Source organism: Streptomyces sp. NPDC059852 (assembly GCF_042731455.1).
Classification (GTDB): Bacteria; Actinomycetota; Actinomycetes; order Streptomycetales; family Streptomycetaceae; genus Streptomyces.
Genome location: NZ_JBHWJK010000021.1, coordinates 1 through 56171 on the forward strand (window position 1 = coordinate 1; position 56171 = coordinate 56171).

52 protein-coding genes, 1 tRNA gene and 1 riboswitch (1 of these 54 running past the window's edge) are annotated in these 56171 nt (G+C 70.6%); of the genes, 25 read left to right on the forward strand and 28 right to left on the reverse strand.

The features are described 5' to 3' along the window. Window positions 1–258: 258 nt before the first annotated feature. The gene (locus ACFV46_RS24565) at window positions 259–1761 is read left to right on the forward strand and encodes a glycosyltransferase 87 family protein (protein ID WP_361929553.1); all 1503 of its coding nucleotides are present in this window, start codon (window positions 259–261) and stop codon (window positions 1759–1761) included. Window positions 1762–1853: 92 nt separating this feature from the next. Here ACFV46_RS24565 and ACFV46_RS24570 read toward each other — a convergent pair whose 3' ends face one another. The 3 genes from ACFV46_RS24570 to ACFV46_RS24580 form a co-directional block, all read right to left on the reverse strand. Next, window positions 1854–2885: an alanine racemase gene (locus ACFV46_RS24570; protein WP_151784919.1), complete on the reverse strand. Its 1032-nt coding sequence runs from the start codon at window positions 2883–2885 to the stop codon at window positions 1854–1856. Window positions 2886–2983: 98 nt separating this feature from the next. Beyond that, complete coding sequence (gene femX, locus ACFV46_RS24575) at window positions 2984–4102, reverse strand: peptidoglycan bridge formation glycyltransferase FemX (RefSeq protein ID WP_361929556.1); 1119 nt, start codon at window positions 4100–4102, stop codon at window positions 2984–2986. A 220-nt stretch (window positions 4103–4322) separates the two neighbouring features. Beyond that, window positions 4323–4631 carry a hypothetical protein gene (locus tag ACFV46_RS24580; protein WP_062665897.1) on the reverse strand — a complete coding sequence of 103 codons (309 nt, stop codon included), beginning with the start codon at window positions 4629–4631 and terminating at the stop codon, window positions 4323–4325. Window positions 4632–4891: 260 nt separating this feature from the next. Here ACFV46_RS24580 and rpsF point away from each other — a divergent pair, with 260 nt between their 5' ends. From rpsF to rplI, 4 genes are all read left to right on the forward strand, one after another. Then, complete coding sequence (rpsF, locus tag ACFV46_RS24585; RefSeq protein WP_005482942.1) at window positions 4892–5182, forward strand: 30S ribosomal protein S6; 291 nt, start codon at window positions 4892–4894, stop codon at window positions 5180–5182. 68 nt (window positions 5183–5250) lie between these two features. Continuing rightward, on the forward strand, window positions 5251–5838 hold the full coding sequence (locus ACFV46_RS24590; RefSeq protein WP_361929559.1) for a single-stranded DNA-binding protein: 588 nt from the start codon (window positions 5251–5253) through the stop codon (window positions 5836–5838). Window positions 5839–5896: 58 nt separating this feature from the next. Beyond that, on the forward strand, window positions 5897–6133 hold the full coding sequence (gene rpsR / locus ACFV46_RS24595) for a 30S ribosomal protein S18 (RefSeq protein ID WP_003949403.1): 237 nt from the start codon (window positions 5897–5899) through the stop codon (window positions 6131–6133). 18 nt (window positions 6134–6151) lie between these two features. Next, window positions 6152–6598 (forward strand): 50S ribosomal protein L9, encoded by a 447-nt coding sequence (rplI, locus tag ACFV46_RS24600; RefSeq protein ID WP_055621034.1) that lies wholly within the window; start codon window positions 6152–6154, stop codon window positions 6596–6598. A 145-nt stretch (window positions 6599–6743) separates the two neighbouring features. Here rplI and ACFV46_RS24605 read toward each other — a convergent pair whose 3' ends face one another. Then, window positions 6744–8081 (reverse strand): MATE family efflux transporter, encoded by a 1338-nt coding sequence (locus ACFV46_RS24605; RefSeq protein ID WP_376727551.1) that lies wholly within the window; start codon window positions 8079–8081, stop codon window positions 6744–6746. Window positions 8082–8539: 458 nt separating this feature from the next. Between ACFV46_RS24605 and dnaB the strand changes: the two genes are divergently transcribed. Then, window positions 8540–10018, forward strand: a complete 1479-nt coding sequence (gene dnaB / locus ACFV46_RS24610; protein ID WP_361929565.1) for a replicative DNA helicase — start codon at window positions 8540–8542, stop codon at window positions 10016–10018. A gap of 78 nt (window positions 10019–10096) precedes the next feature. Next, window positions 10097–11488 (forward strand): serine hydrolase domain-containing protein, encoded by a 1392-nt coding sequence (locus ACFV46_RS24615; protein WP_385499694.1) that lies wholly within the window; start codon window positions 10097–10099, stop codon window positions 11486–11488. A gap of 112 nt (window positions 11489–11600) precedes the next feature. Here the strand turns inward: ACFV46_RS24615 and ACFV46_RS24620 are convergent, their stop codons facing one another. Further along, a complete protein-coding gene (locus ACFV46_RS24620; protein ID WP_361929570.1) occupies window positions 11601–12053 on the reverse strand; it encodes a GNAT family N-acetyltransferase in 453 nt (150 codons plus the stop codon). Window positions 12054–12062: 9 nt separating this feature from the next. Continuing rightward, window positions 12063–12521: a MarR family winged helix-turn-helix transcriptional regulator gene (locus ACFV46_RS24625; protein ID WP_385499696.1), complete on the reverse strand. Its 459-nt coding sequence runs from the start codon at window positions 12519–12521 to the stop codon at window positions 12063–12065. Between the two features lie 141 nt (window positions 12522–12662). On the opposite strand from ACFV46_RS24625, the gene ACFV46_RS24630 reads away from it, so the two are divergent. Together ACFV46_RS24630 and ACFV46_RS24635 are read left to right on the forward strand one after the other, a co-directional pair. Next, window positions 12663–13886: an MFS transporter gene (locus ACFV46_RS24630; protein ID WP_376727548.1), complete on the forward strand. Its 1224-nt coding sequence runs from the start codon at window positions 12663–12665 to the stop codon at window positions 13884–13886. A gap of 101 nt (window positions 13887–13987) precedes the next feature. Next, complete coding sequence (locus ACFV46_RS24635; RefSeq protein WP_361928231.1) at window positions 13988–14410, forward strand: heme-binding protein; 423 nt, start codon at window positions 13988–13990, stop codon at window positions 14408–14410. A gap of 79 nt (window positions 14411–14489) precedes the next feature. Here the strand turns inward: ACFV46_RS24635 and ACFV46_RS24640 are convergent, their stop codons facing one another. From ACFV46_RS24640 to ACFV46_RS24665, 6 genes are all read right to left on the reverse strand, one after another. Continuing rightward, window positions 14490–15356: a GNAT family N-acetyltransferase gene (locus ACFV46_RS24640; RefSeq protein ID WP_385499698.1), complete on the reverse strand. Its 867-nt coding sequence runs from the start codon at window positions 15354–15356 to the stop codon at window positions 14490–14492. A gap of 88 nt (window positions 15357–15444) precedes the next feature. Then, window positions 15445–15927, reverse strand: a complete 483-nt coding sequence (locus ACFV46_RS24645) for an NUDIX domain-containing protein (protein ID WP_062665870.1) — start codon at window positions 15925–15927, stop codon at window positions 15445–15447. A gap of 88 nt (window positions 15928–16015) precedes the next feature. Next, window positions 16016–16921, reverse strand: a complete 906-nt coding sequence (locus tag ACFV46_RS24650; RefSeq protein WP_385499700.1) for a LysR family transcriptional regulator — start codon at window positions 16919–16921, stop codon at window positions 16016–16018. A gap of 219 nt (window positions 16922–17140) precedes the next feature. Then, window positions 17141–18295, reverse strand: coding sequence for a cystathionine gamma-lyase (locus ACFV46_RS24655; RefSeq protein ID WP_385499702.1), 1155 nt, complete (start codon window positions 18293–18295; stop codon window positions 17141–17143). Next, entirely contained in the window at window positions 18292–18783 is a 492-nt protein-coding gene (locus ACFV46_RS24660) for a low molecular weight protein-tyrosine-phosphatase (RefSeq protein ID WP_361928243.1), read from the reverse strand. Before ACFV46_RS24660 ends, ACFV46_RS24655 begins: the two co-directional genes overlap by 4 nt. 7 nt (window positions 18784–18790) lie before the next feature. Next, window positions 18791–19168 (reverse strand): phage holin family protein, encoded by a 378-nt coding sequence (locus ACFV46_RS24665; RefSeq protein ID WP_361928246.1) that lies wholly within the window; start codon window positions 19166–19168, stop codon window positions 18791–18793. A 60-nt stretch (window positions 19169–19228) separates the two neighbouring features. Here ACFV46_RS24665 and ACFV46_RS24670 point away from each other — a divergent pair, with 60 nt between their 5' ends. From ACFV46_RS24670 to ACFV46_RS24685, 4 genes are all read left to right on the forward strand, one after another. After that, a complete protein-coding gene (locus ACFV46_RS24670) occupies window positions 19229–19546 on the forward strand; it encodes a cupin domain-containing protein (protein WP_361928675.1) in 318 nt (105 codons plus the stop codon). A 159-nt stretch (window positions 19547–19705) separates the two neighbouring features. Then, a complete protein-coding gene (locus tag ACFV46_RS24675) occupies window positions 19706–19918 on the forward strand; it encodes a DUF5326 family protein (RefSeq protein ID WP_030857134.1) in 213 nt (70 codons plus the stop codon). A 348-nt stretch (window positions 19919–20266) separates the two neighbouring features. Further along, complete coding sequence (locus ACFV46_RS24680; protein WP_376727693.1) at window positions 20267–20992, forward strand: IclR family transcriptional regulator; 726 nt, start codon at window positions 20267–20269, stop codon at window positions 20990–20992. Between the two features lie 96 nt (window positions 20993–21088). Further along, window positions 21089–21526: an SsgA family sporulation/cell division regulator gene (locus tag ACFV46_RS24685; RefSeq protein WP_361928249.1), complete on the forward strand. Its 438-nt coding sequence runs from the start codon at window positions 21089–21091 to the stop codon at window positions 21524–21526. A gap of 73 nt (window positions 21527–21599) precedes the next feature. On the opposite strand, the gene ACFV46_RS24690 is transcribed toward ACFV46_RS24685, so the two are convergent. After that, window positions 21600–23102: a YibE/F family protein gene (locus ACFV46_RS24690; protein WP_385499705.1), complete on the reverse strand. Its 1503-nt coding sequence runs from the start codon at window positions 23100–23102 to the stop codon at window positions 21600–21602. Window positions 23103–23173: 71 nt separating this feature from the next. Next, window positions 23174–23330: riboswitch (TPP riboswitch) on the forward strand. Here ACFV46_RS24690 and thiC point away from each other — a divergent pair. Continuing rightward, complete coding sequence (gene thiC / locus ACFV46_RS24695) at window positions 23323–25125, forward strand: phosphomethylpyrimidine synthase ThiC (protein ID WP_376727542.1); 1803 nt, start codon at window positions 23323–23325, stop codon at window positions 25123–25125. (Overlaps the previous riboswitch by 8 nt.) Before the next feature lie 143 nt (window positions 25126–25268). Continuing rightward, window positions 25269–26372 (forward strand): hypothetical protein, encoded by a 1104-nt coding sequence (locus tag ACFV46_RS24700; RefSeq protein WP_361928258.1) that lies wholly within the window; start codon window positions 25269–25271, stop codon window positions 26370–26372. Window positions 26373–26380: 8 nt separating this feature from the next. Here the strand turns inward: ACFV46_RS24700 and ACFV46_RS24705 are convergent, their stop codons facing one another. The 3 genes from ACFV46_RS24705 to ACFV46_RS24715 form a co-directional block, all read right to left on the reverse strand. Next, complete coding sequence (locus ACFV46_RS24705; protein WP_376727541.1) at window positions 26381–27250, reverse strand: hypothetical protein; 870 nt, start codon at window positions 27248–27250, stop codon at window positions 26381–26383. Between the two features lie 192 nt (window positions 27251–27442). Further along, entirely contained in the window at window positions 27443–28534 is a 1092-nt protein-coding gene (locus tag ACFV46_RS24710; RefSeq protein ID WP_376727540.1) for a metallophosphoesterase, read from the reverse strand. A gap of 283 nt (window positions 28535–28817) precedes the next feature. Further along, window positions 28818–29930, reverse strand: coding sequence for a LacI family DNA-binding transcriptional regulator (locus ACFV46_RS24715; RefSeq protein WP_361928266.1), 1113 nt, complete (start codon window positions 29928–29930; stop codon window positions 28818–28820). Between the two features lie 436 nt (window positions 29931–30366). On the opposite strand from ACFV46_RS24715, the gene hisC reads away from it, so the two are divergent. The 5 genes from hisC to ACFV46_RS24740 all read left to right on the forward strand — a co-directional run bounded on the left by hisC (window position 30367) and on the right by ACFV46_RS24740 (window position 38820). Further along, window positions 30367–31446, forward strand: coding sequence for a histidinol-phosphate transaminase (gene hisC / locus ACFV46_RS24720; RefSeq protein WP_385499707.1), 1080 nt, complete (start codon window positions 30367–30369; stop codon window positions 31444–31446). Between the two features lie 150 nt (window positions 31447–31596). Then, the gene (locus ACFV46_RS24725) at window positions 31597–33105 is read left to right on the forward strand and encodes a cytochrome ubiquinol oxidase subunit I (protein WP_361928272.1); all 1509 of its coding nucleotides are present in this window, start codon (window positions 31597–31599) and stop codon (window positions 33103–33105) included. A gap of 20 nt (window positions 33106–33125) precedes the next feature. Then, window positions 33126–34130 carry a cytochrome d ubiquinol oxidase subunit II gene (gene cydB / locus ACFV46_RS24730; protein ID WP_361928275.1) on the forward strand — a complete coding sequence of 335 codons (1005 nt, stop codon included), beginning with the start codon at window positions 33126–33128 and terminating at the stop codon, window positions 34128–34130. Between the two features lie 12 nt (window positions 34131–34142). After that, the gene (cydD, locus tag ACFV46_RS24735) at window positions 34143–37643 is read left to right on the forward strand and encodes a thiol reductant ABC exporter subunit CydD (RefSeq protein WP_385499710.1); all 3501 of its coding nucleotides are present in this window, start codon (window positions 34143–34145) and stop codon (window positions 37641–37643) included. 103 nt (window positions 37644–37746) lie between these two features. Continuing rightward, window positions 37747–38820: a M23 family metallopeptidase gene (locus ACFV46_RS24740; protein ID WP_385499712.1), complete on the forward strand. Its 1074-nt coding sequence runs from the start codon at window positions 37747–37749 to the stop codon at window positions 38818–38820. A 6-nt stretch (window positions 38821–38826) separates the two neighbouring features. Here the strand turns inward: ACFV46_RS24740 and ACFV46_RS24745 are convergent, their stop codons facing one another. The 5 genes from ACFV46_RS24745 to ACFV46_RS24765 form a co-directional block, all read right to left on the reverse strand. Beyond that, the gene (locus ACFV46_RS24745) at window positions 38827–39753 is read right to left on the reverse strand and encodes an HAD hydrolase family protein (RefSeq protein WP_385499713.1); all 927 of its coding nucleotides are present in this window, start codon (window positions 39751–39753) and stop codon (window positions 38827–38829) included. Window positions 39754–39880: 127 nt separating this feature from the next. Further along, complete coding sequence (locus tag ACFV46_RS24750; protein ID WP_385499715.1) at window positions 39881–40783, reverse strand: LLM class flavin-dependent oxidoreductase; 903 nt, start codon at window positions 40781–40783, stop codon at window positions 39881–39883. Window positions 40784–40824: 41 nt separating this feature from the next. Further along, window positions 40825–41271: a hypothetical protein gene (locus ACFV46_RS24755; RefSeq protein WP_385499718.1), complete on the reverse strand. Its 447-nt coding sequence runs from the start codon at window positions 41269–41271 to the stop codon at window positions 40825–40827. Between the two features lie 46 nt (window positions 41272–41317). Next, window positions 41318–41866, reverse strand: coding sequence for an RNA 2'-phosphotransferase (locus ACFV46_RS24760; protein ID WP_385499720.1), 549 nt, complete (start codon window positions 41864–41866; stop codon window positions 41318–41320). A 158-nt stretch (window positions 41867–42024) separates the two neighbouring features. Next, entirely contained in the window at window positions 42025–43782 is a 1758-nt protein-coding gene (locus tag ACFV46_RS24765) for an SDR family oxidoreductase (protein ID WP_385499722.1), read from the reverse strand. A gap of 268 nt (window positions 43783–44050) precedes the next feature. On the opposite strand from ACFV46_RS24765, the gene ACFV46_RS24770 reads away from it, so the two are divergent. The 5 genes from ACFV46_RS24770 (at window position 44051) to ACFV46_RS24790 (ending at window position 47933) form a co-directional block, all read left to right on the forward strand. Continuing rightward, window positions 44051–45028, forward strand: a complete 978-nt coding sequence (locus tag ACFV46_RS24770; protein WP_376727692.1) for an ABC transporter ATP-binding protein — start codon at window positions 44051–44053, stop codon at window positions 45026–45028. Then, window positions 45018–45950, forward strand: coding sequence for an ABC transporter permease (locus tag ACFV46_RS24775; protein ID WP_361928296.1), 933 nt, complete (start codon window positions 45018–45020; stop codon window positions 45948–45950). The genes ACFV46_RS24770 and ACFV46_RS24775 overlap by 11 nt, the downstream gene beginning before the upstream one ends. After that, window positions 45947–46858 (forward strand): ABC transporter ATP-binding protein, encoded by a 912-nt coding sequence (locus ACFV46_RS24780; protein ID WP_361928298.1) that lies wholly within the window; start codon window positions 45947–45949, stop codon window positions 46856–46858. Before ACFV46_RS24775 ends, ACFV46_RS24780 begins: the two co-directional genes overlap by 4 nt. Before the next feature lie 9 nt (window positions 46859–46867). After that, the gene (locus tag ACFV46_RS24785) at window positions 46868–47587 is read left to right on the forward strand and encodes an ABC transporter permease subunit (RefSeq protein WP_055620998.1); all 720 of its coding nucleotides are present in this window, start codon (window positions 46868–46870) and stop codon (window positions 47585–47587) included. Between the two features lie 261 nt (window positions 47588–47848). Continuing rightward, a tRNA-Ser gene (locus ACFV46_RS24790) sits at window positions 47849–47933 on the forward strand. Between the two features lie 157 nt (window positions 47934–48090). On the opposite strand, the gene ACFV46_RS24795 is transcribed toward ACFV46_RS24790, so the two are convergent. The 7 genes from ACFV46_RS24795 to ACFV46_RS24825 form a co-directional block, all read right to left on the reverse strand. After that, window positions 48091–48882, reverse strand: coding sequence for an HAD family hydrolase (locus tag ACFV46_RS24795; protein ID WP_385499782.1), 792 nt, complete (start codon window positions 48880–48882; stop codon window positions 48091–48093). Between the two features lie 65 nt (window positions 48883–48947). Continuing rightward, entirely contained in the window at window positions 48948–50225 is a 1278-nt protein-coding gene (gene serS / locus ACFV46_RS24800; RefSeq protein WP_385499724.1) for a serine--tRNA ligase, read from the reverse strand. Window positions 50226–50788: 563 nt separating this feature from the next. Continuing rightward, window positions 50789–51721, reverse strand: coding sequence for a prephenate dehydratase (gene pheA / locus ACFV46_RS24805; RefSeq protein WP_385499726.1), 933 nt, complete (start codon window positions 51719–51721; stop codon window positions 50789–50791). A gap of 134 nt (window positions 51722–51855) precedes the next feature. After that, window positions 51856–53169: an iron uptake transporter deferrochelatase/peroxidase subunit gene (efeB, locus tag ACFV46_RS24810; RefSeq protein ID WP_385499728.1), complete on the reverse strand. Its 1314-nt coding sequence runs from the start codon at window positions 53167–53169 to the stop codon at window positions 51856–51858. An 8-nt stretch (window positions 53170–53177) separates the two neighbouring features. Then, window positions 53178–55148, reverse strand: coding sequence for a copper resistance CopC/CopD family protein (locus ACFV46_RS24815; RefSeq protein WP_385499729.1), 1971 nt, complete (start codon window positions 55146–55148; stop codon window positions 53178–53180). A 13-nt stretch (window positions 55149–55161) separates the two neighbouring features. Continuing rightward, window positions 55162–55611: a copper chaperone PCu(A)C gene (locus ACFV46_RS24820; protein ID WP_385499730.1), complete on the reverse strand. Its 450-nt coding sequence runs from the start codon at window positions 55609–55611 to the stop codon at window positions 55162–55164. Continuing rightward, window positions 55608–56171, reverse strand: the 3' portion of a protein-coding gene (locus ACFV46_RS24825; RefSeq protein ID WP_385499731.1) for an SCO family protein. Its footprint extends 93 nt past the window's final position; the window shows 564 of its 657 coding nt (coding positions 94–657); the start codon falls outside the window, past its right edge; the stop codon is at window positions 55608–55610. The genes ACFV46_RS24820 and ACFV46_RS24825 overlap by 4 nt, the downstream gene beginning before the upstream one ends.

Consider the following 56171-nt stretch of genomic DNA (forward strand, 5'->3'; position numbering starts at 1 on the left):
TCTTGGGCCCCCTGAGGGCGGGGGGCCGCCCCCGGGGGGGGGGGGGCCCGCCCCCCGGCCCATGGGCCCCTCATGCCCCTGCAGAGGCCGTACGGGCGGTGCTTGAATCAGGGTGTCTGCCTCTGCTGCGGCTTTGAAGGCGAGCAGCCCTCTGCTGATCCCTGTTTCACGTGAAACGTCGGTTTCACGTGAAACAGTCACCGCCCGCGGTACGGCTTCCCGACGCTGTTCTCCGGCCCGTGCGGCAGGATGTGCCCCATGCCCAGTGCAGAGACGACGCCCATGAGCGCGCATGAGCCGGATCAGGTGCGGCCGACCCGGGAGGACAAGGTCGCCGCGCATGGCAGTGAGCTGATCGGTGGCCCGATCGGGCGGCGTGCCCTGCTCGGGACGTCCTGGTGGACGCCGGTACGGGTCATCGCGTTGGTGGCCATCGGCATGTTCGCTCTCGGCCTGGTCCAGAAGGCGCCCTGCTACAACGGGGCCTGGTTCTTCGGTGCCAGCTCCCAGTACACCCACGCCTGCTACTCGGACATCCCGCACCTGTACCAGGGGCGGGGCTTCGCCGACGGGCTGGTGCCGTACTTCGACAAGCTGCCCGGTGACATGCAGTACCTCGAGTACCCGGTGCTGACCGGCGTCTTCATGGAGGTCGCGTCCTGGCTCACCTCGGACAGCGGCAGCATCCAGGACCAGGAGCAGTGGTACTGGATGGTCAACGCCGGGATGCTGATGGTCTGCGCCGCGGTCATCGCCGTCTGTGTGACCCGGACCCATCGGCGGCGTCCCTGGGACGGCCTGCTGGTCGCCCTGGCCCCCGCGTTCGCGTTGACCGCGACCATCAACTGGGATCTGCTGGCCGTGGCCCTGACGGCCGCGGCGATGCTGATGTGGTCGCGTGGCCGTTCGTTCGCCTTCGGGATCCTGCTCGGTCTGGCCACGGCCGCCAAGCTGTACCCCGTCTTCCTGCTCGGAGCACTGTTCGTGCTGTGCTGGCGCGCGGCCCGATGGCGGGACTTCGGGCGTGCGCTGGGCGGCACCGCGCTCGCCTGGCTGGTGGTCAATCTCCCGGTGATGCTGCTCGCGTGGGACGGGTGGTCGCAGTTCTACCGGTTCAGCCAGGAAAGAGCCGTCGACTTCGGTTCCTTCTGGCTCATCCTGGCGCAGAACTCCACGGACCCGCTGAGCACCGACACCGTCAACACCTTCGCCACGCTGCTGATGCTGCTGTGCTGTGCCGGCATCGCGGTGCTGACGCTCACGGCGCCGCGCCGGCCGCGTTTCGCCCAGCTGGCCTTCCTGATCGTGGCGGCGTTCATCCTCACCAACAAGGTCTACTCGCCGCAGTACGTCCTGTGGCTGGTCCCCCTGGCCGCGCTGGCCCGCCCGAAGTGGCGGGACATCCTCATCTGGCAGGCCTGCGAGGTGGCGTACTTCCTCGGTATCTGGATGTACCTCGCCTACACGACCAGCGGAGACGCCCACAAGGGCCTGCCGACCGACGGCTACCACTGGGCCATCGGCCTGCATCTGCTGGGCACGCTCTACCTGGTCGCCGTCGTCGTGCGGGACATCCTCATGCCGGAGCGCGACCCGGTGCGGCAGAGCGGCGAGGACGACCCCTCGGGCGGTGTCCTCGACCGGGCGGAAGATGTGCACGTCTTCGGAGCGGCCGCCCATCCGCCGCGCCACGCCGCCCATGACGAGGAAGGCCCGCAGGTGGCTTGGGGCGACCGGGAGGCCGTCGAAGGTTCGCTCTGAGCGAACAGGGGCGGAGAGCGGTACGCGGAAGGCCGTACACGGGGATTCCGTGTACGGCCTTTCGTCGCTTCCGTGATGCCGGACGGCTGGGCTCAGCGGTCCACGAGACGGTCGAACTGCGTGGTGGTGTGCCGCAGATGGGCGACCAGTTCGTCGCCGACCTTCGGCTCGGGCGCGTCCGACGGCACGAAGAGGATCGACACCTGCATGTGCGGGGGCTCCGCGAACCAGCGCTGCTTGCCGCCCCACACGAAGGGCGAGAGGTTCCGGTTCACCGTGGCGAGGCCGGCGCGGGCGACGCCCTTGGCGCGCGGCATGACGCCGTGCAGCGCCTTCGGCGCCTCCAGGCCCACACCGTGCGACGTACCGCCCGCCACGACCACCAGGAAGCCGTCGGAGGCGGTCTTCTGCTGGCGGTAGCCGAAACGGTCGCCCTTGGACACGCGCGTGACGTCCAGGACCGCGCCACGGTACTCGGTGGCGTCGTGGTCCCCCAGCCACAGCCGCGTGCCGATCCGGGCGCGGAAGCGGGTCTGCGGGAACTGCTGCTGCAGGCGCGCCAGTTCCTCGGCCTTCAGGTGGCTCACGAACATCGTGTGCAGCGGCAGCCGGGCGGCCCGCAGCCGGTCCATCCAGCCGATGACCTCCTCGACGGCGTCCGAGCCGTCCGTGCGGTCGAGCGGCAGATGGATGGCGAAGCCCTCCAGCCGGACGTTCTCTATGGCGGCGTGCAGCTGGGACAGCTCGTGCTCGCTCACTCCGTGCCGCTTCATCGAGGACATCACCTCGATGACGACGCGCGCGCCCACGAGGCCGTACACGCCGTCCACCGACGACACCGAGCGGATGACCCGGTCCGGCAGCGGCACCGGCTCCTCACCGCGGCGGTACGGGGTCAGCACCAGAAGGTCGCCGCCGAACCAGTCCTTGATGCGCGCGGCCTCGTACGTCGTGCCGACCGCGAGGATGTCGGAGCCCAGCCGGGTGGCCTCCTCCGCCAGCCGCTCGTGCCCGAACCCGTAGCCGTTGCCCTTGCAGACCGGTACGAGACCCGGGAACTGCTCCTGCACGTGCTTGTGGTGCGCCCGCCAGCGCGCGGTGTCGACGTAGAGCGTGAGCGCCATGGCCGGACCTGGAACCTTTCTCGTGGCTGCGGTGTATCAGAGGTGTGGAAGCTATCGACGGTGCAGCTATTGACGGTATCGAAGCTGGGCGCGCGGGGTCAGCGACGCGACATGTAGATGTCGAGCGCCTTGTGCAGCAGCTTGTTCAGCGGGAAGTCCCACTCGCCGAGGTACTCGGCGGCCTGACCGCCGGTGCCGACCTTGAACTGGATCAGACCGAAGAGGTGGTCGCTCTCGTCCAGCGAGTCGGAGATGCCGCGCAGGTCGTAGACGGTGGCGCCCAGCGCGTAGGCGTCGCGCAGCATCCGCCACTGCATCGCGTTCGAGGGCCGGACCTCGCGGCCGATGTTGTCGGAGGCGCCGTAGGAGTACCAGACGTGGCCGCCGACGATGAGCATCGTCGCCGCCGACAGGTTCACCCCGTTGTGCCGCGCGAAGTACAGCCGCATGCGGTTCGGGTCCTCGGTGTTGAGAGCCGTCCACATGCGCTGGAAGTACGACAGGGGCCGCGGCCGGAAGTGGTCGCGCACGGCCGTGATCTCGTACAGGCGCTGCCACTCCTCCAGGTCCTGGTAACCGCCCTGGACGACCTCGACGCCGGCCTTCTCGGCCTTCTTGATGTTGCGGCGCCACAGCTGGTTGAAGTTCTTGTGGACCTCCTCCAGCGACCGGTTGGCGAGCGGCACCTGGAAGACATAGCGGGGCTGTACGTCGCCGAAACCGGCCCCGCCGTCCTCGCCCTGCTGCCAGCCCATACGGCGCAGCTTGTCGGCGACCTCGAAGGCGCGCGGCTCGATGAAGTCGGCCTCGATGTCGCGCAGCCGCTTCACGTCCGGGTTCTGGATGCCCTGCTTGATGGAGCCCGCGTCCCAGCGTCGGATGATCACCGGCGGGCCCATCTTCACGGAGAAGGCGCCCTGCTGCTTCAGGTGCGCGAGCATCGGCTCCAGCCACTCGGTCAGGTTCGGGGAGAACCAGTTGATGACCGGGCCCTCGGGCAGATAGGCGAGGTAGCGCTTGATCTTGGGCAGCTGGCGGTAGAGGACGAGACCCGCGCCGACCAGCTCGCCGCTGCGGTCGAACCAGCCGAGGCTCTCCGAGCGCCACTCCGCCTTGACGTCAGCCCAGGCCGGGACCTGCATGTGGCTCGCCGACGGCAGGCTCTGGATGTACGCCAGATGCTGCTCGCGACTGATCGTCCTCAGGGTCAGGCTCATTCGGGGCGCTCCTCGGGCTGGTGTGTCCCCATGGGAACAGGGGCTCCGGCTCTAGCGCCGAAGCCTACTGCGCCCGGGGAGCGCCTCGACCGGGCGTACGAAAGCTCCGCACCGGCGCTGGGCGCCTCCGGGGCGTTCGTGGGTGATCTATGCGGTGTTGTGCCGTTGTCCGGTGGCCGGCCTCCCGGCCACCGGTTCGACGAGGGCGGTCGCGGGCGTGTCAGACGCCGCCGAAGAGCCCGCCGTGTGCCATGCCGAGGAAGAAGCCGACTCCCGAGAGGCCGAGGCCCACGATCAGGCCGAAGCGTTCGCGGGTCGTCACCGAGATCCATTGGCCGTAGGCACCGGCGGCGATGCCGATCAGACCGGTCCAGGAGCTGAGCAGGTGCAGGTTGTGGAACTGGGCCGTGACGAAGGACGTGATGCCGAGCACCAGGGTCACCACGAGGAGGGCGTCCTGGAGGGGATGGGCCTTGCCGTCCGTGGCGAAGAGGCCTCCGGCGGTGTTGGGTCGCAATGCCTGTGCCATAGGGCACCTCCTGCGAAAAGCGGCGCATCGTAGCGCCATACACACCCGATGTGTACAGATTGTGGGTGACGGCGGCCGGATTTCAACCGGAAGCCGGTGTGCAGGTACTGTGTACCGTCTGCACCGGTGTCTGCCCGGCCTCGGGAGAACCGCAAGGTCACCCCCGATTGTCAGTGGCGGCCGATACCGTTGCGTACGCATCACGACCCTCCTGCCACGGAACGACCGTGGCCGCTGAGTCCAAAGGAGGTGGGTTCCACATGCGTCACTACGAGGTGATGGTCATCCTCGACCCCGATCTGGAGGAGCGCGCTGTCGCCCCCCTGATCGAGAACTTCCTCTCCGTCGTCCGTGAGGGCAACGGCAAGGTCGAGAAGGTCGACACCTGGGGCCGTCGTCGTCTCTCGTACGAGATCAAGAAGAAGCCCGAGGGCATCTACTCGGTCATCGACCTGCAGGCCGAGCCTGCGGTCGTCAAGGAGCTCGACCGCCAGATGAACCTGAACGAGTCGGTCCTCCGGACCAAGGTCCTCCGCCCCGAGACCCACTGAGCTCCGCTCAGCTGATTTCGGGATTCGAGTAGCAAGCAGCCAGAGCAAACCCGCCGAGAGGTTCCCCCATGGCAGGCGAGACCGTCATCACGGTGGTCGGCAATCTTGTCGACGACCCCGAGCTGCGCTTCACCCCGTCCGGTGCGGCGGTCGCGAAGTTCCGTGTCGCGTCCACCCCCCGCACCTTCGACCGTCAGACGAACGAGTGGAAGGACGGCGAAAGCCTCTTCCTCACCTGCTCGGTCTGGCGTCAGGCGGCGGAGAACGTCGCCGAGTCGCTCCAGCGAGGCATGCGCGTCATCGTGCAGGGCCGGCTGAAGCAGCGGTCCTACGAGGACCGTGAGGGTGTCAAGCGCACGGTCTACGAACTGGACGTCGAGGAAGTCGGCGCCAGCCTGCGTAACGCCACGGCCAAGGTCACCAAGACCTCCGGTGGCGCTCGCGGTGGCCAGGGCGGTTACGGCGGCGGCGGTGGCGGCGGTCAGGCCGGCGGCGGCTGGGGCGGTGGCTCCGGTGGCGGCCAGCAGGGCGGCGGCGCTCCCGCCGACGACCCGTGGGCGACCGGCGCTCCCGCCGGTGGCAACCAGGGCGGCGGCGGCTGGGGTGGAAACTCCGGCGGCGGTGGCGGCGGCTACTCGGACGAGCCCCCCTTCTAGACCTTCGGGTCCAAGGGTGGGCCGTACCCACACTTCTTGATCACACAGGAGATACACCATGGCGAAGCCGCCTGTGCGCAAGCCGAAGAAGAAGGTCTGCGCTTTCTGCAAGGACAAGGTCACGTACGTGGACTACAAGGACACGAACATGCTGCGGAAGTTCATTTCCGACCGCGGCAAGATCCGTGCCCGCCGCGTGACCGGCAACTGCACGCAGCACCAGCGTGACGTCGCCACGGCCGTGAAGAACAGCCGTGAGATGGCGCTGCTGCCCTACACGTCCACCGCGCGATAAGGGAAGGGTGACCGACACATGAAGATCATCCTCACCCACGAGGTCTCCGGCCTCGGTGCCGCGGGCGACGTCGTCGACGTCAAGGACGGTTACGCTCGCAACTACCTGATCCCGCGGAAGTTCGCTATCCGCTGGACCAAGGGTGGCGAGAAGGACGTCGAGCAGATCCGTCGCGCTCGCAAGATCCACGAGATCCAGACCATCGAGCAGGCCAACGCTGTGAAGGCCCAGCTCGAGGGTGTCAAGGTCCGCCTGGCCGTCCGCTCCGGCGACGCCGGTCGGCTCTTCGGCTCCGTCACCCCGGCCGACGTCGCTTCGGCGATCAAGGCTGCCGGTGGCCCCGAGGTCGACAAGCGCCGCATCGAGCTCGGCACGCCGATCAAGACCCTGGGCGCCCACGAGACGTCCGTGCGTCTGCACCCCGAGGTGGCCGCCAAGGTCAACATCGAGGTCGTCGCGGCCTGATCGCCGCACACTCGGCTTGATGAGCTGAGAGAAGGGGGCCGCACCCATCAGGGTGCGGCCCCCTTCTTCGTGGGCCGGCCTCGCGGACTTAGCTCGAACGCCGTGGATTCGTTTCACGTGAAACACGCTGTTCCACGTGAAACCGTCAGCGCGTCGCTCCCGTGACGATCCAGCGGCCGGAGCGAGCCCGCAGCCAGAGCGTCAGCATCCGGACCGTCATCATCAGCGTCATGGCTGCCCAGACCCCGGTCAGGCCACCACCGATGACGGGGATCAGCAGAGCCACGGGGGCGAACACGGCCAGCGTGGCCACCATCGCCCAGGCGAGATAAGGGCCGTCGCCGGCCCCCATCAGGACACCGTCCAGGACGAAGACCACGCCGCAGATCGGCTGGGAGAGCGCCACCACGAGCAGTGCGGGCAGGGCGGTGTCCTGGACAGCGCCGTCACTGGTGAACAGGGGCAGGAACAGCGGGCGGGCGGCCACCACGAGCAGTCCGAGGCCGATACCGGAGGCGATGCCCCACTCGACCATGCGGCGGCATACGGCCCGGGCGCCTTCGGCGTCGTTGGCGCCCAGATACCGCCCGATGATCGCCTGCCCCGCGATGGCGATGGCGTCGAGCGCGAAGGCGAGCAGACTCCACAGCGACAGGATGATCTGGTGGGCCGCGACATCGGCGTCTCCCAGCCGGGCGGCGACGGCCGTCGCGATCATCAGGATGGCCCGCAGCGACAGCGTGCGGACCAGCAGCGGCACACCGGCCTGGGCGGAGGCGCGGATGCCTGCCGCGTCCGGGCGCAGGGAGGCCCCGTGTGCACGGGCTCCGCGGATGACGACCAGGAGGTAGACGGCGGCCATCCCGCACTGCGCCAGGACGGTCCCCCAGGCCGAACCGGCGATGCCGAGATCGGCGCCGTAGACGAGGCCGACGTTGAGCACGGCGTTGGCGATGAAGCCGCCGACGGCCACATAGAGAGGGGTGCGGGTGTCCTGAAGGCCGCGCAACACTCCGGTGGCGGCGAGGACGACCAGCATCGAGGGGATGCCGAGCGCCGAGATACGCAGATAGGTGGTCGCGTACGGGGCGGCGGTGTCGGAGGCACCGAAGAGTTCGACGAGGGACGGTGCCGTGGGCAGGACGATCGCGACGACGGCCGCGCCCAGGAGGAGGGCGAGCCAGATGCCGTCCATGCCCTGGCGGATGGCCGACGGCAGATCGCCGGCGCCGACGCGGCGGGCGACGGCCGCCGTGGTGGCGTAGGCGAGGAAGACGAAGACGCTGACGGCGGTCATGAGGAGGGCGGAGGCGACGCCGAGTCCGGCGAGCTGCGCGGTGCCGAGATGGCCGACGATCGCACTGTCGGCCATGACGAAAAGGGGCTCGGCGACCAGTGCGCCGAAGGCTGGGACGGCCAGGGCGACGATCTCTCGATCGTGCTGCCGGCGGGCAGCCTTGGGGGACGCGGGAGCCTGTGTCATGGCCATCAATGTAATCGTCCACAGGTAAGTGATGCAATCTCTTAGCGACCCTTACTGACCGTCTGGTGCTGTGAGTCGTCGCGCACCGTTCGAAGGGAACTTGGCCCGACCGGGAAACTTTTTCTTCTGCACAGCCGGTGGACGGTAAACGACCAGGTCAGGGGTGTGGTGTGGGGAAGGTCGCAGGCTTGTTCACAGGGCTGTCCACCGGGTCGTGCACAGGTTTCGCGGGGTTCTCCACAGCATCTGGGCCGTCGTCCACATGGCCTGTGGATAACCAGATTGGCTGACGCCTCCCGCACCTCTACCGTGGTCCGGCGCCCACTCCGTCCGACGGCTGGAAAACTGCCGCGAAACCCGACGTGACACAACCGGAGGTGGGGCTCTCGATTGTCAGAGGCGTGCCGTAGAACTGAGGGCATGCGAGGTCCGCTCGGCGGACGGGAGGAGGTGGCTCGGTGAGTATTTCCGAGCCCTTGGACGACCCGTGGGCCGACAGCGGTCCCAGTGATCGTCTTCCCGCCTCCCGTCGCCGCGGCGACAGCATCCGTGGCCGTGACGAGCAGCATGACCGGGGCAGGGACAGCGGGGAGTGGGACGGTGGAGGCGCCACCTTCGAGCGGGTCCCGCCCCAGGATCTCGACGCCGAGCAGTCCGTCCTCGGCGGCATGCTGCTGTCGAAGGACGCCATCGCCGATGTCGTCGAGGTCATCAAGGGCCACGACTTCTACAAGCCGGCACACGAGACGATCTTCCAGGCGATCCTCGACGTCTATGCGAAGGGCGAGCCGGCCGACCCGATCACCATCGCGGCGGAGCTGACCAAGCGCGGCGAGATCAACAAGGTCGGCGGCGCCGCCTATCTGCACACCCTCGTGCAGACGGTGCCGACGGCGGCGAACGCCGAGTACTACGCGGAGATCGTCCACGAGCGGGCCGTCCTGCGCCGCCTGGTCGAGGCGGGGACCCGTATCACGCAGATGGGATACGCGGCCGACGACGACGTCGACGAGATCGTCAACCGCGCCCAGGCGGAGATCTACGCGGTCACCGAGCAGCGCACCAGCGAGGACTACCTGCCGCTCGGCGACATCATGGAGGGCGCCCTCGACGAGATCGAGGCGATCGGCTCCCGCACCGGTGAGATGACCGGAGTCCCCACCGGCTTCACCGACCTCGACTCGCTCACCAACGGCCTCCACCCCGGCCAGATGATCGTCATCGCGGCCCGCCCCGCGATGGGCAAGTCCACGCTCGCGCTCGACTTCGCCCGTGCGGCGTCCATCAAGCACAACCTGGCGAGCGTCATCTTCTCCCTGGAGATGGGGCGCAACGAGATCGCGATGCGTCTGCTCTCCGCCGAGGCCCGGGTGGCCCTGCACCACATGCGCTCCGGCACGATGACGGACGAGGACTGGACGCGGCTGGCCCGCCGGATGCCCGAGGTCTCGGCGGCCCCGCTCTACATCGACGACTCCCCGAACCTGTCGATGATGGAGATCCGCGCGAAGTGCCGTCGCCTGAAGCAGCGCAACGACATCAAGCTCGTGATCATCGACTATCTCCAGCTGATGCAGTCCGGTGGTTCCAAGCGCTCCGAGAGCCGTCAGCAGGAGGTCTCGGACATGTCCCGTAACCTCAAGCTGCTCGCCAAGGAGCTCGAGGTCCCGGTCATCGCCCTCTCGCAGCTCAACCGTGGTCCCGAGCAGCGCACCGACAAGAAGCCGATGGTGTCCGACCTGCGTGAGTCCGGCTCCATCGAGCAGGACGCCGACATGGTCATCCTGCTGCACCGCGAGGACGCCTACGAGAAGGAGTCGCCCCGCGCCGGCGAGGCCGACATCATCGTGGGCAAGCACCGTAACGGCCCGACGGCGACGATCACGGTGGCCTTCCAGGGCCACTACTCCCGCTTCGTGGACATGGCCCAGACCTGACGGGGACGGCCGCCGGTCGGGACCCGGGCCGGGTGAATGCGCTCGACCTCGGCGTGGTCGGCGGGGTGGACTGGGGGTATGACGACATCTCAGGAAGAGCTGCTGCCCGCTACGCGGCGTGCGTTGGTGCATCGGATCGCCGTGGCCCAGGCCGAGGGGCGGGCGCCCTCGTTGGTCGCCGCGGTCGTGCGGGGTGGGCGAGCGGTGTGGCACGGCTCGCGTACCTCCGTCGACGGGCACGGGCCGGACGAGAACGTGCAGTACCGGATCGGCTCGATCACCAAAACGTTCACGGCGGTGCTTGTACTGCGTCTGCGGGACGAGGGCCTGCTCGACCTCGGTGACCCGCTGGAGAAGCATCTTCCGGATACCGGTGCGGGGGAGGCCACGATCGCCCAACTGCTGGCGCACAGCAGCGGGCTGGCGGCCGAGTCGCCCGCGCCCTGGTGGGAGCGGACCTCCGGGGCGTTGCGGCCCGAGCTCGCGGATGTCCTGGGCGAGCAGCCGTTCCTGCATCCGTCGGGGCGCCGGTTCCATTACTCGAACCCCGGCTACACCGTGCTGGGGGCGCTGGTGGAGAAGGTGCGCGGGGCGCACTGGGAGGACGTCCTCCGCCGGGAAGTGCTCGAGCCCCTCGGCCTCTCACGTACCACCACCCGGCCGCAGGCCCCGCACGCCGGCGGTTGGGCCGTGCACCCCTGGGCCGATGTGATGCTTCCCGAACCGGCGGAGGACCTGGGCAGGATGGCTCCTGCCGGGCAGTTGTGGTCGACCACCGGCGACCTGGCACGGTTCGCCGCCTTCCTGGCCCGTGGGGACGAACGGGTCCTGAGCGCCGACACACTGCGGGAGATGAGAACGCCCGCGGCCCCGCACGAGACGGCGGACGTGGCGAGCGGGTACGCCTACGGCCTCGGCCTGGAGACCAGGCACCAGGACGGCAGGACGCTCGTCGGGCACACGGGCTCCCTGCCGGGCTTCCTCGCCTGCCTCACCTTCAGCGTGGACGACGACGTGGCGGCGGTGGTCCTCGCCAACTGCACCTCCGGACCGCTGCCGTTCACCATCGCCGCCGACCTCGTCCGGATCGTCGCCGAGGCCGAGCCGCGCATTCCGGAGCCCTGGCGCCCGACGCCCGACGTCGATCCGGCGATGCTGGAGCTGGCGGGCCCCTGGTACTGGGGCACCCATGCCTTTGCCCTCCGTCTCACCGCGGACGGGATGGCGGTGCTGGAGCCGCTGTCCGGGAAGGGGCGCGGTTCGCGCTTCCGACCCCACGAGGACGGCACCTGGACCGGACTGGAGGGCTACTACGCGGGCGAGCGCCTGAAGGCCGTACGGCGGCCGGACGGCACCGTGGACCACCTGGACCTCGGGTCCTTCGTGTTCACGCGGCAGCCGTACGACGAGGGGGCGGCTGTGCCGGGTGGAGTGGACCCCGAGGGCTGGCGGGGGATCGGGACCGCCTGACAGAGGAACCGCCCGAGGGCGAACCGGCTGACGGCCCGAGGGTAAATCGGCTGACGGACGAGCGAAGCGCCTGTTTCACGTGAAACAGGCGCTTCTTCGTCGGCGCGAGCCGTCAGAGTTGCAGCTTGAAGCCCGTGTGCGAGGCGGTGAAGCCCAGACGTTCATAGAAGCGGTGCGCGTCCGTGCGGGTCTTGTCGGACGTCAGTTGCACCAGATGGCAGTCCTGGCGCCGGGACTCGTCCACCGCCCACTCGATGAGCCGGGTTCCGAGACCGCTCCCGCGTTCGTCGGCGTGGATGCGGACACCTTCGATGATCGATCTGGTCGCACCTCGCCGCGACAGTCCCGGAACGATCGTGAGCTGCAGTGTGCCGACCACGCGGCCCTCGCGGACGGCGACGACCACATGCTGATGAGGATCGCCCTGAAGGCGCTCCAGAGCGGCCAGATACGGGGTCAGATCGTCCGGTGACTCCCGCTGCGCGCCCAGCGGATCGTCGGCGAGCATGCCGACGATGGCCGGGATGTCGTCGGCGACCGCGGGCCGTATCTCAAGATCTCCCATGCCCGCACCCTATGCGGGCGCCGCAAGCGACTCCACCACCCGCACGAGGGGGGCGAGTTCGGGGTTGCGGGCGGCGTCGTCGAGGGCTTCGCGGAGGGCTTTGTCGTTGGTGGGGCGGGCCTGGTCGAGGAGGTGGAGTCCGGCGTCGGTGACGTCGGTGTAGATGCCGCGTCGGTCGGTGGGGCAGAGGTAGCGGGAGAGCAGGCCGCGGTCCTCGAGGCGGGTGACTAGGCGGGTGGTGGCGCTCTGGCTGAGGACGACGGCGTCGGCGACCTGTTTCATCTGCAGGTGTCCGCCTTCGCCGTTGTGCTGGCGGCTGAGGACGTCGAGCAGGGAGTACTCGCGGACGCTGAGGTCGTGCCCGCTCTGCAGAGCGCGTTCGATGTGGGCCTCGATCCTGCCGTGCAGCAGGGAGAGGGCGCACCAGCCCTGGGCGAGGGCGGTGAGTGCGGGATCGGTCGCTGTCATGCCATGTCCTCCGTCCCGGGGGCGGGCTGCGACCAGAGTAGAGCAACACCGCAATAGCCCGCGCTTGCAAGTAAGGCGCGTCTGCAAGTATTGTCGTCACTCGTAAAGCGCACCTGCAATCGTTTGGGAAGGTACCCCTTCATGCCTCTCGCGCTTCTGGCCCTCGCGATCGGGGCCTTCGGAATCGGGACGACCGAATTCGTGATCATGGGTTTGCTGCCCGAGGTCGCGGGTGACTTCGGGGTCTCCATCCCCACCGCCGGACTCCTGGTGACCGGCTACGCCCTCGGCGTGGTCCTCGGCGCCCCGCTGATGACCGTGCTCGGCACCAAGGTCTCCCGCAAGCGGATGCTGATGCTGCTGATGGGCCTGTTCGTCCTCGGCAACCTGCTCTCCGCCGTCGCCCCGTCCTTCTCCGTCATGCTGATCGGCCGCGTGGTCGCCTCGCTCGCCCACGGCGCCTTCTTCGGCATCGGCTCGGTCGTCGCGGCCGACCTGGTCGCCCCGGACAAGAAGGCCGGCGCCATCGCGATGATGTTCACCGGTCTGACGGTGGCCAATGTCGTGGGCGTCCCGCTGGGCACCTTCGTCGGACAGGCCGCGGGCTGGCGGATCACCTTCACCATCGTGGCCGCGCTCGGACTGATCGGCCTGGCCGGTATCGCCAAGCTGGTCCCCGACATGCCCAAGCCGCAGGGCGTGCGACTGCGGCACGAGCTGGCCGCCTTCAAGAACGCCCAGGTCCTGCTCGCCATGGCGATGACGGTGCTCGGCTTCGGCGGCGTCTTCGCGGCCATCACCTACATCGCGCCGATGATGACCCATGTCGCCGGCTTCGCCGACGGCTCCGTGACCTGGCTGCTGGTCCTGTTCGGGCTCGGCATGGTCGGCGGCAATCTGATCGGCGGCAAGTACGCCGACCGTGCGCTGATGCCGATGCTGTACGTGTCCCTGGGCGCGCTCGCCGTCGTGCTCGCCGTGTTCACGGTCACCGCGCACAACAAGGTCCTCGCGGCCATCAGCATCGCGCTGATCGGCGCCCTGGGCTTCGCCACCGTGCCCCCGCTGCAGAAGCGGGTCCTCGACCAGGCGCACGGCGCCCCGACACTGGCCTCGGCCGTGAACATCGGCGCCTTCAACCTCGGCAACGCCCTCTCCGCCTGGCTCGGCGGCATCGTGATCGCCGCCGGCTTCGGCTACACCTCCCCGAACTGGGTCGGCGCCGCCCTCGCCGCCGCAGCGCTGCTGCTCGCGTTCCTCTCGGCGGCGCTGGAACGCCGCGGCGGGACCTCCGCGGACACCGCGGACACCGTTGTGGCGGGCCGCCCGGCCTCCGTCGAGGCCGAAGCCGTCGCCCACCACTGAGCCGATCCGTGCGCGGGGCCAGGGCCGCCCCCGCGCACCCGGCCACCCGACCATCCCCCTCAGTACCGCACCACCGCACCCCCGCACCACAAGGAGAACCCATGACCACCGCGACCGCAGTCACCCCCCTGACCAGCCAGGACGCCGACGCCCTCGTCCTCGCCGCCCAGCGCGCCGCCGAGGCCGCCGGAGTGCAGGTCAGCGTCACCGTCCTGGACGCGGGAGGGCACCTGCTCGCCTTCCGCCGCGACGACCGCGCCGTACTGATCTCCGGTGAGACCAGCACCCGCAAGGCCTACACGGCGCTGCAGCTGGGCACCCCCACCGCCGATCTCGTCGACGCCGTCCAGCCCGGCGGTCTCTTCCACACCCTGCCGACCGCGCTCGACCGGCCGCTGCTGTTCATCGCGGGCGGTCTGCCGATCCACCGTGACGGCCGGCTGATCGGTGCGATCGGTGTCGGCGGCGGGGCGCCCGAGCAGGACCACGGGTTCGCGGCCACGGCCGTCGACTCGGTCCTCTGACGGCACACGCGCCACGGCGCACGCACGAAGCGCCGGTTCCCGACGGGGGACCGGCGCTTCGGCGTAGGGCGGTGACACCTCAGCCGGCGGCCACCGTCAGCGGGGCGAACCGCCGGCTCCAGTCACCGGGCAGCTCCGGGATGCCGTAGGTCATGACCGCGTTGAAGGCCACGGAGTCCAGACCGTGCCGCTTCACCCAGGTCAGCAGCTCCTCGTGGCGTACGTCGAGGTCGGTGCGCAGGGGACGGTCGGTGTGGGCCGCGAGGGAGGCGATCAGCGCCTGAGCGGTCTCGGTGTCCCGGGCGACCAGGGGACCCACCACCTGGGTGGTCATGTTCGGCCAGGCGCCCGCGTACCCGATGATCCGCCCGCCGTCCTCGGCCACCCGCAGCTGATCGGCGAAGGCGGGCAGCCGCGTGATGATGTGCGTGCGATCCGCCCCGAACACCTCCTCGTCCAGCCGGAGGATCGCCGGAAGGTCCTCGGCGGTCGCCGCACGGGTGGAGACCGAGGGCGTGAAGCCGCCCGGGACGAAGTGCCCCCTGACCATCTCCGCCCGACCCGTGGTCTTGAAGCCCAGCTCCTCGTACAGCGGCCGCCCGTTCGGGGTGGCGTGCAAGGTCAGCGGCGTCGTCCCCATCGAGGAGAGGACGTGACGCATCAGGCGCCGGCCGACGCCCCGGCGGGCGTACCGCTCGGCCACCAGGACCATGCCGATGGCCCCCAGGTCGGGCCGCTCCCGGGGCCCGTACTCGGTGACGACACAGGCCGAGACGAGTCCGCCGTCGGGCGCGTCGATGCCGTATCCACGGCCGGCGGTCAGCAGCAGCCCCCACTTGTGTTCCTCACGGGGCCAGCCCCGGTCCTGGGACAGGTCGGCACAGGCGACCAGATCGCGAGGGGTGAGACGGCGGATGGGCAGAGCGGCGAGGGAAGGTGTCGACACGCACGTCAGGCTGTCGGACGAGAGCCTTGGTCGTCCACCAATTTCGAGCGGGACATACGACGTTCTGGGCACACCTCGAGCATCCGCGTCAGCCGAGATCAGAGGCGTGCAGGGCGCGCACACCCTCGATGTTCCCGTCGAGGTAGTGGCGCAGCGACAGCGGCACCAGGTGCACGGAGGCGATCCCGACCCGGTTGAACGGCACCCGCACGATCTCGTACTCGCCGATCGGCTCGTCCACTTCGGGGCCGTGCCGCAAGGCAGGGTCCATGGATTCCAGGTGGCAGACGAAGAAGTGCTGGACCTTCACCCCGGTCGATGCCTCGTCGTGGCCGATGTGCTCGACGGTGTCGACGAAGCAGGGGACCACATCGGTGATCTTGGCGCCCAGCTCCTCGTAGACCTCGCGGTGCAGCGCGTCGACGACGGTGGAGTCCGTCGGTTCGACACCGCCGCCGGGCGTGAGCCAGTACGGATCCATGCCCGGCTTGGTGCGCTTGATCAGGATCAGATCGTCGCCGTCCAGAAGAACGGCGCGGGCGGTGCGCTTGACCACGGGTCGGACGGTCATGGAGGAAATGTGGCCCGGCTGGTTCCACGTGAAACATCGCATCCGGTCACCACCCGAGCCCACCGGGTGACGGCCGCAAAACTGCAGCTCAGGCCCAGTCCGTCGCCGCCCTGAGCAGCCACTCGTGAGCCCGTGCGATATGCGGCATGGCCAGAGTGCCGGTACGGACGGCCAGGAAGTACGTCCGCAAGGGCGGGACCGGCGGCTCGTGCAGGGCGACGACCTCGCCACCGTCGAGGGCGTCCGCGCACAGATAGCGCGGCAGCACCGCCAGCCCCGCTCCCGCGACAGCACAGGCGAGGACCGCGCGCAGATCCGGGACGATCACGGTGCCGGGCGCGGCGGGTCTGGAGTCGAAGACGGAGGCCCAGTAGCGGGAGACGAAGGGCAGGGACTCGTGCACCTCCACCACCGGGATGTCCTCCAGGGCGTGCGCCCCCTTGTCCTGGAGGTGGCCCGCGCCGATCCGCTCGATCCAGAGGGGAGCCGCCACCAGGACGTGCTCCTCGTCGCAGAGCGCAGTCGCCGTGAGCAGTGCGCCCCGCGGACGGGCCGTCGTGATGGCCAGATCATGATGTCCGGCGGCCAGCCCTTCGAGGGTCTCCTCCGCGGTGCCGAAGGAGGCGCGCAGGGCGAAGCCCTGGTTGTCCTCGCGGGTCAGACCGGTGAGCGCGGGCAGCGCACGCTCGGCGGTGAACTCGGGAGGCCCGGCGAGATGCAGCGAGCGTAAGGAGGACTCGTCGTCGAGGCCGGTCTCGGTGATCTCGACCAGGGCGTCGAGATGCGGGGCGGCCTTGTGGGCGAGCTCGTCGCCGATGGTCGTCGGGGTCACGCCGCGCGCCTGCCGGAGGAACAGGGGGCGCCCCAACTGCCGTTCCAGCGTCCGGATCTGCGAGGTCACGGCGGGCTGGGACAGGCCCAGCAGTGCCGCGGCCCGGGTGAAGGAACCGGCCCGGTGCACGGTCACAAAAGTCCGCAGCAAGGCCAGATCCATGCCACCGTCCTCCCCTTCCCCGCCCTTCTCCCCACCCCCAGGGCAGGGCCCAACTATAAATATGTCGATAGGTCGCTGTCGCTACTGTGATTGGACACTGACAGAGAGTCAACTAGCCTTGTTCGCGCGGTTCTTCGCGCGCGGAACCGGGGCGGTCCGAGCCACGAGGGGGGAGGCTCGGACCGCCCGTCCTCTCCCGACGGCCGCTCCCGGCGACGGTCACCGGGCCGACTCCTCCAGGGCCCGCAGCACATCGGCCACCAGGTCCTCCGTGTCCTCGGCGCCGACCGACATCCGGATGAAGCCCTCCGGCACGTCGTCCCCGCCCCAGCGGCCCCGCCGCTCGGCCGTGGAACGCACCCCGCCGAAGCTGGTGGCGTCGTCGACGAACCGCAGGGCCTCAAGGAAGCGCTCGGCACGCGTGCGCGTGGGCAGCGTGAAGGACACGACGCAGCCGAAGCGCCGCATCTGCCGGGCGGCGACGGCGTGCGACGGGTCCTTGGGCAGCCCCGGATACCGCACCGCGAGATCCTCCGGCCAGTCCTGCAGGGCCTCTGCCACGGCAAGGGCGGTCGCGTTCTGCCGCTCCACCCGCAGCTGCAGCGTGGCCAGGGAGCGGTGCGCGAGCCATGCCTCCATCGGCCCCGGGATCGCGCCGACGATCTTGCGCCAGCGCCGTACGGCCGCCATGGCCTCCGGATCGCGGCCGGTGACATAGCCCAGCAGCACATCACCGTGGCCGGTCAGCTGCTTGGTGCCGCTGGCCACCGAGAAGTCGGCGCCCAGCTCCAGCGGCCGCTGCCCGAGCGGGGTGGCGAGGGTGTTGTCGACGGCGACCAGCGCCCCGCGCGCGTGCGCCTCCTCGACGAGGCGCCGGACGTCGCACACGTCGAGACCGGGGTTGGACGGCGTCTCGATCCACAGCAGCCTGGCCCCGTCGAGGACGCCGAGCTGCGCGTCGCCGCCGGTCGGCGCCGTACGCACCTCGATGCCGTACGCCTCCAGCTGCCCGCGCACCAGGGGAAGCGCCTGGTAGCCGTCGCTCGGCAGGACGACCGCGTCGCCGGACCGCAGCTGGGAGAAGAGCACCGAGGAGATGGCGGCCATGCCGGACGCGAAGACGAGCGTCTCGGCGTCGCTCTCCCCCGGCGCCTCCAGACCGCCGATGGCCCGCTCCAGATGCGTCCAGGTCGGGTTCTCGTCCCGGCCGTAGGTGTACGGACCCGTGGGCTCGCCCGGCAGATGGAAGTGGGCGGCGAAGACCGGTCCCGGCAGGGTCGGCTCGTACTTGACGGGCTCCGGCAGCCCGGCCCGCACCGCGCGCGTGCCGTCCCCCGCCTCGGGAACCGGTGTCTGTCCCTGCGTACCGCTCATGCCGTCCTGCCCTCCACCTCTTCACGGACCGCTGTGAGCAGACCCGTACTCGCCGACTCCACCATGGTGAGGCATTCCTCGAAGCCGTCCCGGTCACCGTAGTAGGGGTCGGGCACGTCGAGGTCCTCGCCGGCGGCGGGGTCGTAGGAGCGCAGCAGCCGGACCTTCGCCGCGTCGTCCGCCGTCGGGGCGAGCCGGCGCAGCGCCTTCATATGACCCTCGTCGAGCGCGACCACGAGGTCGACGCGTTCGAACCAGGAGGTCCGGAACTGCCGGGCGGTGTGCTCGCTGTCGTAGCCGTGCTCCTCGAGGACGGAGACGGTGCGCGGGTCGGCCGGGTCGCCCTCGTGCCAGCCGCCGGTCCCGGCGCTGTCCACCTCGACCAGACCGTCCAGCCCGGCCTCTTCGACCCGGGCCCGGAAGACGGACGCGGCCATCGGGGAGCGGCAGATGTTGCCCGTGCAGACGAAGCAGACGCGGTAGGCCATCGGGCGCTCAGTCACCGTCGGGCAGGACGACGTTCAGCGCCCAGGAGACGATCGAGATGATCAGGCCGCCCAGGACGGCCGTCCAGAAGCCCTCGACATGGAAGCTCAGGTCGACCTTGTCGGCGAGCCACGAGGTCAGCAGCAGCATCAGGGCGTTGACGACAAGGGTGAACAGGCCCAGCGTCAGGATCAGCAGCGGCAGGCTGAGGAGCTTCACGACCGGCTTCACGACGACGTTGACGAGGCCGAAGATCAGGGCGACGAGCAGCAGGGTGGCGATCTCTTTGCCGGTGCTGTCGCCGGTCAGGGTGATGTCGTCTATCAGCCAGACCGCGACGGCCAGGGCCCCCGCGTTGGCGATCGTCTTGACTACGAAATTCTTCATGTGTCTGATCGTGGCAGACGAGATCGGCCAAAAGCACTGTGACGAGGGCGGATGACTGCGATGAAGGCCTTCCGGCTGGACGAACTGGAAGCGGAGCGCGCTGCCAACGACGGTGCCTACCTGCAGTTCCTGCGCGAGCGGAACATGTCGGTGGGGCTGTACGCGCTCGACGCGGGTGAGCGCGATCCACAACAACCGCACGACCAGGACGAGGTGTACCTCGTCGTGAGCGGCCGCGCGCAGATCACCGTCGGCCTGGAGACCACGCACGTGGGACGGGGGAGCGTCGTGTACGTGCCGGCCGGCGTCGCCCACAAGTTCCACCACATCAGCGAGGACCTCAGGGTGCTCGTGGTGTTCTCTCCCCCGGAGAGCTGACCCCGCGTCTCAGGGTTCCCTAGGGGTTCGATCAGGGGAGGACAAGGGCTGCGAGACGTCCGCCGGACCACCCGCCGGCCCTAGCATCGAGTGCAGGGAATCAGTGGATTCGACAGTCAGGACCCGCACTGGACGGGCGGAGAGGTAAGGACAAGGGCGATGCGTGAGATCTTCGCGGGACTGCCGTGGTGGGTGAAGTGGATCGCGGTGCCGGTCATCGCCCTGGTCGTGTTCGGCGGGCTGATAGCCAGCGTCGTCGGCTTCGTGATCGGACTGCTCTTCAAACTGCTGGTCTTCGTGGCCCTGGTCGGCGGACTGATCTACGTCGTCAGGAAGTTCACGTCGAGTTCGTCGTCACGCAGCGACTGGTGACGTTCACGGGGACCGGTGGGCGGTAACAGGAACCGCCGGTTCCCTCGGGCGAGGGAAGTTTCCCCGGCCGTGCGGCCCTCAGCGGTGACGGGCCAATAGGCTCCGTGAATCGACGCGGGGTCGCCCCCGCGAGCGGCGTGCACCCCTCCCGTGTTCCCCCGCACGGGCCCCCCTCGCCCCTCGGGAGTGACCTTGCCCACGGTTGACACCGCACCACCCACACCGACCCACCACCCGCTGGAACAACCGCGCGCCGCCGTACCCCAGGTCCCGCGGCAGACGACACCGGCGTCCCAGGCGGCCCCGGCCTCCCCCGAGCCGCCGCCGTCCGCGACCCTCATCGGATCGGTGCAGCGCGCCATGCGGCTGCTGGAGTGCGTCGCGGGGCACGCGTACGGGGCTCCCGCCAAGCAGCTCGCCCGGGAGACGGGGCTCGCGCTGCCCACGGCCTACCACCTGCTGCGCACCCTGGTGCACGAGGGCTATCTCCGCCGCGACAAGGGGCTGTTCTTCCTCGGCGACGCCGCCGTGCGGCTGAGCAGCACCAGCGCCCAGCAGAAACGTCGCAGCACGATGGTCGACGCACTCGCTCAATGGCGTGACGCGATCGGTGTCCCGGTTTACTACGCGCAGTACCGCGACGGTGAGATCGAGGTCGTGTGCGTCTCCGACACCCCGGGCAATCCGGCGGTGCACGAGTGGGCCGACTTCCGCGAGACCGGCCATGCCCACGCCATCGGCCAGTGCCTGCTCTCCCAGCTGGACGAGGAGGCCCGCCGGGACCATCTGGACCGGCATCCCGTGCGCGCCATCACGCCCTACACGGTCCCGGACAGCCACAGCCTGCTACGACGTCTGGACCAGGCCGGGCGCATGGCCCCCGTGACCGAACGTCAGGAGTACGCGCTCGGCACGGTGTGCGCGGCCATCCCGATCACGGTGGGCACGACCGCCGCGACGATGGCCCTGTCCCTCCCCCTCCACCAGGCCGACCGGCTGCCCTCTGCGGTGCGCCAGCTCCAGGCTGAGATCGGGCGGCTCCTGGGGTCACTCGCGCTCTCTATCAGTATCTGAAAACTCACTCCTTGTGATCTCTCGTGTACGTTCAGCAAGATTCCACCAGTGTCGGGGTCCGTCCCGGCCAGTCGAAGGCAACCGACGGGGTAGGCGATGCGCGAGTCCGTACAGGCAGAGGTCATGATGAGCTTTCTCGTCTCCGAGGAGCTCTCCTTCCGCATCCCGGTGGAACTGCGCTACGAGACCTGTGATCCCTATGCCGTGCGGCTGACGTTCCATCTGCCCGGTGATGCCCCGGTCACCTGGGCCTTCGGGCGCGAGCTGCTGGTCGACGGCGTGGGCAGCCCCTGCGGCGAGGGCGATGTACGGGTCTCCCCGGCCGGATCCGACACCCTGGGCGATGTGCTGATCCGGCTCCAGGTCGGCCCGGACCAGGCGCTGTTCCGCTCCTCCGTGGCACCCCTCGTGGCGTTCCTGGACCGCACCGACAAGCTGGTGCCCCTCGGGCAGGAGGGGGCGCTCGCCGACTTCGACGCGCATCTCGACGAGGCCCTGGACCGCATCCTCGCGGAGGAGCAGAGTGCGGGCTGACGTGTCACGGCGGCCGGGTGCGGCAGGGGCGTAACGCTTCAGCGGATGTCGGGGGCGCCTCGGAGGCCCTGCCTCACCGCTTACGACGTCGTCCGCGCCCACCCCGCCCCGCGGCCGGTGCCGGGCCCGCTACGGCCGGTCGTGCCCCCACGGGCGCCGTGCCGGCCTCGGGACGGTCGGCCGACACCACCAGCGCCGCCAGGGCCGTCGTCACCGGTACGGAGGCGACGAGGCCGATGGAGCCCACCAGCGTCCGCACGATCTCCTCGGCCACCAACTCGCTGTTGGCGACCGTGCCGACGCCGCTCTGGGCGATGGAGAAGAGCAGCAGCAGGGGCAGCGCGGCGCCCGCGTAGGCGAGGACGAGCGTGTTGACGACGGACGCGATGTGGTCGCGGCCGATGCGGATGCCCGCCCGGTACAGCCCGCGCCAGCCCATCGTCGGGTTGGCCTCGTGCAGCTCCCATACGGCGGAGGTCTGGGTGACCGTCACGTCGTCGAGCACACCGAGCGAACCGATGATGATCCCGGCCAGCAGCAGACCGCTCATGTCGATCGACGGATACAGGCCGTGGATGAGACCCGTGTTGTCGTCGGTGTTGCCGGTGAGCGCCGCCCAGTCGATGAACACCGAGCCGAGGACACCGATCAGCAGGAGCGAGACCAGGGTGCCGAGGACCGCGACCGATGTACGCGCCGAGAGGCCGTGGCACAGATAGAGCGCGATCAGCATGATGGCGCTCGCCCCCACCACCGCCACGACCAGCGGGTTCGAGCCCTGCAGGATCGCCGGCAGGATGAAGAAGTTGAGCAGCAGGAAGCTGATGGCCAGTGAGACCAGCGCCATGACGCCCCGCAGCCGCCCGACGAGCACGACGGCGACGGCGAAGATCCCGGCGAGCACCGAGAGCGGGACGCGACGGTTGACGTCGGCGACGGCGTACTGGAGGTCCTTGGGAGCGGAGGGCTCGTAGGCGACGACGACCTCCTGGCCCTCGCTCAACTGCCGTGACTGGTCGGGCTGGACGATCTCCGTGAACGTACGGCCCTTGTCGTTCCCCGTGTCGACGCGGATGGTCGCCTTCTTGCAGGTGCCGCTCTCCTCCCGCGTGGCGGAGGAGCCCTGCCCGGCCGAGGTGCTCCCGGCCGGCGGAGCTCCGCCCGCGCCCACGTCCTTGCAGCTCAACTCGACCACCTTGGTGACCGTGGCCTGCTGGGTCTGCCGGTCGAAGCCGACCCCGGTGCGCTCGTGCGCCGGGGCGCCGCCCGGCCAGAGCACGGCGAGGCCGACCACCACCGCCGCGGCGAACGGGATCAGGACGGCCGCGATGACCTTGCGCAGATGCCGGGAGACGGGAGCGGCCGGACCGTGGGCGTGGCTGTGGGAGTGCCCGTGGCCTGGGCCGTGCCCGTGGCCAGGGCCGCGCTCGGGGCCGTGCCCGCTGTCGGGCCCGCCCTCGGGAGCCGCCGAACCCCGGTGCTCCTCAGGGCCGTTGTGCCGGTCGGGGCCGTTTCCAGGGCCTCGGCCGCGGCGCGGTTCGTGCGGCGGGTACGGAGGTTCATGCGTCGTGGTCACCGCCCGATCATCGCAAGAACGGTGAGGGCCCTCTGTTCACCGCGCCCGGACGGGCGCTAGCGTGGAGGCACCTTTGTACACGCGGGAGCTCGGAGCACCGGGCTGAGAGGGCGCTGACCTCCGTCCCAGCGATGTTTCACATGAAACATCGGCGGACGGACACCGCTGCGTCGACCGCCGAACCTGTTACCGGGTAATGCCGGCGTAGGGAGTAGGTCTCATGACCATCAAGGACGCGCGCACGCCTGCCTCGAACCAGGACGAATCGCCCCTGCCGGGCGCATCCTCCGCAGAGGCCGGGAAGTCCATCGGCTGGCACAAGGCGTACGTCGAGGGCTCACGCCCCGATCTGCGGGTGCCGGTCCGCCAGGTGCACCTCACCAACGGGCAGTCGGTCACGCTGTACGACACGTCGGGCCCGTACACCGATCCGGCCGCCGAGACCGACGTCCGCCGTGGGCTGCCCCCGCTGCGGGAGAACTGGATCATCGCCCGCGGGGACACCGAGGAGTACGCGGGCCGGCCCGTACGGCCCGAGGACGACGGGATCAAGCACACCGCGCCGCGCGGAGGTCTGCGCAACCTCGACGCGGTGTTCCCGGGACGGCCGCGCCAGCCCCGGCGCAGCCGTGACGGACAGGCGGTCACGCAACTCGCGTACGCCCGCCGCGGGGAGATCACCCCCGAGATGGAGTTCGTGGCGATCCGGGAGAACGTCGACCCCGAGGTGGTCCGTGCGGAGATCGCCGCGGGCCGGGCGGTCCTGCCCGCCAACGTCAACCACCCGGAGATCGAGCCGATGATCATCGGCAAGCGGTTCCTGGTGAAGGTCAACGCCAACATCGGCAACTCGGCGGTGACGTCCTCCATCGAGGAGGAGGTCGAGAAGATGACGTGGGCGACCCGCTGGGGCGCCGACACGGTCATGGACCTCTCCACCGGCCGCAACATCCACACCACGCGCGAGTGGGTGCTGCGCAACTCGCCCGTCCCCATCGGCACGGTGCCGCTCTACCAGGCACTGGAGAAGGTCGACGGCAAGGCCGAGGAACTGACCTGGGAGATCTACAAGGACACGGTCATCGAGCAGGCAGAGCAGGGCGTGGACTACATGACGGTCCATGCGGGCGTGCGCCTGCCGTACGTGCCGCTCACCGCGAACCGCAAGACGGGCATCGTCTCCCGGGGCGGCTCGATCATGGCCGCATGGTGCCTGGCGCACCACAAGGAGAGCTTCCTGTACGAGAACTTCGAGGAGCTCTGCGAGATCCTCGCCGCCTACGACGTCACCTACTCGCTGGGCGACGGCCTCAGGCCGGGGTCGATCGCGGACGCCAACGACGAGGCGCAGTTCGCGGAGTTGAGGACGCTCGGGGAACTCAACACCATCGCCAAGCGGTTCAACGTCCAGACCATGATCGAGGGCCCGGGACACGTCCCGATGCACAAGATCAAGGAGAACATCGACCTCCAGCAGGAGATCTGCGAGGAGGCCCCGTTCTACACGCTCGGCCCGCTGACGACGGATGTGGCTCCGGCCTACGACCACATCACCTCGGGCATCGGCGCGGCGATGATCGCCTGGTGGGGTACGGCGATGCTCTGCTACGTGACGCCCAAGGAGCACCTGGGCCTGCCCAACCGGGACGACGTCAAGACAGGCGTCATCACCTACAAGATCGCCGCGCACGCCGCGGACCTCGCCAAGGGCCACCCCGGCGCGCAGGAGTGGGACGACGCCCTGTCCGACGCCCGCTTCGAGTTCCGCTGGGAGGACCAGTTCAACCTGGCGCTCGACCCGGACACGGCACGGGAGTTCCACGACGAGACCCTGCCGGCCGAGCCCGCCAAGACGGCCCACTTCTGCTCGATGTGCGGGCCGAAGTTCTGCTCCATGAAGATCTCCCAGGACATCCGCCGGCGCCACGGCGGCTCCCAGGACGAGATCGAGGAGGGCATGGCCCAGAAGTCCAAGGAGTTCGCGGCGGCGGGCAACAGGGTGTACCTGCCCATCGCGGACTGATCGTCCGACCCGTCGGTGTCCCTCGCACGTCTCGCGGGGGACACCGGCGCCTGGGGGAGAACTGGACGGTGACGCGAGGGGGTCAGTAACGACAAGGACACGTCGCCGCCCGGGCTGACCAAGATCCGTAGTGTGTCTTGCCTATGCCTGGGATCGATGTGGCCAACGGAGTGGCGGGTGCCGTCATCGGCATGCTTTTCGCGGTGCTGTTCCAGCAGCCGTTGCAGGACGCCTGGTACCGGTTACGGACGCGCTCGGCACGCGCCCTCCGCAGCCTCGGACGCCGGGAGGAGTCGGGTCCCGCGTGGCGGACGTTCTCGCTCGGGCCCCTGCAGACCTCTGCCCTGATCGTCGAGGGGGACGGAGAGTCTCCGATACCCCCCGAGACCGTGTACGTCCACGTGCTCGACGACGAGATCGAGCTGCCCTCGGACATGCGGTCCTGGCGGGACGAGATCGCCGCGGAGAGCGAGCAGCTCCGCGCCGAGGGGCGCAGTCCGCTGTGGAACGGGCCACGGTACGCGGTCGAGGCGTTCGACATCTCACGTACCGCTCTCGACGAGCGACCCGAAGTCCATCTGCGTCTGCGACCGACCGACTACTACACCTTCCTGGCCGCTCAGCAACTCGACCGGCGACTTCCGGACGGCACTACGCCCCGGTCCCGGTATCTGGACCCCGACCGGCCCCTGGAGGCGCCGGCGTTCCTCCAGTGCAGCTTCGCCGTCAACATAGCGGTGGTCACCGCCGATGACATGCTCGTCGTCAGCCGGCGCAGCGACCGGGTCCGTATGGCTCCCGGCGTCTGGAACTCCTCGGTCAACGAGGGACTGTCCCGGCACATAGATTCGTCGGGGAGGAGTGCGCCGGACCTGCATGCCGTGGCCCGCCGGGGGATGCGCGAGGAACTCTCCCTGGAACCCCACGAGTACGCGCTCGACCTGCTGGCCTTCGTCCTGGACATCGGGAAGCGCCACTGGAGCGGTCACTTCTACGCCAAGCTGAAGGACCTGAGCAGTGCGGACCTTCAGGCACGCATGAGCCGGGGCGTGGCGGACCGCTGGGAGCACCAGACCATCGACTACGTGCCCTTCCGGCCCGCGGCGGTCGTCACGTACATGCTGCGGGACGACCGCGTGCACCGCTGGGCGCCGTTGGCGCCGGCGCTCTTCCATCTCTCGCTGGTCCATGCCTACAGCCGCACGCTCGTCGAGCGGGTCGAGGCGCAGCTCACCCGGCGCCTGTAGGCCGCGTCTCACTCCGGCTGGTGTTCCGGGCCTCCGAAGTCCGGGCTGGTGTAGTCCGGGCTCGAGAAGCGTGGGCGGTGGCCCCCGGCGGGGCCGTCGTCCGGGCTGCTGAACCCGGGGCGGCCGTAGCCGAGGTTCGGCATCCGGCCCGCCGGAGCCGACGGTGAGGTGGGGTGCAGGGCGGCGGTGGTGCCGGCGTCGGCGAGCGCTTCCCGCAGGAAGGGCAGGATGCCGCGCTCCAGCAGGGCCTGCCGCCAGGCATCCCTGGCCAGGACCACTTCCTCGCTCAGCGCGCCGTAGGGCGTGCCGTCGAGGGTGGGCCGGTTGCGCAGGGCGGTCAGGAGGAGTCCGACGGCGGCGACCAGGACGGCCGCCGCCGCGATGGCTCCGAACACCCATCCGGTGGTCAGCATCGTCCGGGCGAAGCCCTGCTCGGGGTCGAACATCTTGAGGATGTATCCCACGAGCAGGAATATCGCCGCGGCGGTGCCGGCGAGGACGGGTGCCAGGACCGCGAGGACGGCGACGAGGCCGGGTCCCGCGGTCTCGGCGACCTCTCCCACGGTGGCGGCGAGTCCCATCGCGCCCCCGCCCGGCTCGCTGGAGCCGGTCTCACGGGACGACGACGAGCTGGACGGCGCCGGCTGGCGCAGTTCCTCACGGACCTTCACGTAGTGCTGGTATTCGGTCGCCGCGGCGGCCGTGATGAGCGCGGTGGCGTTCAGCGCCATGGTGCGCAGTTGTTCGGGGTTGAGCCGCTGTCCGACAGCGGCCAGTTCCGGGCGGTGTGGGGCGGAGCGCAGCGCCTCGTCGAGGATCCGCTCGTAGTCCTGGCGGTCCTCGCTTAGCAGGTGCTGCGGAACGCTGTTCATGTGCATCCCCCGATGCTCCGTAGGGCTTGGGGCTCGCATGCCAACGAGCCGTCGGGCAGAAACGGAGGGGAGCCTGCTACGGATAAGCCGATGGTAGAGCGGTGACGGCATACGGTGACAGGGGGTTTGCCAAAATTGGGCCCCGGCCCGCGCCTCCTTGCGCCCCCCGTGACCGGGGGACGACGCACCGTGGAACGGTCAGATCTCCAGGGGGAGTTGCTGGACCAACAGCTTTCCGGCCATGGTCACACCGCCGTCCATCGCGATCGCGAGTCCGTCCGCGTAGACGTGCGGGCCCTCGACCAGCGGCCCGGAGTTGTCCTCGCCGTCCTCGGAGCCGACCTCGCCGAGCAGATACGGAATCGGGCTGTGGCCGTGAACGATCCGGGTGCCGCCGTACGTATCGAGCAGGGAGCGCACGGCCTGTGCGCCGCCCTCGTCACGGAAGGAGAACCGCTTGGTGAGCTTGCGGAACAGGTCCCAGACCTCGTCGGCGTCGTTGCGGGTGAGCGTCTCGCGGACGGTGTCGTTGACCTCCTCGATGGACCGGCCGTAGTCGAGATAGGCGGTGGTGTCGGAGTGCACCAGCAGATGCCCGTCCACCTCCTCGACGGCGTCGAGCCGGGACATCCACTGCAGGTGGTGGTCCTGGAGGCGGTCCATGTCGGTCTTCTGCCCGCCGTTGAGCAGCCAGGCCGCCTGGAAGGTGGCGGTGCCCGCACCCGAGTTGACGGGGGTGTCGCCGAACCGCTTGGCGCCGAGCAGCAGCAGCTCGTGGTTGCCCATGAGGGCCTTGCAGTAGCCCCCGGAGGCGGCGGCCTCCGCGGACAGCCGCATCACCAGGTCGATGACGCCGATGCCGTCGGGACCGCGGTCGGTGAAGTCGCCGAGGAACCACAGCCGGGCGGTGCCCGCGCACCAGCTGCCGGCCGAGTCGATGAGGCCCTTCTCCTGGAGGGCGGCCGTCAGCTCGTCCAGGTAGCCGTGCACGTCACCGACGACGAACAGGGGCCCGGGGCCGTCGGTGGACTGCTGGACCGGGACGGAGACGGGCTCGACCTGCACCTGGACCGTGTCGCCGCGCTGGATGACCGGCAGGTCGCGCTCGGTGGGCGTGTAGCCCTCGGGGTACGGCTCCGGGTAGGTCTCGGCGGGAGGGGGCGGCGCCACGTCACCGGGGTGTGTGCTCTGGGCGTACGGACCGGTCTCGTGCACGTAAGCGGGCACCCGGAAGTCGCGCAACGTCGCCGTCCGCTCCACCTCGGGTCCCTGACCGGCCCCCTGAGTCATCAGACCCCTCCACCATCGCGCCGCAGCTGCACCGCTTCGGACTGCCTGGTCGCAGCGGCCCGCGGTGTCGTGCGCCCATCATAGGAATGCCGATCGCGCCATGTGATGACCCAGGGGTGGTGAATCGGAGCAGGACTCCAGTCCGGTGCGGCTTTCGCCCCGATTGGGTGGGAAATCGCCTGCTCGACGACCACCCTGATCGCCCGCCCGACGACCGTCCCGGAGGCGCCCACGGACCTGTGTGCGAGGTGTGCCGGGACGCCGTCCAGGGCGGGAGAACGGTCTAGCGGTCCTCGGGGGACCTCGGCGGGCTGACCGTCGTCCGCGGCGGGCGTCGCTGGGACGAGGTGCGCACGATCAGCTCCGTCGGTATCACCTGCTCGACCGGCTGCTCCGCGTCGACCCCCTCGATGGCGTCGATGAGGAGCTGCACGACGGCCGTGCCGATGCGGCGCGGCTTGAGGGAGAGCGTGGTGATGGGCGGCTCGGTGTTCGCGTAGACCGTGGATTCGCTGCAGCACACCAGAAGCAGGTCGTCCGGTACGCGCAGGCCGTAGCGGCGGGCGGCGGCGAGCAGATCCGTGCCGTTGGGGTCGAACAGGCCGTAGACCGCGTCGGGCCGGTCCGGCCGGGCGAGCAGCCGGTCGGCGGCGACGGCGCCCGCGCACGGGTCGTGCGCCGGGTAGGCCTCGTACACCGGGTCCTGGCCGACCCGCTCGCACCAGCGCAGATACGCGGTGGTCGACAGATGAGTGTACGTGTCGGTGGTGGTGCCGGTGAGCAGGCCGATACGGCGGGCGCCGGCGTCGGCCAGGTGGTCGAGGATGCCGAGGACGGCGGCCTCGTGGTCGTTGTCGACCCAGGCGGTGACCGGCAGCGCGCCGGCCGGGCGCCCGTCGGAGACGACCGGCAGGCCCTGCCGCACCAGCTCGCTGACGACCGGGTCCTGGTCGGACGGGTCGATGACGACGGTGCCGTCCAGGGCGACGTTCGACCACACGTCGTGGCGCGAGGTCGCCGGGAGGATCACGAGGGCGTAGCCGCGGGCGAGCGCGGCCGAGGTCGCGGCCCGGGCCATCTCGGCGAAGTACGCGAACTCCGTGAAGGTGAAAGGTTCATCCCCGTACGTGGTCACGGTCAGGCCGATGAGGCCCGACTTGCCGGTACGGAGGGTGCGGGCTGCTGCCGACGGGCGGTAGCCCAGCCGGTCGGCGACCTCGCGGACATGGCGTCGGGTGGCGTCGGGGAGCCGGCCCTTGCCGTTGAGGGCGTCGGAGACGGTCGTGATGGAGACCCCTGCGGCGGCGGCCACGTCTCTGATACCCGCCCGGCTGGACCGGCCGCCCCGGCGAGAGGTTTCCGCGCGGCTCACCTGGTGCTTCCCTGCTGCTGTCATGGCGAGCCGATAGTAGGGCTCATCGGGTGGGGTAGTGCGGACGCATATGCACGCGTTGACAGACACGTTTCTGCATGGTCATCCGACATCAAAGCCCTTGGAAACCAAGGGAGTTGAACGATCCCATAGTAGGACGTGACGTGTCGGCGGGTGTGGGCCTGCCTCATGCCCGATGTTTCGAAGAGGTCTCAACTCACCTGCACGAGGGATGCGCGCCACGGCGCGAGCTACCGGCGCATAGATATATGTGCGGCGCGCCCCTGCTTTCGTACGCCTTCGTACGACGATGCCCCGGATGGAGGCCGGATCGGGTGTGACGCGGTGGTCGGCAGCCGGACCGTCTCCCCTGTACGCATCGGAGCCGAATCCTCATAAGGTGAGGAGTATTGGAGCCGGCGGTGGTGATGGGCCGCCGGTGGTCGCGAGGAGGACTGCGGTGAGCGAGACGAGCCCCAAGCTGCGCGCCGAGCTGGAGGGGATCCCCACCTACAAGCCGGGCAAGCCCGCCGCGGCCGGTGGCCCGGTGGCCTACAAGCTGTCCTCCAACGAGAACCCCTATCCGCCGCTGCCCGGTGTGATGGAGACGGTGGCGGCCAGCGCCGCGTCGTTCAACCGCTACCCGGACATGATGTGCACCGGGCTCATGAACGAGCTGTCCGAGCGCTTCGCCGTCCCGGCGTCGCATCTGGCCACGGGCACCGGCTCGGTCGGTGTCGCCCAGCAGCTCCTTCAGGCCACCTCGGGACCGGGCGACGAGGTCGTCTACGCCTGGCGGTCCTTCGAGGCGTACCCGATCATCACGCGGATCAGCGGCGCCACTCCGGTCCAGGTGCCGCTGACACCGGGCGATGTGCACGACCTGGACGCGATGGCCGACGCGATCACCGAGCGCACCCGGCTGGTCTTCGTCTGCAACCCGAACAACCCGACCGGCACGGTCGTGCGGCGGGCCGAGCTCGAGCGGTTCCTCGACCGGGTGCCCCGGGACGTCCTGGTGGTGCTGGACGAGGCGTACCGCGAGTTCATCCGCGACCCCGAGGTCCCGGACGGCGTGGAGATCTATCGCGAGCGCCCGAACGTCTGCGTCCTGCGGACCTTCTCCAAGGCGTACGGCCTCGCCGGTCTGCGCGTCGGTTTCGCCATCGCCCATGAGCCGGTCGCGGCGGCCCTGCGCAAGACGGCGGTCCCGTTCGGCGTCAGCCAGATCGCGCAGGAGGCGGCCATCGCCTCGCTGCGCGCCGAGGACGAGCTGATCGGCCGCGTGGGCTCGTTGGTGTGCGAGCGCAACCGCGTCGTCGAGGGGCTGCGCGGGCAGGGCTGGACGGTGCCCGAGACCCAGGCCAACTTCGTCTGGCTGCGGCTGGGGGAGCGCACGGTCGCCTTCGCGCAGGCGTGCGAGCAGGCGGGCGTGGTGGTCCGGCCGTTCCCGGGTGAGGGTGTGCGGGTGACGGTCGGAGAGGCCGAGGCGAACGACATCTTCCTGAAGGTGGCGGAAGGCTTCCGCAAGGAGAAGTAGCGGCCTGGGGCCCGGCCGGGAACCGCGTCCCGGCCGGGCCCCACGGGGTTGACCGCGGGTAACAGGACCCCCCTACGGAAGGGAACACGCGTGCTGCATAATGGCTTGTGAATGTGAACGCTTTCACAAGCGTAGGTAAGGAGCGGCGACGTGAACCTGGCTCTGGCGCCGGAGACGCTGGCGCGATGGCAGTTCGGCATCACCACCGTCTACCACTTCCTCTTCGTCCCGCTGACGATCTCGCTGGCCGCTCTCACGGCCGGACTGCAGACCGCCTGGGTGCGCACGGAGAACGAGAAGTACCTCAGGGCGACGAAGTTCTGGGGCAAGCTCTTTCTGATCAACATCGCGATGGGCGTCGTCACGGGCATCGTGCAGGAGTTCCAGTTCGGCATGAACTGGTCCGACTACTCACGCTTCGTCGGTGACGTCTTCGGCGCCCCCCTCGCGTTCGAGGCCCTGATCGCCTTCTTCTTCGAGTCCACCTTCATCGGGCTGTGGATCTTCGGCTGGGACAAGCTGCCGAAGAAGATCCATCTGGCCTGCATATGGATGGTCTCGATCGGCACGATCCTGTCGGCGTACTTCATCCTGGCCGCCAACTCCTGGATGCAGCACCCCGTCGGCTACAAGATCAACGAGGCGAAGGGGCGGGCCGAGCTCACCGACTTCTGGCATGTGCTGACCCAGAACACCGCGCTCGCCCAGGCCTTCCACACCCTGTCGGCGGCGTTCCTCACCGGTGGCGCGTTCATGGTCGGCATCGCCGCCTTCCACCTGCTGCGCAAGAAGCACATCCGCGAGATGAAGACCTCGCTGCGGCTCGGCCTGGTCACCGTCGCGATCGGCGGCCTGCTGACCGCCGTCAGCGGTGACGTGCTCGGCAAGATCATGTACGAGCAGCAGCCGATGAAGATGGCCGCCGCTGAGGCCCTGTGGGACGGCGAGCAGCCGGCGCCCTTCTCGGTCTTCGCCGTCGGTGACGTCGACAAGGGCCACAACAAGGTCGCCGTGGAGATCCCGGGCCTGCTGTCCTTCCTGGCCAAGGACGACTTCACCTCGTACGTCCCGGGCATCAACGACATCAACAAGGCCGAGCAGGAGAAGTACGGGCCCGGCGACTACCGGCCCAACATCCCGGTCGCCTACTGGGGCTTCCGCTGGATGATCGGCTTCGGCATGGCGTCGTTCACGATCGGTCTGGCCGGCCTCTGGCTGACCCGGAAGAAGTTCATGCTGCCGCAGCACCTGCGGGTCGGCGACGACGAGGTACCGCATCTGGTCCTGCTGCCCCACAAGGCGCTCAGCCCGAAGCTCACCACCTGGTACTGGCGCATCGCGATCTGGACGCTGGCCTTCCCGCTGATCGCCAACTCCTGGGGCTGGATCTTCACCGAGATGGGCCGTCAGCCGTGGGTGGTCTACGGCGTCCTGCGCACCCGTGACGCGGTCTCCCCCGGTGTCTCCCAGGGCGAGGTCCTCACCTCGATGCTCGTGTTCACCGCGCTCTACGCCGTCCTCGCGGTCGTCGAGGTCAAGCTCCTCGCCAAGTACATCAAGGCCGGCCCGCCGGAGCTGACCGAGGCCGACCTGAACCCGCCCACGAAGATCGGCGGCGACTCCCGGGACGCCGACAAGCCGATGGCCTTCTCGTACTAGGCCGAGGGAGCTGCACAGTCATGGAACTGCACGACGTCTGGTTCGTCCTGATCGCCGTCCTGTGGATCGGCTACTTCTTCCTGGAGGGCTTCGACTTCGGGGTCGGCGTCCTCACCAAGCTGCTCGCCCGCAACCGGCCCGAGCGGCGGGTGCTGATCAACACGATCGGTCCCGTCTGGGACGGCAACGAGGTCTGGCTGCTCTCGGCGGGCGGCGCCACCTTCGCCGCCTTCCCCGAGTGGTACGCCACGCTCTTCTCCGGCTTCTATCTGCCGCTGCTGCTGATCCTGGTCTGCCTGATCGTCCGGGGTGTCGCCTTCGAATACCGGGCGAAGCGGCCCGAGGAGAACTGGCAGCGCAACTGGGAGCAGGCGATCTTCTGGTGCTCCCTGCTCCCCGCGTTCCTCTGGGGGGTGGCGTTCGGCAACATTGTGCGCGGTGTGAAGATCGACGAGGGGCACGAGTACGTCGGTGGCGTCCTGGATCTGCTCAACCCGTACGCCCTGCTCGGCGGTCTGGTGACGCTCACCCTGTTCACCTTCCACGGTGCCGTGTTCACGGCCCTGAAGACCGTGGGGGAGATCCGGGAGCGGGCGCGGGCCCTGGCCCTGCGGGTCGGTCTGGTGACCGCCGCGCTGGCCCTGGTCTTCCTGCTCTGGACGCAGGCCGAGAATGGGGACGGGCAGAGCCTGGTCGCGCTGGTCGTGGCCGTCGCCTCCCTGGTCGCCGCGCTCGTGGCCAACCAGGCGGGGCGTGAGGGATGGTCGTTCGCGCTCTCCGGCGTCACCATCGTGGCCGCCGTGGCGATGCTCTTCCTGACGCTCTTCCCGAACGTCATGCCGTCGTCGCTGAACGGCGAGTGGAGCCTCACGGTCACCAACGCCTCGTCGAGCCCCTACACCCTGAAGATCATGACCTGGTGCGCGGTGATCGCCACGCCGCTCGTCATGCTCTACCAGGGCTGGACCTACTGGGTCTTCCGCAAGCGGATCGGTACACAGCACATCGCTGAACCCGTGCACTGAGGTGTGTTTCACGTGAAACCAATCGACCCCCGTCTTCTGCGGTACGCACGCGCCACCCGGCTGTTCCTGATCGCGGTCGTCGCGCTGGGTGCCGTGGGAGCGGGTCTGGTGATCGCCCAGGCGATGCTCATCGCCGAGATCGTGGTGGGCGCCTTCCAGCACGGTCTCTCGGCGGGCGCACTGCGCACTCCCCTGGCGCTGCTGGTGGCGGTCGCCCTCGGTCGTGCGGCGGTCGCCTGGCTCACCGAACTCGCCGCCCACCGGGCCAGCGCGGCGGTGAAGTCGGAGCTGCGAGGGCGGCTGCTGGAGCGGGCGGCGGAGCTGGGGCCCGGCTGGCTGGGCGGACAGCGGACCGGTTCGCTGGTCGCCCTCGCCACCCGTGGGGTCGACGCCCTCGACGACTACTTCTCCCGCTACCTCCCCCAGCTCGGGCTGGCGGTCGTCGTCCCGGTGGCGGTGCTGGCGCGGATCGTGACAGAGGACTGGGTGTCGGCGGCGATCATCGTCGGCACCCTGCCGCTCATCCCGGTCTTCATGATGCTGATCGGCTGGGCGACCCAGTCCCGGATGGACCGTCAGTGGCAGCTGCTGTCCCGGCTGTCCGGGCACTTCCTGGACGTCGTCGCCGGTCTGCCCACCCTCAAGGTGTTCGGCCGGGCCAAGGCACAGGCCGAGTCGATCCGCCGGATCACCGGCGAGTACCGCCGCGCCACGATGCGGACGCTGCGGATCGCCTTCATCTCCTCCTTCGCCCTGGAACTGCTGTCGACGCTCTCGGTGGCCCTGGTCGCCGTGTCGATCGGCATGCGCCTCGTCCACGGCGAGATGAGCCTGTACGACGGCCTGGTCGTCCTGGTGCTGGCACCCGAGGCCTATCTGCCGCTGCGTCAGGTGGGCACGCAGTACCACGCGGCGGCCGAGGGCCTGTCCGCCGCCGAGGAGATCTTCGAGGTCCTGGAGACCCCCGCGTCGGCCACAGGTGGAGCCGAGGTCCCACCGGGCGCGGTCACCGTCGACGGCGTCCGTGTCCGCTACCCCGGGCGGTCCACGGACGCCCTGTCCGGTGCGTCCCTCACGATCGAGCCCGGTGAGACCGTGGCCCTGGTCGGGCCGAGCGGCGCGGGCAAGTCGACGCTGCTGAACGTCCTGCTGGGCTTCGTACCGCCCACCGAGGGCCGCGTCCTGGTCGGGGGAGCCGACCTCGCCGGACTCGACCTCGCGCAGTGGCACGCACGGATCGCCTGGGTGCCACAGCGCCCCCACCTGTACGCCGGGACCGTCGCCGAGAACGTCCGGCTGGCCCGTCCCGACGCCGACGACGACGCCGTACGGCAGGCGCTGCGGGACGCCGGGGCGCTGGAGTTCGTCGACGCGCTGCCCCAGGGAGCCGCGACCCTGCTCGGGGAGGACGGCGCGGGGCTCTCCGCGGGCCAGCGGCAACGGCTCGCGCTGGCCCGGGCGTTCCTCGCGGACCGGCCCGTGCTGCTGCTCGACGAGCCCACGGCCGCCCTGGACGGGACCACCGAGGCCGAGGTCGTGGAGGCGGTGCGCCGGCTCGCCGTGGGCCGGACGGTCCTGCTCGTGGTGCACCGCCCGGCCCTGCTCGGCGTGGCCGACCGGGTCGTGCGGCTGGAGGAGCCCGGGACTCCCGCCCGGACGGCCGCCCCGCACCAGGCGCCCGTCGTCCGCCCCGCCGAGGGCGCCTTCACGGCGGACGCCACCCGGACCGCCGCCTCCGAGGCGCCCGAGCACACGGCCGCCGGGCAGGGCGTCCTAGGCCGGGTGCGGGCGATGTCCCGAGCCCGGCGCGGCCGGCTGGCCCTCGCCCTGCTGCTGGGCAGCCTGGCGCTCGGCAGCGCCGTCGGGCTCATGGCCACCTCCGGCTGGCTCATCTCCCGCGCCTCGCAGCAGCCGCCCGTGCTGTATCTGATGGTGGCGGTGACGGCGACGCGTGCCTTCGGCATCGGACGGGCCGTGTTCCGCTACGCGGAGCGGCTGGTGTCGCACGACGCGGTGCTGCGGATGCTCGCCGACACCCGGGTCGCCGTGTACCGGCGGCTGGAGCGGCTGGCGCCCGCCGGGCTGCGCCGCACCCGGCGCGGCGATCTGCTGTCCCGGCTGGTGGCGGACGTGGACGCGCTGCAGGACTACTGGCTGCGCTGGCTGCTGCCCGCGGGCGCGGCCCTGATCGTCTCCGTCGGAGCCGTCGGCTTCACGGCGTGGCTGCTGCCCGAGGCCGGTGCCGTGCTCGCGGCCGGGCTGCTCGCGGCCGGTGTCGGCGTCCCGCTCATCACGGGCGCCGTGGCCCGCCGCGCCGAGCAACGGCTGGCCCCGGCCCGGGGCGTGCTCGCCACCCGGGTGACCGACCTGCTCACCGGCACCGCCGAACTGACCGTCGCCGGGGCCCTGCCCGCCCGCACCGCCGAGGCCCGCCGGGCGGACGGCGTGCTCACCCGGATCGCCTCGCGGGCCGCCACCGCCACCGCCCTCGGCGACGGGCTCACCGCCCTGGTCTCCGGGCTCACCGTCGCCGCCACCGCGCTCGTGGGCGCCGAGGCGGTCGCCGCCGGACGCCTGGGCGGAGTGACGATGGCCGTCGTCGTGCTCACCCCGCTGGCCGCCTTCGAGGCGGTCCTCGGGCTGCCGCTCGCCGTGCGGTACCGGCAGCGGGTGGGCAGGAGCGCCGAACGCGTCTTCGAGGTGCTGGACGCCCCGGAGCCGGTACGGGAACCGCAGGCGCCGCGGCGGGCGCCCGCCACGCCCTTCCCGGTCGCGCTCAGCGGCCTCACCGCACGCCACGCGGGCCAGGGACGGGACGCGCTCGCCGGTTTCGACCTCGTGCTCGAGGAAGGGCGCCGGGTCGCCGTGGTCGGCCCGTCCGGCTCCGGCAAGACGACACTGGCGCAGGTGCTGCTGAGGTTCCTGGACGCGGACTCCGGCGCGTACACACTGGGCGGCGCCGACGCGACCGCGCTGGACGGGGACGCCGTACGCCGGCTCGTCGGGCTGTGCGCCCAGGACGCGCACCTCTTCGACAGCTCCGTACGGGAGAACCTGCTGCTGGCCCGGAAGGACGCCACCGAGGCGGACCTGCGGGACGCCCTGGAGCGGGCCCGCCTGCTCGACTGGGCCGACGGCCTGCCCGACGGACTGGACACGCTCGTCGGGGAGCACGGGGCCCGGCTGTCGGGCGGGCAGCGGCAGCGGCTCGCGCTGGCCCGCGCGCTCCTCGCCGACTTCCCCGTCCTCGTCCTGGACGAGCCCGCCGAGCACCTCGATCTGCCGACCGCCGACGCCCTCACCGCCGACCTGCTCACCGCCACCGAGGGCCGCACGACCGTGCTCATCACGCACCGGCTGGCCGGGCTCGAGGCCGTCGACGAGGTCGTCGTCCTGGACGCGGGACGGGTGGTGCAGCGGGGGCCCTACGCGGAACTGGCGGCCGTGGACGGACCGCTGCGGGCGATGGTGGAGCGGGAGGCGGCGGCCGACCTGCTCGTGGGAGCGGCGTAGCGCCGGGGGTGGACGTCCGGAGTGCCCCGTCCGCAGCAACGGGTCCCCCGGCCGGCGGACGTGAACAGGACCCGGCTCCGGTGCCGGGTCCAGGATCGCTGACATGCGTTCACATCGCCGTGGTCCCCGGGTCGTTCCGGTGCTGCTGTGCGCGCTCGTCCTGCTGATGTCCCGGCCCGCCGTCTCCGTCGCCGACGACACGGACTCCCCGGGGAACGACGGCCCCGGCGCGCTCGGCCTGAGCGTCCAGGTGGTGCGGCTGTACGAGGACGCGGCGCTGGCGACACGGCGCTACGAGCGGGGACGGCAGGAGGCCGAGGCACATCGCGCCCAGGCGCTGCGGGTCGAAAAGCTGCTCGACCGTGAGCGGCGGGAGCTCGGCGTGCTGCGGGAGGACCTGGGGAGGATCGCGCGGGCCCAGTACCGCACCAGCGGCGGGATGCCGCTGACGGCGCAGATCGTCCTCGCGTCGAGCCCCGAGGAGCTGATGCGCGGTCAGCACGTGTTCTCTCAGACCAACCTGGCCGTCAACAACGCCATCGAGAAGAGCCGCCGCGCCGAGGACCGGCTGGAGAAGGACGAGGCGAGGGCCGTCGCCGCGTGGGAGGGCCTGGAGAGGCGCAACACCGAACTCGCCGAGCTGAAGAAGACGGTGGAGCGCACGCTGGACGCGGCGCGGTGGGAGTTGCAGGGGCAGGCGGACGCCGCCGTGGCGGCCGGCTCCTGCCCCGGTGCCGTGCGGCTCGACCAGAAGCGGAAGAAGCTCTCCGCCGCCTGGGTCACCCCGGTCGAGTCCTACGCCCTGTCGGCGTCCTTCGGCAGCGGCGGGCAGCGGTGGGCGCACCGGCACACCGGGCAGGACTTCGCCGTGCCGATCGGCACGCCGGTGCGGTCGGTGGCGGACGGCCGTGTGGTCAAGGTGTCGTGCGGCGGGGCCTTCGGCATGGAGGTCGTCGTCCTGCACACCGACGGCTACTACACGCAGTACGCGCACCTGGCGTCCGTCGCGGTCGACCAGGGCGAGCGCGTGGACGCGGGCCAGTGGATCGGGCAGTCCGGCACCACCGGCAACTCCACGGGCCCGCACCTGCACTTCGAGGTGCGGATCACCCCCGAGATGGGGTCGGCGGTGGACCCGGTGCCCTGGCTGGAGCAGCGGGGCGTGCGGCTCGGATGACGCGGGTCAGGCGTGCTCCGTCAGCAGCCGCTCGATGACGACGGCGACGCCGTCCTCGTTGTTGGCGACGGTCCGGCCGGAGGCGGCGGCGACCGCGTCCGGGTGTGCGTTGCCCATCGCGTAGGAGCGGCCCGCCCAGGTCAGCATCTCGACGTCGTTCGGCATGTCCCCGAAGGCGACGACCTCCTCGTGCGAGATACCGCGCTCGGCGCAGCACAGCGCGAGGGTGCTGGCCTTGGAGACGTCGGGGCCGCTGATCTCCAGCAGGGCGCTGGGGCTGGAGCGGGTGACACCGGCGCGGTCCCCGATCGCGACCCGGGCGAGGGTCAGGAAGGCGTCGGGGTCCAGCGTGGGGTGGTAGGCGAGGATCTTCAGCACCGGCTCGCCGGCACCGGGCCCGTCCGGCGCCAGGATGTCCTCGGCCGGGGCCAGCTCGTCCGGGATCTCCATGTGCAGCTTGGGATAGTCCGGCTCCTGGTGGAAGCCGTAGGTCTGCTCGACCGCGTAGACCGTGCCCGGCGCCGCGTCCCGCAGCAGCCGTACGGCGTCCAGCGCGTTCTCCCGGGCCAGCTCGCGGACCTTCACGAACCGGTGGGCGCCGGGACCGCCGTGCAGGTCGACCACGGCGGCGCCGTTGCCGCAGATCGCCAGGCCGTGACCGTGGACGTGGTCGCTGACGACGTCCATCCAGCGCGCGGGGCGGCCGGTCACGAAGAACACCTCGACGCCCGCCTTCTCTGCGGCGGCCAGCGCGGCGACCGTGCGCGGGGAGACCGACTTGTCGTCCCGCAGCAGCGTGCCGTCCAGATCGGTGGCGATGAGCCGCGGGCGGACGACGGGCCCGCCGTCGCGCCCGAGCGAGGTCGAGAGCGCGGGGGACGCCGGGTTCTGAGGCTGTCGAGTCGCTGAGGTCACCTGGTCATTCTCCCGCATATGCCTGCACGCCCGTGCAGGAGTCCGCACATCTGATGCGGTACCTGAGGAGATACCGCCCCCGTGGGTACCGGCGGGACCGCCCGCACCCGCGTCCTCCTCCGGGTATCCGCCCCGGCCGCCCGGCTCACGCGAGCTGGGCCTTCGCCTCCATGGCGATCTGCTCGAAGACCTTCATATCGGCCGCGAAGTCCGAGTCCGGGATCGGCCAGTGCACCACGATCTCCGTGAATCCGAGCTCCTGATGGCGGCCTGCGAAGTCCACGAACGCGTCCAGCGACCCCAGCGGGCGCGCCCGGTCCGGGGTGAACCCGGTCAGCAGCACCTTGTCGAGCGAACCCGGGTCCCGGCCGGCCTCCGCGCACGCGTCGCCCAGCTTCGCGAGCTGCCCGCGAATGGCTTGAACCGACTGCTCGGGAGTGCCGTTCTCGTACAGCTTGGGGTCGCCCGTGGTGACCCACGCCTGCCCGAACCGTGCCGCCAGACGCAGTCCGCGCGGCCCGGTCGCGGCCACCGCGAAGGGCAGCCGGGGGCGCTGCACACAGCCCGGGATGTTGCGGGCCTCGTGCGCCGAGTAGAACTCGCCCCGGTACGACACCGAGTCCTCGGTGAGCAGCCGGTCCAGCAGCCCGACGAACTCGGCGAACCGGTCGGCGCGCTCGCGCGGGGTCCAGGGGTCCTGGCCCAGCGCGGTGGCGTCGAAGCCAGTGCCGCCGGCACCGACCCCGAGGGTGACCCGGCCGCCCGAGACGTCGTCGAGGGAGATCAGATCCTTGGCGAGGGTCACCGGGTGCCGGAAGTTCGGCGAGGTCACCAGCGTCCCCAGCCGCATCCGGTCGGTGACGGCCGCGGCGGCGGTCAGCGTGGGCACGGCACCGAACCACGGCCCGTCCCGGAAGCTCCGCCAGGACAGATGGTCGTAGGTGTAGGCGGCGTGGAAGCCGAGCTGCTCCGCCCGCTGCCATGCCTCGCGGCCTCCCTCGGACCAGCGGCGATACGGGAGGATCACGGTGCTCAGGCGAAGACTCATGCGTCGAGCGTATGCGGCCCGGCCGGTTTCACGTGAAACGGTCACCGCACGCGCGCACTCAGCCACGGAGTGAGGCTGAGCATCGGCAGAAACTCCCGGTGCGTACGGTCCCCGGGCAGCGGCACGATCAGAAAGTGGCCGGGCGGGAAACGGCGGGCCCGGACATGGGCGAGGCCGTCGTAGACGGACCGGACGAAGGCGGGTACGTCGTCACGGTCGACGTCGGGGCAGTCGACGCCCTCGACGGTCACCAGCGCGTCGTCGTCCGGATAGAGCCGCACGCTCACGCGGGGAGAGCCGCCCAGCTCGACGTACGCCTCGTGCGGCAGCGAGCCGTCCGGGTCCATGGTCACGCCGACCCCGGCGGCACCGCGGCGGGACGTCTGGTCGGCGCCGATGTCATGGGTCACCTCGATGGCACGGTCGTAGGCGGCGGCGAGGTCACGCAGCGCGGTCACGGCGGACTCGGTGGTGGGGAAGTGGTCCATACCACCGATCATGCAGGAGGAGCCGGTCGCGCGGGGCCGATCAAGGTCAGTGCGCCTCGGGAAACCGCAGGTACTCCGGCGGCACGGCCTTCGTCAGCCAGACTCCGTTGGCGCTGACCTGGAAGACATGCCCGTCGCGGTGCATGGCGCCGGTGTCCACGGACAGCACGACCGGGCGGCCGCGCCGGGCGCCGACGCGGGTGGCGGTGTCGCGGTCCGGCGACAGATGCACGTCATGCCGGTTCATGGGCCGCAGCCCCTCGGCGCGGATCGCGTCCAGATGAGCCGCCACGGTCCCGTGGTAGAGGTACGGCGGCGGGGTGGCCGGGGGCAGTCCCAGGTCCACCTCGACGCTGTGGCCCTGGCTGGCGCGGATACGGGTGCCGTCCACGGCGAAGCGCTTCTTGTCGTTGGCCGCGACCACGTGGTCCAGCTCGTCGCGGGTGAAGGGGAAACCGTGCGCTCTCGCGGCGGCGATCAGCGTGTCGATCTCCACCCAGCCGCCCTCGTCCAACGTGAGACCGATCCGCTGTGGCTGGTGGCGCAGATGCTTCGACAGATACTTGGACACCTTCACGGTGCGTCTCTCGTCCATGCCCACCAGCGTGCCGGGAGCGAGACGAATCACGCGAACGATTTCGCGCAGGAGGTTTGGTCCACAGCCAAGTGCGGTTATCCACAGGGGAATTGGCGATCCTGTGGAGAAACGGCCGCCGGAGCCGGGGGTGTTGGGAGACGGAACCGGCCACCGGCCTACAGTCGCGGCCGTACGCGCGCGATCCTGCGCAGCGCTCTCGGGGCGAACCGCGCCAGCAGATACGACGCGCGGGCCTCCGGCGTCACCGGGACCACCGCGTCACCCCGCACCACCGCCCGCAGGACGGCGTCGGCGACCTTCTCCGCCGGGTAGTTCCGCAGGCCGTACCAGCGCGCCGACCGCTTCCGGAGCCGCCGCTCCTCCTCGGCGTCCACCCCGGCGAAGCGCGCGGTCGAGGTGATCGGCGTGTTGACGAACCCCGGGCAGATCGCCGTCACCCCGATGTCCTGTCCCGCCAGCTCCGCGCGCAGGCACTCGCTCAGCATCAGCACGGCCGCCTTGGAGGTGCTGTAGGCGGGCAGCGCCCTCGACGGCTGGTAGGCGGCGGCCGAGGCGACGTTGACGATGTGGCCGCCCTGCCCCCGCTCGGCCATCTGCCTCCCGAACAGCCGGCAGCCGTGGATGACGCCCCACAGATTGACGTCCAGGACCTGCTTCCAGTCCTCCGGGGTGGTGTCGAAGAAGGAGCCCGCCAGACCGATCCCGGCGTTGTTCACCAGGACGTCCACCACGCCGTACTCGGCGGCGACCTTCGCGGCCAGCTTCTCCATGGCCGGCCCGTCGGAGACGTCGGCCGTCTCCGCCCAGGACGCGGGCGCGCCCATCAGCCGGGCCGTCTCGGCGGTCGTCGCCGCGGACTCGGCGTCCCGGTCCACGGCCACCACGCGGGCCCCGGCCTCGGCGAACGCGTACGCCGTCGCCCGCCCGATGCCGCTGCCCGCGCCGGTGACCAGCACCAGCTGCCCGGCGAAGCGGTCCACGTGTTTCCCGGTCGCCGGAGCCTCCTCGGGCCGCCCGTCCTCCACCGACGTCACGAACTCGGTGATCCAGCCGGCCAGCCGGTCGGGGCGCGTGCGCGGTATCCAGTGCCGGGCGTCCAGGGTGCGCCGGATCAGCCGCGGCACCCACTGCTCCAGACCGTCGTACAGCCGCTCCGACAGGAACACGTCCCCGAGGGGCGTGATGAGCTGGACGGGCGCGTGCGCGTAGGCGTCCTCGCGCGGGCGGCGCAGCCGCGCCCGGACGTTGTCCCGGTACAGCCACGCCCCGTGGGCCGCGTCCGAGGGCAGGGACGGGGTGGGGTAGCCGTCGCCGGACACCTTCTCCAGGCGCTCCAGCATCCGCGGCCAGCGCCTGCCGAGGGGGCCGCGCCAGGCCAGCTCGGGCAGCACCGGCGTGTGCAGCGCGTACACGTACCAGGACTTGGCGCCCTGCCCGAGCAGCTGCGCGAGCCGGCGCGGGGTAGGACGGCGCAGGCGCCCACCGATCCAGTGGCCGAAGTGGTCCAGGGACGGCCCCGACATCGAGGTGAAGGACGCGATGCGGCCCTCGGTACGCCCGACGGTGGCGAACTCCCAGCCCTGCACCGAGCCCCAGTCGTGCCCGACGAGATGCACCGGCCGGTCCGGGCTGACGGCGTCCACCACGGCCAGGAAGTCGTCCGTCAGCTTCTCCAGCGTGAACCCGCCGCGCAGCGGCCGGGGCGCCGTGGACCGGCCGTGCCCCCGGACGTCGTACAGCACGACGTGGAAGTGCCCGGCCAGCCGCTCGGCGACCTCGGACCACACCTCCTTGCTGTCCGGGTAGCCGTGCACGAGGACGACCGTCGGCCGTGCGGTGTCGCCCAGCTCGGCGACGCACAGCTCGACCCCGCCGGTCGCCACCCGGCGCTCACGCGCACCCTGAAGGGTCACTTCTCCTCCGCCCTGCACCCGGCCCCCGCACCCTCCGGTCGCCGTACGTGCCCGTAACGTGACACCCGCGAATCTGACACCTGTTGGAGATCGCGTCAACAGGGTCACCGGGCGCCTGTGGAAAAGCCGCACGATGGGGAAAATCAGGGCCAGGCCCCTTCGACCTCAGGGTGATCCCCAGGGCCGAGTAGTCCTGGAGTCTGACCCCGAAACAGCTCTGCGGGGTGACGACCGGCGTGGTGCGGGTCACTACCTTCGTGGTGTGACTGTGATCGCGACCGAAAGCCTGAGCAAGCGGTTCCCCCGGGTGACCGCGCTTGACCGGCTGACCATGGACATCGGGCCCGGGGTGACCGGACTCGTCGGGGCCAATGGAGCCGGCAAGTCCACCATGATCAAGATCCTGCTGGGTCTGTCCCCCGCGACCGAGGGCCGTGCCGAAGTGCTCGGACTCGACGTCGCGACCAAGGGCGCCGCCATCCGCGAGCGTGTTGGCTACATGCCCGAGCACGACTGCCTGCCGCCCGACGTCTCGGCCACCGAGTTCGTCGTGCACATGGCCCGCATGTCCGGCCTGCCGCCGACCGCCGCGCGCGAGCGCACCGCCGACACCCTGCGCCACGTCGGCCTGTACGAGGAGCGCTACCGCCCCATCGGCGGCTACTCGACGGGCATGAAGCAGCGCGTCAAGCTCGCGCAGGCGCTGGTGCACGACCCGCAGCTGGTCTTCCTCGACGAGCCGACCAACGGCCTCGACCCGGTCGGCCGCGACGAGATGCTCGGCCTGATCCGGCGCATCCACACCGACTTCGGCATCTCGGTCCTGGTCACGTCCCATCTGCTGGGCGAGCTGGAACGCACCTGCGACCACGTCGTCGTCATCGACGGCGGCAAGCTCCTGCGCTCCAGCTCCACCACCGACTTCACCCAGACCACCACCACCCTCGCCATCGAGGTCACCGACAGCGACGAGCACCCGGACGGCACCCGCGCGGTGCGCGACGCGCTCCACGCGCGCGGGGTCGACGTCCTCGACGGCAGCGCCGGCCTCCCCGGTGCCGGGCACATCCTGCTGCTCACCGCGGAGGGCGACGAGACGTACGACCTGGTGCGGGACGTCGTCGCCGACCTCGGCCTCGGACTGGTCCGCATGGAGCAGCGCCGGCACCACATCTCCGAGGTCTTCCAGGACGGCGAGCAGACCGCCGACGCACAGCGGAAGGAGGCGGTCGGCCATGGCGGTTGAGCAGCCCACACGGACACCGGCCCCGCAGCCGGGTGACCAGACCCGGATCCACAACATCGGCTACCGCAGCTACGACGGCCCGCGCCTGGGCCGTTCGTACGCCACCCGCTCGCTGTACTCGCAGTCCCTGCGCGGCGCCTACGGCCTCGGCCGCTCGGTGAAGTCCAAGGTGCTGCCGATGCTGCTGTTCGTGGTGATGTGCGTGCCCGCGGCCATCATGGTGGCCGTCGCGGTCGCCACCAAGGCCAAGGACCTTCCGGTCGACTACACGCGCTACGCGATCATCATGCAGGCCGTCATCAGCCTGTACGTCGCCTCGCAGGCACCCCAGTCGGTCTCCCGCGACCTGCGCTTCAAGACCGTGCCGCTGTACTTCTCGCGGCCCATCGAGACCGCCGACTACGTCCGGGCGAAGTTCGCCGCCCTGGCCTCCGCGCTGTTCATCCTGACCGCGGCCCCCCTGCTGGTGCTGTACGTGGGCGCGCTGCTGGCCAAGCTGGACTTCGCCGACCAGACCAAGGGCTTCGCGCAAGGACTCGTCTCGGTGACCCTGCTCTCCCTGCTGTTCGCCGGCATCGGCCTGGTCATCGCATCGGTCACGCCGCGCCGCGGCTTCGGCATCGCCGCCGTGATCGCCGTCATGACCATCTCCTACGGCGCGGTCTCCACGCTCCAGGCCATCGCCGACGCGCAGAGCCTCGGCGAGGAGGGCGGCAGCGGGGCCATCGCCTGGATCGGGCTGTTCTCGCCCGTCACGCTCATCGACGGCGTGCAGTCCGCCTTCCTCGGCGCGACCTCGGCGTTCCCGGGCGGGGTCGGCCCCAGCACCGGGGAGGGCGTCGTCTACGTCGTCGTCGTCCTCGGCCTGATCGCCGCCGCCTACGGCCTCCTGCTGCGCCGCTACAAGAAGGTGGGACTGTGACCACGCTCCAGATCGACCACGTCTCCCGCTGGTTCGGCAACGTGGTCGCCGTCAACGACATCACCATGACGATCGGCCCCGGCGTCACCGGCCTCCTCGGCCCGAACGGCGCCGGAAAGTCCACCCTCATCAACATGATGGGCGGCTTCCTCGCCCCCTCCACCGGCACCGTCACCCTCGACGGGCAACCCGTCTGGCGCAACGAGGCCATCTACCGGCACATCGGCATCGTCCCCGAGCGCGAGGCGATGTACGACTTCCTGACCGGCCGCGAGTTCGTCGTCGCCAACGCCGAACTGCACGGGCTCGGCGCCAAGGCCGCCCAGAAGGCGCTCGCCACCGTCGAGATGGAGTACGCGCAGGACCGCAAGATCCAGACGTACTCCAAGGGCATGCGCCAGCGCGTGAAGATGGCGAGCGCCCTCGTCCACGACCCGTCGCTGCTGCTGCTCGACGAGCCGTTCAACGGCATGGACCCCCGCCAGCGCATGCAGCTGATGGACCTGCTGCGCCGCATGGGCGACGAGGGCCGCACCGTGCTGTTCTCCTCCCACATCCTCGAAGAGGTCGAGCAGCTCGCCTGGCACATCGAGGTCGTGGTGGCCGGACGGCACGCGGCCAGCGGCGACTTCCGCAAGATCCGCCGCCTGATGACCGACCGCCCGCACCGCTACCTGGTGCGCTCCAGCGACGACCGCGCTCTCGCGGCGGCGCTGATCGCCGACCCGTCGACGTCCGGCATCGAGGTCGACCTGGCCGAGGGCGCGCTGCACATCCAGGCCGTCGACTTCGGCCGGTTCACCGCCCTGCTGCCCAGGGTGGCGCGCGACCACGGCATCCGCCTGCTCACGGTCTCGCCGTCCGACGAGTCCCTCGAGTCCGTCTTCTCGTATCTGGTCGCGGCGTAGGAGGCCAAGATGTACGACCCCACAGTCGCCCGGCTCACCTATCGAGCCCTGCTCGGCCGGCGCCGGGCCCTCATCCTGGGCGCGCTGCCGCTGCTGCTCATCGTGATCGCCGTGGCCGTCCGCGGTCTCGCGGGAGCCGACGACCAGACCGCGTCCGACCTGCTCGGCGGGCTCGCGCTCGCCACCATGGTGCCGATCATCGGCGTCATCGCCGGGACCGGCGCCATCGGCCCCGAGATCGACGACGGCTCGGTGGTGTACCTGCTGTCCAAGCCGGTGAAGCGGCCCACGATCATCTTCACCAAGCTGATCGTCGCGATCGCCGTGACGATGGTGTTCTCGGCGCTGCCGACGTTCGTCGCGGGCTTCATCCTCAACGGCAACGGCCAGCAGATCGCCGTCGCGTACACGGTGGCGGCCCTCGTCGCCTCCATCGCCTACGCCGCCCTGTTCCTGCTCCTCGGCACGGTCTCCCGGCACGCCGTGGTCTTCGGCCTCGTCTACGCCCTCGTCTGGGAGGCGCTGTTCGGCTCCCTGGTGCCGGGCGCGCGCACCCTGAGCGTCCAGCAGTGGTCGCTGGCGGTGGCGGAGAAGGTCGCCGGCGGTGAGATGGTCACCTCGGACGTCGGTCTGACGACGGCCACGGTGCTGCTGGCGCTGGTGACCGTGCTGGCCACCTGGTACGCGGGCCAGAAGCTGCGCTCCCTGACCCTCGCCGGCGAGGAGTGAGCGCGGCCCGGTTTATTCGGTGGCGCCCAAGTCGGCGTCCCGGCACCATGGTTGTGCCGAGGACGCCGGCCGGGTCCGGCGCCACCGTCTGGGAGAGGAGCTGAGCGATGTCCCTGCACGACAGTCCGTTCAGCTCCCGTCAGGGCGGCCCGCGGCGGGTTCCGGTGTAGTTACCCCACCGTCGAGCCCGCTTCCGCAGGGGAGTCGCCCGGGGCGGCCGCTTCGAGCACGCGATGTCGCTCTCGCGTGGGCCGCCCACCCGGAGGATTGGCCGAGAGGTAAGGCACCGGCTTGCTAAGCCGTGGTCGGGGGAGACCCCGCGCACGTTCGATCCGTGCATCCTCCGCGAGACGTTGTCACTGGGACTGGGCCGGGTGAGCCGTGGGGCTCGGGCTGCGGTCGGCCGGCTGCGGGTCGGTTGTGGCCGGTCGCGCAGTTCCCCGCGCCCCTTGGGTGGGACCGGTTGCCCGTGCAGGCGCTTCCAGGTGACCGGGTGCGGACGGTCAGCCGAGTAGGCGCTCCAGGACCACTGCGATGCCGTCCTCGTCGTTCGACGTCGTGACCTCGTCCGCGATCGCCTTGAGCTCCGCGTGGGCGTTGGCCATGGCCACGCCGTGGGCGGCCCACGCGAACATCGGGATGTCGTTCGGCATGTCGCCGAAGGCGATCGTGTCCGCGGCCTTCACGCCCAGCCGGCGGGCCGCCAGGGACAACCCGGTCGCCTTGGACAGCCCCAGGGGCAGCAGCTCCACGATGCCCTCACCGGCCATCGCCACCGTGACGAAACCGCCCGCCGCCCGGCGGGCCGCCTCGGCCAGCTCGTCGTCCGACAGCTCGGGGTGCTGTATGTAGATCTTGTTGAGCGGGGCGCTCCACAGGTCGGACGCGTCCGTGAGCGGCGTCGAGGGCAGCGTGCCCGTGAGCGCGTACCCCGGGCCGACGAGTACGTCCCCGTCCAGGCCGTCCCGGCTCGCCGCCAGGTACAGCGGGCCGACCTCGGCCTCGATCTTGGCCAGCGCGACACCGCCGAGCTGCCGGTCCAGCGTCACGGACGTCAGCAGCCGGTTCTCCCCGGCGTGGTACACCTGCGCGCCCTGCCCGCACACCGCGAGGCCCTGGTAGCCCAGGTCCTGAAGGATGTGGCGGGTCCACGGGACGCCGCGGCCGGTGACGACGAGGTGCGCGGCACCCGCCTCGGTGGCCGCGGCGAGCGCGTCACGGGTGCGCTGTGACACCGAGTCGTCGGAGCGCAGCAGCGTCCCGTCGAGATCGGTCGCCACTAGCTTGTACGGCAGACCGCCGCGGCCGGCCGGGAGACCGGCCGCGGAGCCCTCGGTGTCGTCGGCGCAGGCGGTGCCGCTCACTTGGCCACCGGCTCCAGGACCTCGCGGCCGCCCAGGTAGGGGCGCAGGACCTCGGGGACCCGGACGGAGCCGTCGGCCTGCTGGTGGTTCTCCAGCAGGGCCACGATCGTGCGGGGGACGGCGCACAGGGTGCCGTTGAGCGTGGCGAGCGGCTTGACCTGCTTGCCGTCACGGACGCGGATCGACAGGCGGCGCGACTGGAACTCGGTGCAGTCCGAGGTGGACGTCAGCTCGCGGTACTTGCCCTGCGTCGGGATCCACGCCTCGCAGTCGAACTTGCGGGCCGCCGAGGAGCCCAGGTCGCCCGAGGCGACGTCGATGACGCGGAACGGCAGCTCCAGCGACGTCAGCCACTGCTTCTCCCAGTCCAGCAGACGCCGGTGCTCGGCCTGGCTGTCCGCCGGGTCGACGAAGGAGAACATCTCCACCTTGTCGAACTGGTGCACGCGGAAGATGCCCCGGGTGTCCTTGCCGTGCGAGCCGGCCTCACGGCGGAAGCAGGGCGAGAAGCCCGCGTACCGCAGGGGCAGCTGGTCGGCGTCGAGGATCTCGTCCATGTGGTACGCCGCGAGGGCGACCTCGGAGGTGCCGACCAGATACAGGTCGTCCTTGTCGAGGTGGTAGACGTCCTGGGAGGCCTGCCCGAGGAAGCCGGTGCCGGCCATGGACTGCGGGCGCACCAGCGCGGGCGTCAGCATGGGCGTGAAGCCGGCCGCGGTGGCCTGGGCGATCGCCGCGTTCACCAGGGCGAACTCCAGGAGGGCGCCCACGCCGGTGAGGAAGTAGAAGCGGGAGCCGGAGACCTTGGCGCCGCGCTCGACGTCGATCGCGCCGAGCAGGGAGCCGAGCTCCAGGTGGTCCTTAGGCTCGAAGCCCTCGGCGGCGAAGTCGCGGATCTCGCCGTGGGTCTCCAGCGTGACGAAGTCCTCCTCGCCACCGACCGGCACGTCGGGGTGCACGAGGTTGCCGAGCTGGGCCAGCAGCTCCTGGGTCTCGGCGGCGGCGGCGTCGCGCTCGGCGTCGGCGGCCTTGACGTCGGCGGCCAGCTGGCTCGCCTTCTTCAGCAGCTCCGCCTTCTCGTCCCCGGACGCCTTCGGGATGAGCTTGCCGAGCTGCTTCTGCTCGGCGCGGAGTTCGTCGAAGCGGACGCCGGACGACCTGCGCCGCTCGTCGGCGGACAGGAGGGAGTCGACGAGCGCGACGTCCTCTCCACGGGCGCGCTGCGAGGCGCGCACTCGGTCGGGGTCCTCACGGAGCAGGCGAAGGTCAATCACGTGCCCCAGGCTACCGGGGCACGGCAGGAGCCCACGACTCACTATTCCGAAACACGGCTTACGTCGCGTTATGGGGGAATTGCGAGCCCTGTCAATAAAGTGCGGCCGGCTCCCTGGAAGAAGCACTTGCGGGGCGGGCCGTTGACTGGATTCCCTTGCGGGGAGCGGGACTTGAGGGGCTCTTGTCCACAGGGATCCCCAGGCTCCGAAAAGTTATCCACAGGCTGTGTGGAAAAACTGTGGATGTCGGAATCGATCACTCCGCAACATGGCGATCACGTCGAAGATTCCCAGGACAAACCCACCTCACCCGCACCTCTGGAGGGAAAGTGGTCGCCTCAAAGGATGGCGCAAGGGAAAAGGGTGGACGAAGGGTGATGTGCGCGGAGGTGGACAGGGAGAGGTGCAGGGGACCGATTTGTCGACAGACTCACCCTTGTCTGTCGACTTGTCCCCAGGTCGAGAAGCGGACCTGTGGAAAACTCCTGTGGATAACGACTATCAGCAGGTAGGACCGGTCGAGGACGGACGATGCCGCTGTGCCCGGCTCACCCCTGCGTCGTTCAGAAGCGCCCGTCCTGGCAGCGCGCCAACCAGTCCGCCGCCGCCACGAACTCCTCGTCCGACGTCCCGAGGCGCGGCCGCTCCACGTCCGACGGCGTGAGGTCCGCCCGCGGGTACGAGCCCAGGAACCGCACCTGCAGACAGATCCGCTTCAGCCCCATCAGCGCCTCGGCGACCCGGCGATCGGAGATGTGCCCCTCGGCGTCGATGCAGAAGCAGTAGTTGCCGATGCCCGCGCCCGTCGGACGGGACTGGAGCAGCATCAGGTTGATCCCGCGGGTGGCGAACTCGCCGAGCAGGTCCCGCAGCCCACCGGGATGGTCGTCCCGCTGCCACAGCACCACCGACGTCTTGTCCGCCCCGGTCGGCGCGGCGGGCCGGGCGGGCCGGCCGACCAGCACGAACCGCGTCTGCGCGTTCTCCGCGTCGTGGATCCCCGTCTCCAGTGCCACCAGGCCGTACCGGGCGGCGGCGAACTCACCGGCGAAGGCGGCGTCGTACTGGCCCTCCTGGACCAGACGCGCGGCGTCCGCGTTCGACGCGGCGGACTCCCAGTGGGCGTCCGGGAGGTTGTTCTTCAGCCAGTTGCGCACCTGGGGCTGCGCCGCCGGATGAGCGGAGACCGTCTTGATGTCCGACAGCTCGGTTCCCGGCCTGACCAGCAGCGCGAAGGTGATCGACAGCAGCACCTCGCGGTAGATCATTAGTGGCGCGCCCGCGACCAGCTCGTCGAGCGTGGTCGTGATGCCGCCTTCGACGGAGTTCTCGATCGGCACGAACGCGGCCTCCGCCTCGCCGACGCGCACGGCGTCGAGCGCGGACTGCACGGAGACGTACGGGATCAGTTCCCGGGTCGCGGCCTCGGGAAGCGTGCGCAGGGCGACCTCGGTGAAGGTGCCCTCGGGGCCCAGATAGGCATAGCTCGCTGGCATGTCCTCACCCTAATGGGCCTGACGAAACCGGGCGTGCGCCTTCGTGCCCGGCCACCCGCGAGGGCGACCCCGCTCCCGGCGCACGGCCACCCCGCTCCCGGCGCACGGCCACCCCGCTCCCCGCGCCGGGCTCCTCACCCCTCCAGCAGCCGCTGTCCCACGTACTCCCCCTCGGCCGCGCCGCCCGGCACCGCGAAGAGGCCGCTCGCCTCGTGCCGGATGTACCGCGACAGCGCGTCGCCCCGGTCGAGCTTGCGCTGGAGGGGGACGAAGCCGCGCAGCGGGTCGGCCTGCCAGCAGATGAAGAGCAGACCGGCGTCCGGCACCCCGTCGGCGTCGATGCCGTCGTGGTACGAGAAGGGCCGGCGCAGGATCGCCGCCCCGCCGTTCTGGTCGGGCCGGGTGATGCGCGCGTGGGCGTTGAGGGGGACGACCAGGTTTCCCGCCTGGTCCGTCTTCTCCAGGTCCATCTCGGTCGTCTCGGTGCCGCCGGTCAGCGGCGCCCCGTCGGCCTTGCGGCGCCCGATGACGTCTTCCTGCTCCTTGACGGAGAGCTGCTCCCAGTCGTCGAGGAGCATCCGGATCCGGCGTACGACGGCGTAGGAGCCGTTCGCCATCCACGCCGGGTCCTGCGAGCCGGACTCCGGGACGAAGATCCGCCGGTCGAAGTCGGCGTCCGCCGGTTTCGGATTGCGGGTGCCGTCCACCTGGCCCATCAGGTTGCGGGCTGTCATGGGGTGCGCGGTGGCGCCGGGGGACCGGTTGAAGCCGTTCATCTGCCAGCGGACCCGGGCGGCCCGGCCGGCGTCCTTCTGGATGGCCCGCAGCGCGTGGAAGGCGACCAACGCGTCGTCGGCGCCGATCTGCACCCACAGGTCGCCGTTGCCGCGTGTCTTGTCCAGCCGGTCGGAGGAGAACTCAGGCAGCGGGTCCAGCGCGACCGGGCGCTGCTTCTCCAGACCGGTGCGGGCGAAGAAGCTGTGCCCGAATCCGAAGGTGATCGTCAGGGAGGACGGCCCGGCGTCCAGGGCGACCCCGGTGTCCTCCTGCCGGGCGGCCTCGCCCGCCATCAGCCGCCGTGCCGTCTCCGACCAGCGGCGCAGCAGTGCCGCCGCCTCCTTGCGCCCGGCGCCCGCCGCCAGGTCGAAGGCGACGAGATGACCACGGGCCTGGAGCCGCTGCACGATGCCGGGCTGATGTTTCCCGTGAAACATCACCTCTCCCGCTCCCAGCGAGCTGAGCGGGGTCGCCCCGGCCGGACGGGCGGCGTATCCGGCCGCCCCGCCCGCCGCGCCCAGCACCAGGCCGGTCGCCCCGGCGGTCCCGAGCAGCCGGCGCCGCGAGAACCCGCCCGTGGCCGGGCCCCCGGTCGCGCCCCCCTCGGGGGCCTCGGGGGCGACGGCGTCGGCCTGCCTGCGGCGGGCCTGGGGGAGGGACTGGTCGGTCATGGTGCGGTTCAGCCGATCTGCGCGTTCTTGGAGACGGTCGCCTGGTCGACGTCGGAGGTGCGCACGGTGACGGCGACCTTCCAGTCGCCGGCCATCGGGATCTGCACCCCGCTCGCCGACCAGTGTCCGGTGGAGATGTGGTCCGGGACGACGGGCAGCGGCCCGATGTCCTGCTCCTCCAGGGTGAAGGCGATCTTCACCTCGGGGACGTCGAAGGCACGCCCGTTGGGCCGCAGCACGTAGACGTGCATCTCGTTGGAGCCCGGGCGGGCGGGATCGAGGTCGATCCGTACGACGCCCTTGCCGTCTTCGCCTCCGGTGTCGAAGGACATGTCCAGGGTGAGCGCCCCGGCGGCGTTCGCGTCCTCGGTCGCGGACGAGGTGGCCGCCGCGGCCTGCTCCTCGGTACGGCCCGGCTCGGTCGACGTCAGCATGGTCGTGACGGCGAGCAGGGCGACGGCGACAGCCGCCTCGGCGAGCACCGAGCGGCGCAGCCCGAAGCGGTTCGGGTCGGCGTCGCGCTCCCGCTTGCGCCGGGCGGTGTCGATGGCGGCCCGCTGCCGGGCGAGCTGCGCGGCCCGCTCGGAGTCGCCGTCGGAGCCGTCGATGCCGGCGGAACCGGCCCCGGCGGCGGCACCGGTCTCAGGGGCACCCTTCGCCGTGGCGGACGCACCGGCGCCGGCGGAGACGTGCTCCTTCTCGGCCTTGTCGTCCTCGTCCTCCGTCACCGTCTCGGCGTCCGCCCCGCCGGACTGCGCCAGCCGTGCCGTCCACCGGCGCGATATCCACGCGATGCCGACCAGCAGCACCACGAGCCCGATCTTGACGAGCAGCAGCTGCCCGTACCGGGTGCCGGTGAACGCCGACCACGACCCGAGCTGCCGCCAGGACTGGTAGACGCCGGTCGCGACGAGCGTCAGCACGCTGCCGAACGCCAGCTGCGAGAACCGCCGTACGGCCGCCGCGTCCAGGGGGGTCTCCGCGGGCGCCCGGTACAGGGCCACCAGCAGCGCGGTCAGCCCGCCCAGCCAGCCCGCGACGGCCAGCAGGTGGAGCACGTCGACCGGCATGGCCAGCCCCGGCTGGAGCCCGGTCGAGGCGTGCTCGGACATCGCCCAGCTCGCCGCGAGCCCCGCCGCGACGACGGTCCCGCCGATCGCGAGCCCGAAGGTGAGGTCCCGCTTCTCCTCGTCGTCCCGCTTGTCGTACGCCCCGAACAGCACCGCGATGAACAGCGCCGCCGCGGCGAGCAGCAGCAGCCGTGAGACGAGGGCCGCGCCGGTCTTGGTCTGGAGGACCTGCCCGAGCAGGTCCAGGTCGAAGATGTCGCCGACCTTCCCGCTGCCGGTGTAGGAGCCCCGCACGAGCAGCAGCCCGAGCGTCGCCGCCGTCAGCGCGAGCCAGCCGGACACCACGAGCCGCTGCATCGACCGCACGGCCGTCCCGCGCCGCCAGCAGCCGAGCACGAACGCGGCGCCGCCGACGAGGACGATGAACCCGGCGTACGACACGTACCGGCCGAAGCCGTAGAGCACGCCGACGACCCCGCCGCCCGCGGTCTGCCCGTCGACGGAGACGGAGGTCCGCGAGGGCGCGCCGATCGAGAAGGTGTAGGCCCCGGCGACGGGATGGCTGTCCTCGGACACCACCTGGTAGGTGACGGTGTACGTGCCGTCGGGCAGGCCGCCGTGCAGCTTCACGGCGTAGGTCGTCCCGCCGGTGCCGGCGGGGTCGCCGCGGTCCACGCGCTTGCCCTTGGGGTCGAGGACCCGCAGGGAGTCGTCGGACAGGGCGACCTTCTCGGAGAAGGTCAGCGAGATCTGCTGCGGCGCCTTGTCCACCACCGCCCCCTGCCGGGGGTCGCTGCCGGTCAGCGCGGCGTGCGCGGAGACCGGGCCGGCGCCGGCGAGGAGCAGGCCGGTGGCGGCCAGGAGCAGCAGCACCAGTGTCCGGACCCGGGGGGCGATGGTTGACGTCAAGGCGATCTCTCCCTCAGTGTCCGGTCTTCGGGCTGTACGTCGCGGACTTCACCGGGATCTCGACCGTGACGGTGCCCGACTCCGCGAAGTGGAGCTTCACCGTCACCTTCTCGCCCTGCCGCGGCTTCCGCTTCAGCTTTTCGAACATCAGATGGTTGGCGCCGCTGCGGAACACGAGGGTGCCGTGTGCGGGGACCGTGAGGTCCTTCGCCTCCCGCATCGCCGAGTCGACCGTCTCGTGGGCGGTCACCTCACCGATGTCGCTGGTCACGGAGGTCAGTTCGTCCTCCGTACCGCCCGCGTTGGTCACCGTCAGAAAGCCCGCCGCCATGGAGTCGGACACCGGCTGCGGCATGTAGGCGCCGCTGACGGACAGGTCGGCCGCCGAGTCGTCGTCGGAGGCGCAGCCCGCGAGGAGCAGCGCCCCGGCGAGGAGCGTGACGGGTGCGACGCGTCGGCTCACGGCCGGGCCCCCTTGATGAGCGCGGGGAGGTCCTTGGTGTAGTCGTCCACGGTGGCGTCCTCGGTGTAGAGGACGTACCCGGCGTCGGTCTTCGGGGAGAACGCGACGACCTGGGTGCCGTGGGTGGAGACGACCTTGCCGTTCTTGTCCTTGTGCGGCGCCTCGATGGTGATGCCGAGGGTGCGGGCGCCGGCCTGGACGGTGTCGAAGTCCCCGGTCAGGCCCACGACCTGGGGGTCGATGCCCTTGAGCCACGTGCCGAGCGCGGCGGCGGTGTCCCGCTCCGGGTCGGTCGTGACGAAGACGATCCGCAGCGCGTCCTGCTGGGCCTTGGGCAGCTGCTTCTTGGCCACGGCGATGTTGCTCATCGTGGTCGGGCAGACGTCGGGGCAGTTGGTGTAGCCGAAGTAGATCAGCGTCGGCCTGCCCGCCGTCTCCTTGCGCAGGTCGTACTTCTCGCCGTGGGTGTCGGTGAGGACCAGGTCGGGCTTCTCGAACGGCTTGTCGAGGACGATGGCGGCCTTGTCGGAGCCGGTCTCCTCGGAGACCACGGTCACCGG

Coding starts and splice junctions, on each gene's coding strand:
- ACFV46_RS24565 (WP_361929553.1), top strand. CDS start 259: ATGCCCAGTGCAGAGACGACGCCCATGAGCGCGCATGAGCCGGATCAG.
- ACFV46_RS24570 (WP_151784919.1), bottom strand. CDS start 2,885: ATGGCGCTCACGCTCTACGTCGACACCGCGCGCTGGCGGGCGCACCAC.
- femX (WP_361929556.1), bottom strand. CDS start 4,102: ATGAGCCTGACCCTGAGGACGATCAGTCGCGAGCAGCATCTGGCGTAC.
- ACFV46_RS24580 (WP_062665897.1), bottom strand. CDS start 4,631: ATGGCACAGGCATTGCGACCCAACACCGCCGGAGGCCTCTTCGCCACG.
- rpsF (WP_005482942.1), top strand. CDS start 4,892: ATGCGTCACTACGAGGTGATGGTCATCCTCGACCCCGATCTGGAGGAG.
- ACFV46_RS24590 (WP_361929559.1), top strand. CDS start 5,251: ATGGCAGGCGAGACCGTCATCACGGTGGTCGGCAATCTTGTCGACGAC.
- rpsR (WP_003949403.1), top strand. CDS start 5,897: ATGGCGAAGCCGCCTGTGCGCAAGCCGAAGAAGAAGGTCTGCGCTTTC.
- rplI (WP_055621034.1), top strand. CDS start 6,152: ATGAAGATCATCCTCACCCACGAGGTCTCCGGCCTCGGTGCCGCGGGC.
- ACFV46_RS24605 (WP_376727551.1), bottom strand. CDS start 8,081: ATGACACAGGCTCCCGCGTCCCCCAAGGCTGCCCGCCGGCAGCACGAT.
- ACFV46_RS24615 (WP_385499694.1), top strand. CDS start 10,097: ATGACGACATCTCAGGAAGAGCTGCTGCCCGCTACGCGGCGTGCGTTG.
- ACFV46_RS24620 (WP_361929570.1), bottom strand. CDS start 12,053: ATGGGAGATCTTGAGATACGGCCCGCGGTCGCCGACGACATCCCGGCC.
- ACFV46_RS24625 (WP_385499696.1), bottom strand. CDS start 12,521: ATGACAGCGACCGATCCCGCACTCACCGCCCTCGCCCAGGGCTGGTGC.
- ACFV46_RS24630 (WP_376727548.1), top strand. CDS start 12,663: ATGCCTCTCGCGCTTCTGGCCCTCGCGATCGGGGCCTTCGGAATCGGG.
- ACFV46_RS24635 (WP_361928231.1), top strand. CDS start 13,988: ATGACCACCGCGACCGCAGTCACCCCCCTGACCAGCCAGGACGCCGAC.
- ACFV46_RS24645 (WP_062665870.1), bottom strand. CDS start 15,927: ATGACCGTCCGACCCGTGGTCAAGCGCACCGCCCGCGCCGTTCTTCTG.
- ACFV46_RS24650 (WP_385499700.1), bottom strand. CDS start 16,921: ATGGATCTGGCCTTGCTGCGGACTTTTGTGACCGTGCACCGGGCCGGT.
- ACFV46_RS24655 (WP_385499702.1), bottom strand. CDS start 18,295: ATGAGCGGTACGCAGGGACAGACACCGGTTCCCGAGGCGGGGGACGGC.
- ACFV46_RS24660 (WP_361928243.1), bottom strand. CDS start 18,783: ATGGCCTACCGCGTCTGCTTCGTCTGCACGGGCAACATCTGCCGCTCC.
- ACFV46_RS24665 (WP_361928246.1), bottom strand. CDS start 19,168: ATGAAGAATTTCGTAGTCAAGACGATCGCCAACGCGGGGGCCCTGGCC.
- ACFV46_RS24670 (WP_361928675.1), top strand. CDS start 19,229: ATGAAGGCCTTCCGGCTGGACGAACTGGAAGCGGAGCGCGCTGCCAAC.
- ACFV46_RS24675 (WP_030857134.1), top strand. CDS start 19,706: ATGCGTGAGATCTTCGCGGGACTGCCGTGGTGGGTGAAGTGGATCGCG.
- ACFV46_RS24685 (WP_361928249.1), top strand. CDS start 21,089: ATGCGCGAGTCCGTACAGGCAGAGGTCATGATGAGCTTTCTCGTCTCC.
- thiC (WP_376727542.1), top strand. CDS start 23,323: ATGACCATCAAGGACGCGCGCACGCCTGCCTCGAACCAGGACGAATCG.
- ACFV46_RS24700 (WP_361928258.1), top strand. CDS start 25,269: ATGCCTGGGATCGATGTGGCCAACGGAGTGGCGGGTGCCGTCATCGGC.
- ACFV46_RS24705 (WP_376727541.1), bottom strand. CDS start 27,250: ATGCACATGAACAGCGTTCCGCAGCACCTGCTAAGCGAGGACCGCCAG.
- ACFV46_RS24710 (WP_376727540.1), bottom strand. CDS start 28,534: ATGACTCAGGGGGCCGGTCAGGGACCCGAGGTGGAGCGGACGGCGACG.
- ACFV46_RS24715 (WP_361928266.1), bottom strand. CDS start 29,930: ATGACAGCAGCAGGGAAGCACCAGGTGAGCCGCGCGGAAACCTCTCGC.
- cydB (WP_361928275.1), top strand. CDS start 33,126: ATGGAACTGCACGACGTCTGGTTCGTCCTGATCGCCGTCCTGTGGATC.
- ACFV46_RS24740 (WP_385499712.1), top strand. CDS start 37,747: ATGCGTTCACATCGCCGTGGTCCCCGGGTCGTTCCGGTGCTGCTGTGC.
- ACFV46_RS24745 (WP_385499713.1), bottom strand. CDS start 39,753: ATGCGGGAGAATGACCAGGTGACCTCAGCGACTCGACAGCCTCAGAAC.
- ACFV46_RS24750 (WP_385499715.1), bottom strand. CDS start 40,783: ATGAGTCTTCGCCTGAGCACCGTGATCCTCCCGTATCGCCGCTGGTCC.
- ACFV46_RS24755 (WP_385499718.1), bottom strand. CDS start 41,271: ATGGACCACTTCCCCACCACCGAGTCCGCCGTGACCGCGCTGCGTGAC.
- ACFV46_RS24760 (WP_385499720.1), bottom strand. CDS start 41,866: ATGGACGAGAGACGCACCGTGAAGGTGTCCAAGTATCTGTCGAAGCAT.
- ACFV46_RS24775 (WP_361928296.1), top strand. CDS start 45,018: ATGGCGGTTGAGCAGCCCACACGGACACCGGCCCCGCAGCCGGGTGAC.
- ACFV46_RS24785 (WP_055620998.1), top strand. CDS start 46,868: ATGTACGACCCCACAGTCGCCCGGCTCACCTATCGAGCCCTGCTCGGC.
- pheA (WP_385499726.1), bottom strand. CDS start 51,721: ATGCCAGCGAGCTATGCCTATCTGGGCCCCGAGGGCACCTTCACCGAG.
- efeB (WP_385499728.1), bottom strand. CDS start 53,169: ATGACCGACCAGTCCCTCCCCCAGGCCCGCCGCAGGCAGGCCGACGCC.